This window comes from Streptomyces sp. SX-6 (assembly GCF_059089585.1).
The window spans coordinates 112,725-170,140 of record NZ_JBTHHU010000010.1 but is presented as its reverse complement, the minus strand read 5'-3'; the positions used below and the strand labels follow the sequence as shown (position 1 = coordinate 170,140).

The following is a 57,416-nucleotide window of genomic DNA, read 5'->3' as shown; positions in this document are numbered from 1 at the left end:
CGCCAGATCCCCCTTCAGGCGGTGATGACGAGGCGTGCTCACGGTTGGCCTGGGATCGGTCCGCATGACGACCCAGGCACGGTACGTGTTTTCGCAGGCTTGCTGTGACAGCGCTTCCCAGCCCTTGGCAGCGGCAGCATCCGCGAATCTGACCTCCCAATGCCCTTCCGGCGCGGGTGGAGCGACCCGGTCGCCGCGACCTGGAGTCACGCGACTTCCCTGGGATCCGGCACCGGCCCGTAGTCGGAGTCATGACTCCTGGTAAGAGCAGCCAGCAGCTCCGGGTCGGCATAGACCTCGGCTGTGTGCTCCCACTCGATGAGCATCTGGGCAACAGCCGAGGTATTGGAGACCGATTCGGCAGCCCTCATGGTGTCGACCAGCTCGACCGCGAAGGCGTGGACGTCCCGATCGGGTAGGAAGTGCACCCAGGGGAAGGCATCCGGAAGGATGTCGAGGAGCAGTTCCATACTGCCGGGTTCACGTCGTGCCATGGCTACGAGCATCCGCGTCGCAGCCGACACCACGGTCTGGTCCTGTTCCGCCCGGACCGCGGTGGTGAGGATCAAGTCCTCACCGTCTCTGCGATGCAGAAGCAGCCGCGGCGACTCCTTCAGCCGGGCAAGCGTCTGCTTGTTCCTGTTGACCAACTCAGAGAAGTTCACGGCGGCGTGTTCGGCGCTCATAACTTTGAAAGTACTTCGAAACCCACTTCCAAGCTATCGCCCATAAGAGCGAACAGGGTTGCGCTCGTTTGCCAGATCCGCCGCCACCGCTGGGTGATGGCCTCACTCGTCGATGCAGTCCACGAGGCGACGGCAGGTGCGGCCGAGTTCGGCCATGTGGACGGCCGCCGCGTGCCGGCTCAGGCCGCTGTCGCGGTCGACGTCGTCCCTGACGCGGACGATCAGCGCCTTCCACTGAAGCCAGGCATCACTGCCGCGCTCGAGCTGATCCACGCGGTACTGCGCCTCCGGAAGCATGAGTTGAAGATGCCCACGCAGGGCGTCGGTGATCTCCCGGGTCTCGCCGAGGCCGGGCGGAGAGGGGCGGTACCGCAGGGCTCGACGGACGGTGGCACGGATCGTCACCAGGTCGAGGGGTGCGTTGTCGCCCGCCATCAGGGTCGTGATCGGCGCGTGTTGCCGCGCGGTGCGGTCGTTGGTTTCGTCTGCAGGAGACATGGGTCCTCGACTTCTTCTGGTCCGCCACCAAGGCTGAACGGCATTGGGCAAGGTGGCACGGACGCTCGGCCCACGAGACTGCCAACCGATCCGTCCTGCCAGCATGGACGCTAGAAGTGAGGCGTCTTCCCGCACTATGAGGTTGCAGACGATTGCAAGACGGTCGTCCCAGGGAGTTGATCGCTACGCCGATCAGCTTCCGAGCCTCACACCCATGAACAGCCATCCTGGACAACTCGGCGAACGCCCGGGCATAGGTGGCTACTTCGCTGGGCTGCGCCACCGTCACCTTCGCTGTCAGCAGCTCCACGTGTACCCGCTGATCGTCAAACATGGTGAAGGTCTCTTGACCCCACATCTCACGCGGGGTCGTGCGCGGAATGACGCCGAGGGAGAGGTTCGGCAGAGACATAACCGCCAGAAGATAAGCGAGTTGAGCCGCCAACACGTCGGCCCCTCCATACCGGTAGTAGAGAACATCCTCCTCCACCACGAAGGCGAAACGACGGTTCCCTTCCCGGATGACCTGCGATCGGGAGACTCGAGCTGATGCCGCCTCTGCCGCGTCGTCCGGCAACCGCCTGAACTGCGCAATGGACTTCAGTAGCGCCCGGGCATAGTCCTCGGTCTGCAGCACTCCCGGCATCACTCTTGTCGAATAGACCCTGAAGTGATGTGTGCGCTCATACAGCGGGACGTATGACTCCTGGAGCCTACGGAGACCTGTTCTCTGCAACCGTCGCCACTGAACGTACATGGAGTCAGCGCTGCGATTGGCCGCGATCAGGTCGTCCAGCTGGTCCTCGGCGCCACAGGCGCGGCACCAGGCCCGCAGGTCATCATCCGACGGAGCAGTCTTCGCATTCTCAATGCGGGAAGATTTCGCAGGGTGCCAGCCACACGAAGCGGCAAGGTCACGGCCGGTCAGTCCTGCATCGAGCCTGAGCTCGCGCAGCCTCCCCGCGAGCGCTTCACGGGCAGCCTGAGCACTCGACGAGGGCGAGGCGGACACGGACAACTGTTCCTGTGGCTCTGACTAGACCTTGAAGTCTCCATGCGGGATTGCACGGCCCCACACAGTGTTGAAGGCAGCAGAACACAGCTTGGCCACTGCTGGCTGATCATTGATTTCCGGACCGGCCGAGGCTCCATCGCCGGTGAAGTGGTTGAACCTCACCACTCGGTCATCGAACAGCCAGAAGTCGTTCCCCGGCAACGCGATGTCTGATGCGAGACGCCGAGGCAGCCAACGAACCGCTTCTCCAGCCTCGATATTCAGTCCGGTGCCGGCGTGCTCGAATCGGATGTACTCAGACACTGGCTCTGACACGATGCGGGCTCGACAGATCACCACACCGCGTGCCACGGTCTCGGCAACAAGATCCAGCCAAGCACGTCGTCGTCCTGTACGGTCATGCCGACTACTGTCGTCACCCGCCTTCCACGCCTGGAACTCCGCAGCCTCAGCGGCGATGCCGTAGGTGTCACGCATCTCCAAGTGAACTGCTGAACTACGGCAGTCAGCAACCATCTCAGAGAAGCTGGGCGCGCTGTTCTGCGGCATCACAAGCCTTCCGTACCAGGGACACCATTCGGGCCGGAATCCTGATCACAGCCTCACCGTCAGGGATGTGACCGACCTCAAGGCACTGGCCCTTCGTACGGTCGTCTGCCTTCCATCCTTGCAGCACCACGTCAGCGTTCTCTTCATCGACCCAAACCGTAGGACACTCATCGCCATCAGTGTTGGGGTCCTTCCCGAAGAACCGCAGCGACATGGCCAACTCCCTTGTGACGTCGCACCTGATGGCACGAGCGTCGCCCTGGCACCGGGCGGCGTCAAGGGCGCATGGGAGCGCAGCACCAGCACCTCCGGAGGGATCGGCTACTGGCTCCCGCGCACAGCATCCACCACAGTCCCCGTATCCACGAGATCCCGCAGCACCACATCCGCCCCAGCCGCCGCGAGCTCCTCCGCCGTCGCCCGCCCCGTAGCCACCGCGACCGCCAGCGCACCGCCCGCCTTCGCCGTGGCGACGTCCCGGACCGTGTCGCCGAAGATCACCGTGTCGGGCCCGGCGTACGTCCGCCCGTGCCGCGCGTGAGCGCGCCGCCACGCATGCGCAAGGAGCGCGGTGCGCTCCATCGCATCGTCCCCGTACGCACCGGAGTCGAAGTCGATGTGCTCCGCGAGCCCGAACACACGCAACTTCAGCTCCGCGAGCCTGCGTACGTTGCCCGTGAGCACCGACTGGTGCACGTTGCCCTCGCGCGACAGCGCCGACACCGCCGCCTGCGCTCCGGGCAGCACCCGCCCTGTCGCGGCGAGTTGGTCAGTACGAGCACTGTGCTCGTCCACCAACGCTTCCGTCAGACGCCCGACCACGCTCGACTCGGCACGTACACCATTGAGTTCGAGCATGTCGGTCGCGATCGCCAGTTCGGTTTGCCCGGCCATGTTGACCATTCTTTCGAGCCGTTGGCCCGTGACGCGGGCGAACGCCGCCGCGTACGCGTCATGGCTCACGCCTCCGCAGTCGATCAGGGTCTGATCGATGTCCCACAGCACCAGCCGATGCCCTGCACTCATGCCTTCAGCTCCTCACTCCGGATCGAGCTTTTCAAGACCTGGTCAACCGTGAACTGGCCCGCCCAGACGCCCAGTTAAAGAATGTTGGGAATTACCAATACCAACCAAACCCGGCGCGCGTCACACCATCGGGTGACTCTGTGGCAGACGCCGCGAACGGCGCGGTACGGTCGCGCCAGTAACCCCGGACAGACGACGGCCCCCGGCGGGACTGCAACCCCCGGCCGAGGGCCTGATCATCAAGGAAGAGAACCACTTCCCCATGACTGACGCGCAGTTTAGCGCGCGCCCACCCGCGCGCACGCAGTCTTCTCACGCCGGAGTGACCCACATCCGGCACCGCCACGACTCCCACTTCACCGTCGTCGGCAACCACCTCGCCCAGCACCCCGACCTCTCCCTCGTGGCGATCGGCATCGGCGTGTACGTGCAGTCGCTGCCCGACGGGGCGCACATCGGGATCAAGGACCTCACCCGCCGCTTCCGCGAAGGCGAGATCGTCATCGCCCGCGCGCTGAAGGAGCTCGAGCAGGCCGGATACCTCGAGCGCAAGCGCATCCGCACCGAGACCGGCCGGGTGGTGACCCGCACCCACTGGTACGAGCGTCCGGGCGCCCCGCCCGTCCCCACCGTCAGCCTCGCCAAGAAACGGCCTGCCCCGAAGCCCCCGCAGCGGCCCCCTGCCACCGAACCCGAACTCCCGCCCGTCGACGAGCCCGTCGACGAGCCCGCAGCCGAACTGCTCGCCAGTCTGCGCCGCCGCGACCCGCGGATGCTGCTGTCGCAGAAGGACGTACGCAGCCTCGCCCCCGCCGTCCGCGACTGGCTGGACCGTGGCATCGGCCCGCAGCAGATCACCCGCACACTCACCGCCGATCTGCCCGTCGGCACCATCACCTGGCCCGCCCGCCTGCTGGCCTACCGCCTGGCGAACTGGCTGCCGCCCGCCCTGCCGATCGCCCCCGCCGCCGAGCCCCAACCGGTGCAACCGACCGGCCCGTTGCCGTTCCAGACGTGCGACGGCTGCGAACGCGCCTTCCGCGCCGAGAGCCCCGGCCTGTGCCGGGACTGCCGTGCCACAGCGGACGACGCAGCGTGAGCCGCCACGCTCGGCACCAGGAATGCGGGACACTGATCGCGCACGCAACTGACCGCACGATGGAACGGCAGCCACGTGGACACAGCAAATCCTTCGCCTCCTCCTCGCATCGAGGAGTTGCACCTGAAGGAATTCAAGAGCTTCAGCCAGCAGGTACTACCGCTGTCCGACCTCACCGTGCTCGTCGGCCGTAACAGCAGCGGAAAATCGAACGCACTCGATGCCCTCGTACTTCTGTCGCGCCTGGCGGGCGGACACGACATCCGGGACGCACTCGACGGAAGCCGGACCGGACAGGAGCCGATTCGCGGCGGCTCGGCCGGATGCCCCCCATTCGGATTGAGCTCGTTCCACGTCGGCTGCCGAGTTCACCTTGATGACTGGATGGTCGATTACAGCATCCGCATCGAAGCCCAGCCCGAAGTCCGGATCACGAGCGAGCGCGTCATCTGTGTTTCGGGTACGGGCTCGGACGGCAGTGACCTCAGTGGACGGGCTCTCCTCGATGCCCGTGGTGCGTCACCGCACGGGAGCGATCTCGAGGTGTACTTCTACGACGGCAACGAGCGGCTCGCCGGTCCGGTCCCCATGTCCCGGCACCGTTCCGTCCTGAGCCAGGCGTACACGCGGCTGCCGCTGAGGTCTCAGCATGTGCAGCAGCTCCTTCAGGGCATTTCCGGTGTCGCAGCCGCACTGATGAACGTCTTTGTGCTCGACCCGGTACCTCACCTCATGCGCCAGTACGTCAACATCAACGACTCCTCGTTGAGGAGCAACGCGGAAAACTTGAGCGCTGCTTTGGCTGTGGCCAGGTCGGAGGACCCGGAGGGCTTCGCCCAACTGGAGCTCATGGTCTCCGAGATGTCGGAACAGCATGTGGACTCATTGACCACGGTTGAGACCGACCTCGGCGACGTGCAGCTCGTACTCTGCGAGAAATCACCGCACGGCACGGTCAATCGCGTACCGGCACGCGCCGTCAGCGACGGTGTCCTGAGATTCCTCGCCTTCGGTGCCGCCGTCCTCGGCTCTCCACTGCTTGCTTCGGCCGGCTACGAAAGCGTCGGCGCGCGCCAACTCGTAGTCGAGGAAGTCGAGAACGGCCTCCACCCGGACCAGGCTTCACGCGTGCTGACGCTGATCAAAAGGCAGGCGAGGAACCAGCCCCTGCGCGTCCTGCTGACCACACACAGTCCCGCCCTGCTCAACGCACTCAACGGTGAAGACCACGAAGGTGTGATCGTCTCCGATCGGGACCCCGAGAACGGAAAAAGCCGCCTGCGTCGGCTCATTGAGCTCCCCGGCTACCCGGAACTCATGGCCTCCGGCGGACTTGGCGATGCTGTCGCAGAGGGGCGGCTGCCCGCCGCAGGTGAGACACACGGAACGGACTCCGGTGCGTTTGACGCATTCCTGGGGTCTCTGTGACACACGCGCGCAAAGCCTTACTCCCGCTTCCCGTTGTCGACTTCATGGACACATCGGTACTGGTCGAGATCCTCTCGGTTCCCGGCAAGAGCCAACAGCACGCCCAGACGGTGGCAGAGCTCCGAAAGCGCCAATCCCTGGGGATCCGGTTCATCCTCCCCACCGCGACTCTGATCGAGACCGGCAATCACATCTTCCAGGTGAAAGACGGAACCGCGCGGCGAACGTGCGCCACGCGATTCGCGACGATGCTGGAACTCACGGCAGCGGGCGAGACACCCTGGGTCCTGCACGAACGTACCTGGTCCGGCGAGGTACTCCGGATGCTGCATGCCGGTGGAGCGACCGGCATGACCTTGGTCGAGCACTCGGCACGGCAGTTACTCGGCACGGGCGACCTGAGCATCCTCGTGGAGCGTGATTTATACGCTGCCAAGGTTCGGGCACAGGTCCGCATTTGGACACTGGAACAGTGCATGACCGCGTGGGCAGATCCACGCGGCTGACCGTCCCGGATCTACCCCAGCGCCGCCTCCACCGCCGCCTCCGCGTGCAGCCGGGCCGTCGGGAAGACCGGCACCGGGCTGTCCTCGGAGCCGATCAGCAGCTCGATCTCCGTGCAGCCCAGGATGATGCCCTCCGCGCCCTCGTCAACAAGCTTGCGGATGACGGACTTGTACGCCTCGCGGGACTCGTCGCGGACGATGCCGACGCACAGCTCCTCGTAGATCACGTCGTGGACGACACGGCGGCCGTCCTCGTCCGGGAGCAGGACGTCCAGGCCCTGCGACTCGAGGCGGCCCCGGTAGAAGTCCTGCTCCATCGTGAAGGCGGTCCCCAGCAGGCCGACGCGCCGCTTGCCCGCCGCGCGTACGGCGGATGCGGTGGTGTCGGCGAGGTGGAGGAGGGGGACGCCGGTCGCGGCCTCGATCTGGTCGGCGACCTTGTGCATGGTGTTGGTACAGAGCACCAGCACGTCCGCGCCCGCCGCCTCCAGTGACTTGGCCACACCGGCGAGAATCTCGCCCGCCTCCTGCCAGCGCCCCTCGGCCTGGAGGCGCTCGATCTCCGCGAAGTCCACGGAGTAAAGGACGCACTTCGCCGAGTGCAGGCCGCCCAGTCGCTCACGTGTCAGTTCGTTGAGGAGGCGGTAGTACTCCGCGGAGGACTCCCAGCTCATGCCCCCGAGCAATCCGATCGTTTTCATCAGGTCACTCTCACCGCGCGGACACAGCGGGCGCAAGGGGGATTTTGCCAAGTCATGGCATGATCAACGACGGCGTTCCCCCCACACCTTGCGCCACACGTTGACTTGCAAGGAACTCAACCGTGATCAGTCGAAACGCCATACATCGCGCCTCGGCCACGACGCTCGCCCTCGCCTCCGCGACCCTGGGCCTGACCCTGCCCACCGCCGGAACCGCCCACGCGGCACCCGCCGCGAACTGCGCACCCGGCGTCTGGAAGGCGAGCTTCTACGCCAACACCACCTTCCGCGGCACGCCCAAGAAGACCGCCTGCGACAGCACCATCGACGAGAAGTACGGCACGGGTGCCCCCGCGGGCCTGCCCCGCGACAACTTCGGCGTCCGCTGGACCACCACCCGCGACTTCGGCTCGGGCGGCCCCTTCACCTTCACCGCCGAGGCGGCCGACGGTATCCGCGTCTACCTCGACGACAGCCGCAAGATCGACCTGTGGAAGGACGTGTCCCGGCCGCAGAAGAAGACCGTCAAGGTCACCGTGCCCAGGGGCAAGCACACGCTGCGCGTGGACTACGCAGCGTTCACCGGGCCGGCGAGCGTGAAGTTCGGCTACACGCCCGTCACCGGCAAGGCCGACGACAAGGTCGAGCCGCTCCGGCCGGGCAAAGTGCGGGCCGCGTACGACCGTTCGTCCGGCACGGCCACGGTTTCGTGGCCGAAGAACAATGAGATGGACCTCGCCGGATACCGGGTGCTGCGCCGTACGGTGCCGCGCGACGCCAACCCGGGCGACTGGCGCACGATCAGCGGCAGCAAGCCGCTGACGAAGACGTCTCTCGTCGACCGTCCGGCCCGCAACGGTGACTCCTACGAGTACGCCGTGACGGCCGTCGACAAGGCGGGCAATGTCTCGGAGCGGTCCGTCGAGGCGCGGGTGAGCACCGCGATGAGCGCCCCGGGCTGGGTCGAGGCGTCCTCCTCCGGACAGAAGGTGAGGGTGACTTGGGCGAAGGTCGGTGACCAGGATGTGGCGGGCTATCACGTCTACCGGCGGATCGCACCCCTGGGCATCTGGCAGGTCGTCGGCACCACTCGTGAGACGTCGTTCACCGACACGCCGTCGAACGACGGGACCGTCTACGACTACGTGATCACCGCGTTCGACAAGGGGGGAGCCCAGTCCCAGCCATCACGTATCGCCCGGTACGCCACTTCGGATACCACCCCGCCGGACCGGGTGACCGATCTCGGCTTCGTGGGCTCCACCTACATGATGCTGGCCTGGGACCACAACCGTGACACGAGCGTCAAGGAGTACCGGATCTACCGCGCGGCCGACAAGGGCGAGCCCTTCGAGCTGATCGCCACCCAACCGCGTGGTACGAACCGGTACTTCGAAGACCGCGAGCCAGCTCCAGGGCAGTACCGCCTCTATTACGTCACCGCGGTGGACCAGGCGGGCAACGAGTCGAAGCCTTCGGAGACGCTCACCGCCCAGCGTTCGCAGTACCTGAACTACGACCTGCGGCCGCCACGGAACCTGGTGCCCGACATGAACCTCGGCTACCTGCGCATCACGTGGGAAAGGGAACGCTACCCCTCCCGAGAGATCGCCAAGTACCGGGTGTACCGCTTTGAGAAGGGCCGCCTCAACCCGACCAAGGTGACCGACTTGCCCACGGACAGCTGGTTCGCCGACGAGGATGTACGCAAGGGCCACACCTATACCTATGCGATAGCGGCCGTCGACTCCCGGGGCGACGAGAGCCCTCTCTCGGCGAGGATCAGCGTGCCGGTCTACAGCTGACCTGCCGTCAGATCTCCCTTGTGCCCCGGCGCCACACCGCCGACACCAGCGGCACGCCGGGGCGGTACGCGAGGTGGACGTGGGACGGGGCGTCCAGCAGGACCATGTCCGCGCGGGCGCCCGGGGCGACGCGGCCGATGTCCGTACGGCGCAGGGCCGCGGCACCGCCGGCCGTGGCGGACCAGACGGCCTCGTCGGGGGTCATGCGCATGTCCCGTACGGCGAGGGCTACGCAGAACGGCATCGAACTCGTGAAGGACGAGCCGGGGTTGCAGTCCGTGGAGAGCGCGACGGTGGCGCCCGCGTCGAGGAGGCGGCGCGCGTCGGGCCACTGGGCGCGGGTGGAGAACTCCGCGCCGGGGAGCAGGGTGGCCACCGTGCTGCCGTGGGCGAGGGCGTCGACGTCCGCGTCGGTGAGGTGGGTGCAGTGGTCGGCGGAGGCCGCGCCGAGTTCCACGGCGAGCTGGACGCCGGGGCCGTGGCCCAGCTGGTTGGCGTGGACGCGCGGCGTCAGGCCGCGCTGTGCGCCCGCGGTCAGGATGGCGCGGGCCTGGTCGCCGTCGAAGGCGCCCCGCTCGCAGAAGACGTCGACCCAACGGGCGTGCGGCGCGCAGGCGTCGAGCATCTCGCCGGTGACGAGGGCGACGTAGCCCGCCGGGTCGTCGGCGAACTCGGGGGCGACGATGTGGGCCCCGAGATAGGTGACCTCGTCGGTGTGGGCGGCGGCGATGCGCAGGGCGCGGGCCTCGTCGTGGACGGTGAGGCCGTAGCCGGACTTGGTCTCGAAGGTGGTGGTGCCCTGGCGCAGCGCCTCGTGGAGGTGGTGCAGGAGGTTGGCCTCGAGCGCCTCGTCGGACGCGGCGCGGGTGGCGGTCACGGTGGTGCGGATGCCGCCGGCCTTGTAACTCTGGCCGGACATGCGTGCGTTGAACTCGGCGGTGCGGTCACCTGCGAAGACGAGGTGGGAGTGGGAGTCCACGAAGCCGGGGAGGGCGGAGCGGCCCCCGGCGTCGACCCGGTTGTCAGTGGCGGGTGCTTTGCTTGTCTCACCGACCCAGGCGATGCGGTCGCCGTCGATGACGACCGCCGCGTCCTGGATCAGGCCGAGGGGGCCCGTGCCGAAGGAGGTGTCGTTGGTGACGAGACTGCTGATGTTGGTGATGGCCGTGGTCGTCGTCATCGTCGTCATGGGGGTACTGCTCTCTATCGGCTCTGGCCGTGGACTGCGGCGATGGACTCGGCGAGGGCCCGGGGCACGTCGGGCACGAGCTGGTGCGCCCCGTCGCGCACGATGTGACGGCCGCCGACCACCGTATGCCGGACGTCCGCGCCTGTCGCGGCGAATACGGCCGTTTCCGCGCCCAGTCGCGGGGGCGGGCCCGCGGTGCGCACGGAGTCCAGTGCGATCGTGGTGAAGTCGGCGAGCGCGCCGGGCTCGATGCGGCCGGCGTCGTCCCAGCCGAGGCTCGCGTGGCCGTCGGAGGTGGCGGCGCGCAGCAGGGCCGCCGCCGTCCAGTGGCCGCGGGTGCGGGTGCGCAGCCGCTCGTCCAGCTCCATGGCGCGGGCTTCCTCGAGGAGGTCGATGACGGCATGGCTGTCGCTGCCGAGCGACAACGGGCTTCCTGCCTGCTGGAGTTGTACGGCGGGGCCGATGCCGTCGGCGAGGTCGCGCTCGGTGGTGGGGCACATGCACGTGCCGGTTCCAGTGGAGCCGAGCAGGTGGATGTCCTCGTCCGTGAGGTGGGTGGCGTGCACGGCGGTGGTACGCGGGCCGAGCACGCCGTGATCGGCGAGGAGGCGGGTGGGGGTGCGGCCGTGCGCGGCCCGGCAGGCGTCGTTCTCGGCGGTCTGCTCGGAGAGGTGGACGTGCAGAGGCGCCTTGCGGCCTCGTGTCCAGGCGGCCACGGTCGCCAACTGGTCGGCGGGCACGGCACGTACGGAGTGGACGGCGGCGCCGATGCGGGCGTGCGGGGCGGGCGTCAGCCCGTCCGCCCGCTCGGCCCACGCGGCGGCGGTGCCGTCGGAGAAGCGGAGCTGGTGCCGGTTCGGCGGTTCGCCGAAGCCGGACGAGAGATAGACGGTGTCGAGGAGGGTGATGCGGATGCCCGCTTCCGAAGCGGCGGCGATCAGGGCCTCGCCCATGGCGTTGGGGTCGGCGTAGGGCGTGCCGCCCGGGGCGTGGTGGAGATAGTGGAACTCACCGACGCAGGTGATGCCAGCGAGGGCCATCTCGGCGTACGTCGCGCGCGCGAGGGCGAAGTAGCTCTCGGGGGTGAGCTTTTCGGCGACGCCGTACATCATGTCGCGCCAGGTCCAGAACGTGCCGGAACCGACCTGGACGGCGCCGCGCAGTGCGCGGTGGAAGGCGTGGCTGTGGGCGTTGCTCAACCCCGGGATGGTGAGCCCCCGCAGGCTCACCGCTCCCGGCGGCGGGGCCGTGACCTCGGTGCGTACGGCCGTGACGCGCCCGTCGGCCACGTCGATGGCGACGTCCGGTTCGACGTACGTGCCGAGCCAGGCGTGTTCGGCCCAGTAGGTCGTGGTCACCGGCACGCGAGGCCCTCCAGTACGTCGGCGAGTGCGGTCACCCCGGCGAGGCAGTCGTCCTCGGTGGCCGTCTCGGCGGGCGAGTGGGAGACGCCGGTGGGGTTGCGCACGAACAGCATGGCGGTGGGGACGCTACCGGAGAGGATGCCGGCGTCGTGCCCGGCACCCGTCGGCAGTACGGGGGCACCGTCCAGCAGCTTGGCGAGCTCGTCGCGGAGACCGTGGGCGAACTCCACGACGGGGGTGAAGGATTCCCGGGTGACCCGGACGTCCACGCCGTCGCGCTCGCCGCGTTCGACCGCGGCCTGCTCGATGGCGGCGACGACCTCGGCGAGTGTCCGCTCGTCGGCGGCCCGGGAGTCCAGCCAGCCGCGGACGAGCGAGGCGATGGCGTTCACACCGTTCGGCTCGACGCTGACCTTGCCGAACGTCGCGAGGGCGCCGGCGAGGCGGGCCTTCTTGCGGGCGGCCAGCACGGTGTTGGCGTAGGTGAGCATCGGGTCGTGGCGGTCCTCGATGCGGGTGGTGCCGGCGTGGTTGGCCTCGCCGTGGAAGTCGAAGCGCCAGCGGCCGTGCGGCCAGATCGCGGAGGCGACGCCGACGGGGTGGGCCGTGTCGGCCAGGGCGCGGCCCTGTTCGACGTGGAGCTCCACGAACGCGCCGATGCGGGCGAGGCGTTCGGGGTCGGGACCGATGGTGTCGGGGTCGTACCCCGCGCGCTCCATGGCCTGCGGGAGCGTGATCCCGTCGGCGTCGCGCAGCGCGTGGGCCGCCTCGACGGTGAGCTGCCCGGCGGTCAGGCGCGAGCCGACGCAGGCGAGGCCGAAGCGGGCGCCTTCCTCGTCGCCGAAGTTGACGATGGCGAGCGGGCGCGCCGGGCGCGCGCCGCGCGCCCGCAGTTCGTCGAGGGCGGCGAAGGACGACACGACACCGAGGGGGCCGTCGAAGGCGCCGCCGTCCGGGACGGAGTCCAGGTGCGAGCCGGTGACGACGGCGTCACCGGCGGCGGGGTCGCCGAGCCAGGCCCACTGGTTGCCGTTGCGGTCGAGCTCGTAGGCGAGGCCCCGGGTCTCGGCCTGTGCCCGGAACCAGGCGCGGCAGTCGGTGTCCGCGCCGGTCCAGGCGAAGCGGCGGTAGCCGCCGGTGGCCGCTTCACGGCCGATGGGTAGGAGCTCACTCCACATCTCGTGGAAGGAGGGAGGTGTGCCCCGGTCCCGCCCTTTCACCGTTTCTTCCGGGGGCTGCGCCCCCGGCCCCCCTGAACGCGGCTCCGCCGCGTTGTCCTCAAACGCCGGACGGGCTGAAGTCACTCCCCCTCCCGCATGGGGATGCGGACGCCGCGGTCTTCGGCGACCGACTCGGCGATGTCGTAGCCCGCGTCCACGTGGCGGATGACGCCCATGCCCGGGTCGTTCGTCAGCACCCGGCGGATCTTCTCGCCCGCGAGCGGCGTGCCGTCGGCGACCGTGACCTGACCCGCGTGGATGGAGCGGCCCATGCCGACGCCGCCTCCGTGGTGGATGGAGACCCAGGACGCGCCGGAGGCGACGTTGACCATCGCGTTCAGCAGCGGCCAGTCCGCGATCGCGTCGGAGCCGTCGAGCATGGCCTCGGTCTCGCGGTACGGGGAGGCGACGGAGCCGCAGTCGAGGTGGTCGCGGCCGATGACGACGGGGGCGGACAGCTCGCCGCTCGCCACCATGTCGTTGAACCGCTCGCCCGCGCGGTCGCGTTCGCCGTAGCCGAGCCAGCAGATGCGGGCCGGGAGGCCCTGGAAGTGGACGCGCTCGCCGGCCATCTTGATCCAGCGCGCGAGGGACGCGTTTTGAGGAGACGCAGCCTCGGGGAAGAGGTCGAGGATGGCCCGGTCGGTGGCGGCGATGTCCTTCGGGTCGCCGGAGAGGGCGGCCCAGCGGAAGGGGCCCTTGCCCTCGCAGAAGAGGGGCCGGATGTAGGCGGGGACGAAGCCCGGGAAGGCGAACGCGCGCTCGTACCCGGCCAGTTGCGCCTCGCCTCGGATCGAGTTGCCGTAGTCGAAGACCTCGGCGCCCGCGTCCTGGAAGCCGACCATGGCCTCGACGTGCTTGGCCATGGACTCGCGCGCACGGCGCGTGAAGTCGGCGGGCTTCTCGGCCGCGTACGAGGCCATGTCGTCGAAGTCGACGCCGAGCGGCAGGTAGGCCAGCGGGTCGTGGGCGCTGGTCTGGTCCGTGACGATGTCGATGGGGGCGTTCATCGCCAGCAGTTGCGGGAGGAGTTCGGCCGCGTTGCCGAGGACGCCGATGGACAGCGGGCGGCGCGCGTCCCGCGCCTCCACCGCGAGCTGGAGGGCGTGGTCGAGGGAGTCGGCCTTGACGTCCAGGTAGCGGTGTTCGATGCGGCGCTCGATGGCGCGCGGGTCGCAGTCGATACAGATCGCGACGCCGTCGTTCATGGTGACGGCGAGCGGCTGGGCGCCGCCCATGCCGCCGAGGCCGGCGGTCAGGGTGATCGTTCCGGCGAGCGTGCCGCCACTGTGCTTGTTTTTAAGAGCGAGCTTGGCGGCGACGGCCGAGAAGGTCTCGTAGGTGCCCTGGAGGATGCCCTGGGTACCGATATAGATCCAGGAACCGGCCGTCATCTGGCCGTACATGGTGAGGCCGAGGGCCTCGAGGCGGCGGAACTCCTCCCAGTTGGCCCAGTCGCCGACGAGATTGGAGTTGGCGATCAGGACGCGGGGCGCCCACTCGTGCGTCTGCATCACGCCGACCGGACGGCCGGACTGGACGAGCATCGTCTCGTCCTGCTTGAGCGTCTGCAGCGTGCGGACCATGGCGTCGAAGGAGCGCCAGTCGCGGGCCGCCTTGCCCGTGCCGCCGTAGACGACGAGCTTGTCCGGGTGCTCCGCGACCTCGGGGTCCAGGTTGTTCTGCAGCATCCGCAGAGCGGCTTCCTGCTGCCACCCCCGGGCGCTCAGCTCGGTACCTCGCGGTGCTCGCACGGGTCGCGGTCCTGACATGAGCCCTGCCTCCCTGGGGACAACCTGGGGATGAATGGAACGACTGAATAGAACACTGCACATCTTGCGACGCTGAATACCCCTAGTCAACAGGTGTCGCGCAGCCCCATGGCATCGCTTCCCCGCCAGTGGTGAAGTGGACACATGAGCCTCACGCAGAACACACGGGATGCCGCCGTGCGAGCGGCGGTCGGACAGGGCCTGGTCGGGGCGGGCGCACCGGTGGCCGGGCTGCTGGACGTGGCCGGGATCCGCGCCGCCGCGACCGCTCTTCGCAAGGCGTTCGCCGAGGTGGGCGCGGGCGACGACCGGATCCTGCACGCCTTCGCCGTGAAGGCCGCGTCGCTGGTGCCGGTGCTGCGGCTGCTCGCCGACGAGGGGCTGGGCTGCGAGGTCGCGGGCCCGGGCGAGCTGGCGCTGGCCCGCGCCGCCGGGGTCGGGCCCGCGCGCATCGTGCTGGACTCGCCCGCCAAGACCGGCGAGGAGCTGCGGGAGGCGCTCGCGCTGGGCATCGCGGTGAACGCCGACAGCCGGGAGGAACTCGCCCGGCTGGACGCGCTGATGAGCGAGCGGCCCTCGTCCTCCTCGCTCGGCGTGCGCGTCAACCCGCAGATCGGCGGCGGCAGCATCGCGGCGCTGAGCACGGCCACCGAGACGTCGAAGTTCGGCATCGCCCTGCGTGACGAGGGGACGCGCGCCTGGCTCGTCCAGGCCTACGCGGAGCGGCCGTGGCTCACGCGCCTGCACGCGCACGTCGGCTCGCAGGGCTGCCCGCTGGAGCTGATGGCCGAGGGCGTACGGATCACATACGAACTGGCCGAGGAGATCAACGAGTTGGCCGGGCGGCAGCAGGTCGACACCGTCGACATCGGCGGCGGCCTGCCCGTCAACTTCGGCTCCGACGAGGTCGCTCCGACCTTCCGGGAGTACGCCCGGCTGCTCGCCTCGACCGTGCCGGGGCTCTTCGACGGGCGCTACCGCCTGGTCACCGAGTTCGGCCGGTCACTGCTGGCCAAGAGCGGGATGGTGCTGGCCCGCGTGGAGTACGCCAAGTCGGCCGGGGGCCGCCGGATCGCGGTGACGCACGCGGGCGCGCAGGTCGCGACGCGCACCGTCTACGCGCCCGGCTCCTGGCCACTGCGCGTGGCGGCGTACGACGCGCAGGGGCGCCCCAAGCGGGACGCCCCCGTGCCGCAGGACGTCGCCGGGCCGTGCTGCTTCGCGGGCGACCTGGTCGCGGTGGACCGGCCGCTGCCGCCGCTGGCGGCGGGCGACCATGTCGCGCTGCTCGACACGGGGGCGTACTACTTCTCGAACCACTACGCCTACAACTCACTCCCCCGGCCGGGGATTTACGGCTATACGGCGGCAGCCGGTGACGACGTACGAGACGTACGATTCGTGCCCGTACGGACCCCGCAGACCCTCGACGAGCTCGTCGCCGAGAGCGGGGCCGCGCACGCGGCGGGCCTCAGCGCGCTGCGCTGAGACGGGCCCCGCCGGGGGCGGCGTCGCCCGCGGCGAGGCCGGTGGTCAGATAGCCGGGTACGGGCTTGGCCGCGGGGCTGCCCTTCGCCCACTCCGTGCGGACCCACAGCAGTGCGTCGGCCCGGCGTTCCAGGCCGCCCAGCCACAGGGCCTTGGCCCACAGGCCCGCGCCGAGCCCGGCCAGGGCCATGCCGGCGGCGGCCGGTACGGCGAAGGACGAGCCGACGGCCGCGAGGAAGGCGGCCGTGAGCCACCAGCGGCGGCCGCGGCTCCAGTTCCGTGCGGTCACGGCACGGTCCTGCAGGATCGCCTGGCGGCCGGCTCTGTCCGCGCCGCGCGCGAGCTCCGTGTAGCGGGTGCGGCGTGCGGTGAAGGCCGCTCCCGCGGTGACGACGAACAGCGCGGCCCCGGCGAGCACGCCGATCCGGCGCCCGGTGAGCCCCGGCACCAGCGCGCCGATGCCCGCGCTCAGCACCCCCAGCCACCACAGCCTGCGGGCCGACGCCCGCACCACCACCGCCACCCGCGCCAACGCATACGCTCCGCGTCCCACTTCACACCTCCTGTTTGCCGGGTTTGCCGGTCCAGGCGGCACGGTAGCGACCGAATCTGAGGACCCCCTGAGAACCCCCTGAGAACCGCGCCGCCGCTGTCGTCGCCTTCGCCGTCGGGGGTCATACCCCGGTATCACGGGCAGCTTGGCTCCGCCGTACGACGCGGGTTCTGTGGGCGGTCTCCTATGGTCTGTGCATCAGCAGCGAGGGAGGAGCCGGGAGATGAGCGAGCGGGCTCTGCGGGGGCGGGCGATTGTTGCGGCGGGGGCGTTGGCGTTGACGGGGCTGCTGAGCGTGCTGGGGTGGTGAGGGGGTGCGGATGTGCCCCGGTCCCGCCCTTCCACCGTTCCCCGGGGCTCCGCCCCCGGACCCCGTGACCGCGCTGCCGCGCGATGCCCTGGGGCTGCGCCCCAGACCCCGCTTGTCGCGGCTCCGCCGCTCGTCCTCAAACGCCGGACAGGCTGGAGAGTGCCGGGCCGGGCTTGATTTTCAGCGCGGGCGCGAAAATCCAGGGCGGCCCCGACATTCCAGCCCGTCCGGCGTTTGAGGACGAGCGGCGGAGCCGCGTTGCGGGGGCCCAGGGGGCGAAGCCCCCGGACAACCGCGCGGAGCGCGGTTCGGGGACCGGGGCGTAGCCCCGGAGGAGACGGTGAGAGGGCGGGACCGGGGCACAACTCCCCACCCACCACCCACCCCCACGGGAACCGTCACTCCACGAACAACCCCCGCTCCACCGCCCTCACATCAAACTCCTCCAACCGCGCCTGCGCATCCGGCAACGCATCGCACATCGCCTCCAACAACACCCGCCCCAACAACATCGGCGCGCACGCCGTGTCGAAGGCGAGCCCCGTACCCACGGCCGCGGGCAGCAGCAGATCGCTGTGCCGCGCCACCGGCGCGAACGTGGAGTCCGCGACGGTGACGACCGTCAGTCCCGCACCGCGGGCGTACTCGAGCGCCTCGACGACCTCCTGCGGATGCCGCGGCAGCGCGAAGCACAGCAGCGCATCCGCGCCCGCCCGCACGGCCGCATCGACGCGGTCGGCCAGCTGGCTGCCGCCCTCGTCGAGGAGGCGGACATCCGGGTGGACCTTGCGGGCGAAGTACGTGAAGCCGGCCGCCTGCGCGGCGGCGGCCCGCAGCCCGAGGACGGGCAGCGGGCGGGACGCGGCGAGCATCCGCCCCGCACGGACGACGGGGGCGGGATCGGCGAGCAGCGAAGCGAGATGGCGGAGGTTGTCGATCTCGGCGTGCACCGCCTGCTGGTACTCGTTGAGCGGATGCCCACCCCGCTCCGGCACCGCGGGAACCACTTCCCGCAGATGACGCCGCAGCGCCGGATAGCCGTCGAACCCGAGCACCACCGCGAACCGGGTCACGGACGGCTGGCTGACCCCGGCCAGTTCGGCGACCTCCACGCTCGAGAGGAAGGGCGCATCGGCCGCACGCCGCACCATGCAGTGCGCGATGCGACGCTGGGTGGGCGTCAGCCGGTGCCCTTCGAAGAGCTTCTGCAGGCGCGCGGTGGCATCCGGTCCGCCGCCACCACCACCGGTCTCGCTCATCAGCTCTCCTCCATTCACAACCACCTGGTCCGCATAAAATTATGCAGGCGGCAGCAGCTTCTTCTGCGGCTTCCCCATCGCATTGCGCGGCAACGCCTCGAGAAACCGCACCCGGCGCGGCCGCTTGTGCACCGACAGCTGCCCGGCCACGAAGTCGATCAGCTCCTGCTCGCCGACCCCGTCGGCGACGACATAGGCGACGATCTCCTGGCCCAGGTCGTCGTGCGGCACCCCGACCACCGCGGCCTCGCTCACCCCCGGGTGGTCGAGCAACGCGTTCTCCACCTCCCCGGCGCCGACGCGATAACCCCCGGACTTGATCAGGTCGGTGGAGGCCCGGCCGACGATGCGGTGCGTACCGTCCGGCTCGATGGCGGCGATGTCGCCGGTGCGGAACCAGCCGTCGGCGGTGAACGCCGCCGCCGTCGCGTCCGGGCGGCCGAGGTACCCGGCGAAGAGCGTCGGCCCGGTCACCTCCAACTCACCGATGCCGCCCTCCTCTTGGCCGGTCAGCCTGGTCCGTACGCCCGGCAGCGGCAGCCCGACGGCGCCCGGGCGGCGCTCCCCGTCGGCCCGCGCCGAGACGGTGATGAGGGTCTCGGTCATGCCGTAGCGCTCGACGGGCCGCTGCCCGGTGAGCGCCTCGAGGTCGCGGAAGACGGGCGAGGGAAGGGCCGCGCTGCCGGAGACCAGCAGCCGCGCACCGCTCAACTCCCGTGCGGCGGACGGCTCGCGGACGATACGGGACCACACGGTCGGCACCCCGAAGTACAGGCTGCCGCCCGCCGCGGCGTAGGCCTGCGGGGTCGGCCGCCCGGTGTGCACCAGGCGGCAGCCGGTCCGCAGCGCGCCCAGCACGCCGAGGACGAGGCCGTGCACGTGGAAGAGCGGCAGCCCGTGCACGAGGGTGTCCTCGGCGGTCCACTGCCAGGCGTCGGCGAGGCCGTCCAGGCCGGCCGCGATCGCACCGTGCGGTATCAGGGCGCCCTTGGGCGCGCCGGTCGTGCCGGAGGTGTAGAGGATCAGGGCGGTCGTGCCGCCTTCCGGCTGCCCGCCCGGGGCGTCGGCCCGTTCCCGCAGGTCGACCGGGATCCCGTCCTCGCCGCCGAGCACCAGCTCGGCACCGGAGTCCTTGAGGATGTGGGCGCGTTCGACGGGCCCCGCGTCCGGCGGCAGCGGCACGACGGGCACCCCGGCGAGCAGCCCGCCCACGACGGCGGCGGCCGTCTCCGGCGTCGGCTCCGCGTGCACGGCCACCGCCGCCGCACCGGCGATCCGGCGTGCCACGGCGCCTGCGGCACCGAGCAGTTCCTCACGCGAACAGGACCGCCCGGCGAACGTGAGCGCGTCCGCCCGGTCGGCGGCACCGGGCCCGGTGAGGGACGACAGCAGGGGTACGGTCACGGACTGCTCCTTCCACGGGGGCCCTCGGCGGGCGAGGGGAGTCCCCCATCGCGGATACGGGTGCTAGCCCCACTGCGGCGGGGCATGCGCCGACCGTACCGTTGTGGCCATGACGGGCCACGACCAAGATCTCAAGAAGGAACTCGACGCGACCCTGCAGACCCGCAAGGAGCTGGGGGCCGAGTACGAGGCCGAACTCGTCGATTCCTTCGTGGAGAAGGTCGACCGGACGGTGGAGCAGAAAGTCGACGCCGCCGTGAACCGGCAGGTGCGTCGCCAGCTCGCCGAGCATCAGATGACCGCCGCACGGGGCGGCGGTCAGACCCGGCGCGACCCCGAGTTCGGCACGTTCGGCGAGCGCTTCGGCTTCGCCGCGGTCACGCTCGTCCTGGCCGTCCCGCTGTCCGCGATCGGCGTGGTGAACGCGGGCCTGGCGGGGCTGCTGGTGACCTGGGCGGGGATCGTGGGGGTCAACGTGGCGCAGGCGGCGGGGAAGTTCCCGTGGCAGCAGCTGCGGGGGCGCAAGGACGCCGACAGCATCTGACGGTTCGCGCGGGGGCCGCCGCACCCCGGCCGGAGCCGGAGTCGGGACGGCGGCGGTCCCCGCGAGGGACACGGGCCGGGCGTGGGCCCGAGGTCCGCATCCTGACGGCCGCGGAATCCGGGAGCCGCTCCGGAGATCCTGCCGTCGCCGGTGGTGCCGGACCGGACGGGAACACCGCCCCTGCCGGCACCTCTTCACTATGACGGACCCTTGTTAAGTCCGTGCTGCCGCCACGTGACGCATACGTACCTTTTACGGGACGGGGCGACTGCCCGGCGTCACTTGACGCCGTTCTCCTCGGCGAGGAAGGCGAGCAGGTCCTGACGGCTCACCACACCCTTGGGCTTGCCCTCGACCAGCACGATCGCCGCGTCCGCCGTGCCGAGCACGGCCATCAGGTCCGCGACCGGCTCGCCCGAGCCGACCTGCGGCAGCGGCTCGCTCATGTGCTTCTCCAGCGGGTCGGAGAGCGAGGCGCGCTGGGTGAACAGGGCGTCCAGCAGCTCCCGTTCGACGACGGAGCCGATGACCTCGGCGGCCATCACGTCGGGGTGACCGGCGCCCGGCTTGACGATGGGCATCTGCGAGACGCCGTACTCGCGCAGCACCTCGATGGCCTCGCCCACGGTCTCCTCGGGGTGCATGTGGACCAGCGAGGGCAGCGCGCCGCCCTCCTTCCGGCGCAGCACGTCGGCGACGCGCGCGGCGTCGCCGGCCTCCTCCAGGAAGCCGTAGTCGGCCATCCACTCGTCGTTGAAGATCTTGCTGAGGTAACCGCGCCCGCTGTCCGGCAGCAGCACGACCACCACGTCGTCCGGGCCGAGCCGCTTGGCGACCTCCAGCGCGCTCACCACCGCCATGCCGCAGGAGCCGCCGACCAGCAGGCCCTCCTCCTTGGCGAGGCGGCGCGTCATCTGGAAGGCGTCCTTGTCGGAGACCGCGATGATCTCGTCGGTCACCGTGCCGTCGTAGGCGGTGGGCCAGAAGTCCTCGCCGACGCCCTCGATCAGGTACGGCCGGCCGGAGCCGCCGCTGTAGACCGAGCCCTCCGGGTCGGAGCCGATGACCTTGACCCGGCCGTCACTGACCTCCTTGAGGTAGCGGCCGGTGCCGCTGATCGTGCCGCCGGTGCCCACGCCCGCCACGAAGTGGGTGATCTTCCCCTCCGTCTGCTCCCAGAGCTCGGGACCGGTGGACTCGTAGTGCGAGAGAGGGTTGTTGGGGTTGCTGTACTGGTCCGGCTTCCAGGCGTTGGGGGTCTCGCGGACGAGCCGGTCGGAGACGTTGTAGTAGGAGTCCGGGTGCTCCGGATCGACCGCGGTGGGGCAGACGACGACCTCGGCGCCGTACGCCCGCAGGACGTTGATCTTGTCCTGGGAGACCTTGTCCGGGCAGACGAAGATGCACTTGTAGCCCTTCTGCTGGGCCACGATCGCAAGGCCCACGCCCGTGTTGCCGGACGTCGGCTCCACGATCGTGCCGCCCGGCTTGAGCTCACCGGACTTCTCGGCGGCCTCGATCATCCGCACGGCAATGCGGTCCTTCACGGAACCGCCGGGGTTGAAGTACTCGACCTTGGCCAGGACGGTGGCCTGGATGCCATCGGTCACGCTGTTGAGCTTGACGAGCGGGGTGTTGCCAACGAGCTCAATCATCGAATCGTGATACTGCACGGTGATCTCCGCGGTCAGGGGCACTAGCGGTTCGTCGCGTACCCGTACGCCCAGCCTATTGCGCGTCCGTCCGCACCAACGGCGCGTTGCACAGCTCCGCAGCGGGGGCACCCTGCTGTTAGCGCGCCCGCGCAAGGGCGTGCGGCATTCGTGAAGTGTTCATGAAACATCTGTGAACACGGTTTCGCGCAGCGGAGGAGGCGGGCCGATGTCCATGTCGAGGGCGAGGGCCGCACGCAGGATCGCGGCGGCGGCGGCATACGGGGGCGGCGGGATCGGCCTGCTCGGAGGGGCGGCGCTCGGGGTGCTGCTCACCGAAGTGGCGCTCGCCAGGCGGGTGGTCGGCGGGAGCGACGACTCACCGCCGCACGCGGACGGTTGCTACGGCTCGGCGTTCGTGCACGGGCTCGGACGCGAGCACCTGGTGCTGGGCATGCTGGGCGACTCCACGGCCGCGGGCAAGGGCGTGCACCGGCCCCGGCAGACGCCGGGCGCGCTGCTCGCGTCGGGGCTCGCGGCGATCGCCGAACGGCCCGTCGACCTGCGCAACGTGGCGCTGTCCGGGGCGCAGTCGGACGACCTGGAGCGCCAGGTCACGCTGCTCCTGTCCGGCCCGGGGTACCCCCCGGACGTCTGCGTGATCATGATCGGCGCGAACGACGTCACCCACCGGATGCCGGCCGCCCGCTCCGTACAGCTGCTGTCCGAGGCGGTGCGCAGGCTGACCGAGGCGGGGTGCGAGGTGGTGGTGGGCACGTGCCCCGACCTGGGCACGATCGAGCCGGTGTACCAGCCGCTGCGCTGGCTGGCCCGCCGCCTCAGCCGCCAGCTGGCGGCTGCGCAGACGATCGGAGCGCTCGAGGCGGGCGGCCGTACGGTCTCGCTCGGCGACCTGCTGGGCCCGGAGTTCGCGGCGAACCCGCGCGAGCTGTTCGGCCCGGACAACTACCACCCCTCGGCGGAGGGTTACGCCACGGCAGCCATGGCCGTGCTGCCGACGATGTGCGCGGCGCTGGGGCTCTGGCCCGAGGAGGAGGAACGGCCGGACGCCGCCCGCCGCGAGGGCATCCTGCCGGTGGCCCGTGCGGCGGCCGAGGCCGCGGCGGAGGCCGGCACGGAGGTCACGGCGGCCCGCGGACGCTGGGCCCTGCTCAAGCACCGCAGGCGGCGGCGCCTGCCGACGCCCGCGGAGCCGTCGGCTCCCGCCGAGCCCGCGCTGCGCCCCGCAGCCGCCGACGGCGACTGACCACCCACTGGCGAGCGACGGCGCGACACTGGAAAGGAGTCCCGCATCACAACGCAACCCTCGTGACCCCAACCCGTACGCACGGGTAACTTCACCGGGAGTCCATCGCCAGCGTCCCTGGAGCCCTGATGCCCGAAGCCGTGATCGTCTCCACCGCCCGCTCCCCCATCGGCCGCGCCTTCAAGGGCTCCCTGAAGGACCTGCGCCCCGATGACCTCACCGCGACGATCATCCAGGCCGCCCTCGCCAAGATCCCCTCGCTGGACCCGCGCGAGATCGACGACCTGATGCTCGGCTGCGGCCTGCCCGGCGGCGAGCAGGGCCACAACCTGGGCCGGATCGTGGCCGTGCAGATGGGCATGGACCACCTGCCCGCCACCACGATCACCCGCTACTGCGCCTCGTCCCTGCAGACCTCGCGCATGGCGCTGCACGCCATCAAGGCGGGCGAGGGCGACGTGTTCATCTCGGCCGGCGTCGAGACGGTCTCGCGTTCGGTCAACGGCTCCTCCGACGGCATGCCCGGTACCCACAACCCGCTGTTCGCCGACGCGGAGGCCCGTACGGCCGCCCGCGCCGAGCAGGGCGGCGAGGGCTGGCACGACCCGCGCGAGGACGGCCTCGTGCCCGACGCCTACATCGCGATGGGCCAGACCGCCGAGAACCTGGCGCGCCTGAAGGGCATCACCCGCCGGGAGATGGACGAGTTCGGCGTACGGTCGCAGAACCTCGCCGAGGAGGCCATCAAGAAGGGCTTCTGGGAGCGCGAGATCACCCCGGTCACCACCCCGGACGGCACGGTCGTCGCCAAGGACGACGGCCCGCGCGCGGGAGTGACGCTGGAGGGCGTCGAGGGCCTCAAGCCGGTCTTCCGCCCGGACGGCATGGTCACGGCCGGCAACTGCTGCCCGCTCAACGACGGCGCCGCCGCCTTGGTGATCATGTCCGACACCAAGGCCCGCGAGCTGGGCCTGACCCCGCTCGCCCGGATCGTCTCCACGGGCGTCTCGGCGCTCTCCCCGGAGATCATGGGCTACGGGCCGGTGGAGGCCAGCGAGCAGGCGCTGCGGCGCGCCGGGCTGACCATCGGCGACATCGACCTGGTCGAGATCAACGAGGCGTTCGCCGCCCAGGTCATCCCCTCCTACCGGGACCTCGGCATCGACATCGACAAGCTGAACGTCAACGGCGGTGCCATCGCCGTGGGCCACCCCTTCGGCATGACGGGCGCCCGGATCACCGGCACCCTGATCAACTCGCTCCAGTTCCACGACAAGCAGTTCGGTCTGGAGACGATGTGCGTGGGCGGCGGCCAGGGCATGGCGATGGTGATCGAGCGCCTCAGCTGAGCCCGCTGACCGGTCCGTGACCTAATTTCCCCCAGGATGTGACCAACGTCCCGGGGGAAATTCGTTTTTGCAGGTCAGATAGGTTGAACGGAGAACCTCTAGGTCTTAGGTCCCGTCCCTTTCACGACGTTTTGCACTGTGGCCCCAGGGAAGCACGCGCGAAGCTGAGGTAGGAATTCGGGGGATCCATAGCAACCGGGAGTACGTCAGTGAGCGCCATGTCCCTTGCCCTGCTGCTGGCCGCTGCCACCGCCGCGGCCGCGTCCGTCGCCGCCCTGTACGTCACCCGTGGGCTGCGTCGCCAGGTCGGGGCCCTGCGCACGGAGCTGGCGTCCGCCGTGGCGGGCCTCGCGGAGCGCGACATCCACGCCGCGGTGCCGCACGCCCGGACCGCGCCCGTCGCCGAACTCACCGAGATACGTGCGGCCGTCGCCGACGCCCTCGCCGAGGAGCGCGAGCGCGAGCTCGCCGAGGCACGCGCCTTCTGGGCCGCGCAGGAGTCCCGGGACCTGAACAACCCTGCCGACTCCCACCCGTTGCTCACCGGGCTCACCGGAGTGCCCGGCGTCGACTACCTCCCGCCGTTCGAGCCCGACGAGGACCCCACCGACGCCGAGTCCCCCGAACTCGCCGCCGCCCGCCGCCGGCACCCCTCGCACCCCGACTTCTCGCCGTCCGCCGCCGTGGGCGACCACGAGCGCACCATCGAGCGCCTCGCCGAACTCGCCGACGCCCGTATCCCGCTGACCGATGTACGCCCCGGCCCGCTCGGCACCCTCGACGTCTATGTCTTCGCGGACGGCACCACCGTGTGCATGACGCCCGGCCACCGCGAGACCGCCGAGAGCCTCGCGGACGCGCTGCGCACCGGCGACACCCCCGTGCTGCTGGGCGGTTCCGGGGTCTCCGGCGCCTACGCCCTGACCTTCGGCTGCGCGGCGGGCAACGTCTACGTCCTCGCCGACCGCGTCATCGCCTCGCTGTAAGCGGAAGCGGAGACGGAGGCAGAAGGAAGGCGGAGGCGGTCACAGCCCGCACCGCTGCGACGCCTCGCCGATCAGCGCCACGGCCTCGGCCACCCCGGCCCCGTCCCCCTCCGCGGCGGCGAGCGCCTCGGCCAAGTCGTGCCCGGCGACGGCCACTTGATCGGCCACGGCGAACATCCCCGCCTCCGGCATCTCCCGCGGCACGGCGTGCCCCGGCTCCTCGATCCGCTGGGCTCGTGCGGCCAGCTCCCTGGCCAGGGCCAACGCCTCGGCGGCCGCACCGCGGCTCAGGCGGGACTGGGGCAGAGAGCGCAGGCGGTCGGCGAAGGTGTCCACAGCGGCCAGCAGGGGCGTCACGTCATCCACGCCCCGAGGTTATCGGGGGTCCGGCACCGCATGTGCCGCCCACCGACTGTTGCCATTGGCTTAACACTCAGGCACGGTGACATGAAGGACCATCATCCGACGCGTCCGGAGGCGCCGATGTCCTACGTCATCTCCGACGAGACCCACCGGAACCTGCTCGCCCGAATCCCGCACTGCACCGGCCGCGAAGTCTCCGAATGGCTGCGCGCGGTCGACGAAGGTCCCGCTCTCTCCCGCTTCGAGGAGAAGGTCAGCTGGCTGCGCGGAGAACACGGCCTCGCTTACGGCCACGCCAAGGCGATCGTCCACGAGTACGACCTACGACGGGCGGCGCGAAAGTTCCGGTGACCGGAGCGCCCCGACAACAAGGGACAGGGCCCGGGAAGGCAATGCCTTCCCGGGCCCTGTCACACACCCGCCGCTGTCGCGGCTAGTCGTTGTTCAAGATGGCGATCAGACGGAGCAGCTCCGTGTAGATCCACACCAGCGAGAGCGTCAGACCGAACGCCGCCAGCCAGGACTCCTCACGCGGGGCGCCGTACCGCACGCCGTCCTCGATCTGCTTGAAGTCCAGCGCGAGGAACGCCGCGCCGAGCAGCACGCCGATGATGCCGACGACGATGCCGAGCCCGCCGCTGCGGAAGCCGAGGCCGTCACCGCCGCCGAAGGCGGCGAACAGCACGTTGGCCAGCATCAGCAGGACGAAACCGATCGAAGCGCCCACCACGAAGCGGGTGAAGCGCCGGTCGACCTTGATGATCCGGGCCCGGTAGGCGATGAGCACGCCGGCGAAGACGGCCATCGTGCCGAGCACCGCCTGCATCGGGGCGCCGCTCGCGTACTTGTTGTAGTACTGGCTGAGCACGCCCAGGAAGACGCCCTCGAGCACGGCGTACCCCAGGATCAGCGCGGGGACCGGGCGGGCCTTGAACGACTGGACGAAGCCGAGCACCATGGCGATCAGACCGGCGCCGAAGCCGACGCCGACCGGCAGCTTGGCCGCCCAGGAGACGCCGGCGGCGACGATCACCAGACCCAGCGTGATGGCAGTGCGCGAGACGACGTCGTCCATCGTCATGGCGCCGGACCGGGCCGGAGCCTGCGGCATGCCGTACTGGAGGTCGGGTGCGCCCTGTGCGTAAGGGTTGCCAGGCTGCGCGTACGGGTTGCCCTGGGTCGCGTACCCGGGCTGCGGTGCGGCGTTGAAGCCCGCGTAACCGCTGCCGGGAGTGAACCCCCGACGCGAGAAGACCGGGTTCCTGCTCCTCATTTCACTCCTCCATGGCCACCCTGCGCGGCCTTGCCGACCAGGGTAATGGGTAGGCAAAGGAATGGCTCTCGTGCTTTGGGACGATCTTTTTCGCGCGTACCCCCTACCGGAGAACGCAATCGGGCGGCCATCGGTTCCGCCCGGGACGGGCGGGACCGGACGTAACCGGTGACACAACCGGTGGCGTGACCGGTGGATCGTACGAGGGGGGAGGCTCCGCCCACCCGCCAAGCGAGAAGTGCCCGGAGCCGGACTCGAACCGGCACGGCCAAAGGCCAGCGAGGTTTAAGCTCGCCGTGTCTGCTTTCCACCATCCGGGCTGGCCCTACGGACCGCACGTGCAGGTACGCGCGCGGGTCTCCCACGAGGAGAGCAGCACGAGCCTATCCGGGGAGCGCCCCCCAAACAGCGGAACGCGGACCCGAGGTTGTCTTATTTTATTGGCAACTGAACGCGCATCAGCAAGGTGCCGACGCCATAGGCACATGCCAGCGGCCGATCCGCCCCGTTCACCGCCCCACCCCTATGGGGTTTCGGAATTGTCGCAATCTCGCCTCCTGACGCGCCGGCCGCCGTCATACCGAAGGATGACGGCGGCCGGGCCGCGTACCCCCTGAGACGGTCCCGAGAACGGGCACAAGAGCTGATCCGGGGCGGGGCGGCGGACAGGACGATGGATGGGCATCACCCGCCGTCCCGACAGGAGTGTCCTCCCGTGACCACCACCCCCCTCGGTGCCCAGACCGCCGTCCGAGCCACCGCGGTGGCCGCCCGCGCCACAGATCTGACCAAGGTCTACGGACAGGGCGAGACCCAGGTGGTCGCCCTGGACGCCGTCTCGGTCGACTTCCACCAGGCCGAGTTCACCGCGATCATGGGCCCGTCCGGGTCCGGCAAGTCGACGCTCATGCACTGCATGGCCGGCCTCGACACGGTCTCCTCCGGCTCCGCCCGGATCGGCGACACCGAGCTGACCGGGCTGAGCGACAAGAAGCTCACCCGGCTGCGGCGGGACAAGATCGGCTTCATATTCCAGGCGTTCAACCTGCTGCCCACGCTCAACGCCCTGGAGAACATCACGCTGCCGATGGACATCGCGGGCCGCAAGCCCGACCCCAAGTGGCTGGAAACCGTCGTCGACACGGTCGGCTTGTCCGGGCGTCTCAAGCACCGCCCGAGCCAGCTCTCGGGAGGCCAGCAGCAGCGCGTGGCCGTCGCCCGCGCCCTGGCCTCGCGCCCCGAAATCATGTTCGCCGACGAGCCCACCGGCAACCTCGACTCCCGCTCCGGCGCCGAGGTCCTCGGCTTCCTGCGCAACTCCGTGCGCGAACTCGGCCAGACCGTGGTCATGGTCACCCACGACCCCGTCGCCGCCTCCTACGCCGACCGCGTGGTCTTCCTCGCCGACGGCCGCGTCGTCGACGAACTGCGCGGCCCCACCGCGGACGCGGTCCTCGACCGCATGAAGCGGTTCGACGCCAAGGGCCGCACGAGCTGACCACCGCCGGACACGACCTCCTCCAGGACTGACCTCCCGATGTTCCGTACCGCACTGCGCAACGTGCTCGCGCACAAAGCCCGGTTGCTGATGACCGTCCTCGCCGTCATGCTCGGCGTGGCCTTCGTCTCCGGCACCCTGGTCTTCACCTCGACCATCTCCGACGCCTACCAGAAGAGCTCCCAGAAGGGCTTCGACGACGTCGACGTCGCCGTCCAGCCGCACAAGGAGGACAGCGGCAAGGGCAGGCCCGGCGAGGCCCCCAAGCTCACCCAGCAGCTCCTCGACAAGATCGCCACCGTGCCCGGGGCCGCCTCCGCGACCGGCACCGTCGGCGGCTTCGCCGCCATCCCCGACAAGAACGGCGACCTCCCCAAGTTCCCGTCGGCCGGCGCGAACTACTTCCCGGGCACGGACGGCAAGGACGCCCGCTACCCGATCAAGGACGGCCGCGCCCCGCAGCGCGCCGGTGAGATCGCGCTCGACGCCAAGACCGCCTCCCGCGACGGCTACAAGGTCGGCGACACCCTGCGCACCTCCGTCAGGGGCCCCGTCCTCACCGAGAAGATCACCGGCATCTTCACCACCGACGACGGCAACGTCTCCGCCGGCGGCAGCCTCGCGCTCTTCGACACCCGCACCGCGCAGAAGCTCTGGGCCAAGCCCGGCCAGTTCAACGAGATCGAGGTCAAGGCCAAGCCCGGCACCTCGCAGGACGCGCTCAAGGCCGGGATCGAGAAGGTCCTCCCGCGCGACACCGAGGCCACCACCGGCAAGCAGCTCGCCGACGACCAGGCCAGGTTCATCTCGCAGTCGATGGACGGCATGCGGACCGGGCTGCTGATCTTCGCGGGCATCTCCCTCTTCGTCGGCATCTTCATCATCGCCAACACCTTCACCATGCTGGTCGCCCAGCGCACCAAGGAACTCGCCCTGCTGCGCGCCGTCGGCGCGAGCCGCCGCCAGGTGACCCGCTCGGTGCTCATCGAGGCGTTCATCGTCGGCACCGTCGCCGGTGTCGCGGGCCTGCTCGCCGGCATCGGCATCGGCGCCGGGCTGCGTGCGCTGATCAGCAGCACCGGTGGGCACATGCCCGACGGGCCGCTCGTCATCTCCCCGTCCACCGTGGCCGTTTCGATGGTCGTCGGCATCGTCGTGACCATGCTCGCCGCCTGGCTGCCCGGCCGCCGCGCGGCGAAGATCCCGCCGGTCGCCGCGATGAACAGCGTCCACGCCCAGGCCAGCACCCGCTCCCTGGTCGTCCGCAACACCATCGGCGGCATCGTGACCGCCACCGGTGCCGCCCTGGTCGTCGGCGGCAGCGGCGACAAGGCCGTCCTGAGCCTGGGCGCGGGCATCATGCTCATCGGCGTCTTCGTCCTGACCCCGCTGCTGTCCCGGCCCGTGATCGCCGCCGCGGCACCGGTGCTGCGCCTGTTCGGCATCTCCGGCAAGCTCGCCCGGCAGAACGCCGTCCGCAACCCGCGCCGCACCGCCGCCACCGCGTCCGCGCTGATGATCGGGCTCACCCTGATCACCGGCCTGACCGTCATCGCCGGCAGCATGCAGAACGCCGTCGACAAGATGGCCACGGCCGCCATCAAGGCCGACTACGTGGTCTCCATGGCGAGCGGCACCGACCTCTCCCCCGACATCGCCAAGAAGATCGCCGCACAGCCCGGGGTCACCGCCAGCAGCGCGATGCGCCAGTCCCCGGCCCGCGTCGGCAACGACAACCAGTTCCTGGTCGGCGTCGACCCGAAGACCATCGGCGAGCTCACCAAGCTCGACTTCACGGCCGGTTCGTTCGACGGGCTCTCCGGCGCCCACGCGGTCGTCGACGACACCACCGCCAAGAACCAGGGCTGGAAGCTCGGTTCGTCCTTCACCGCCACCTTCGAGGACGGCAAGCAGGGCAAGCTCACCGTCTCGGGCATCTACAAGGGCAACATGATGCTCCACGGCATCATGGTCGACACCGCGGTCGTCACCCCGCACATGACCCAGGTCCACGACAACCAGGTGATGCTCAAGACCAAGGACGGCGCGACCGGTTCGGCGAAGGACTCGATCCGCAAGGCCCTCGGTGACAACCCGGCCATCCAGATCGAGAGCAAGGACGACATCCGCAGCGGCTTCGCCAAGATGATCGACCTGATGCTGAACATGCTCTACGGGCTGCTCGCCATGGCGGTGATCGTCGCGGTCCTCGGCGTCATCAACACCCTGGCGATGTCGGTCTTCGAGCGCCAGCAGGAGATCGGCATGCTGCGGGCCATCGGCCTCGACCGCAAGGGCATCAAGCGGATGGTCCGCCTCGAGTCGCTGACCATCTCGCTGTTCGGCGGTGTGCTCGGCGTCGGCCTCGGCGTCTTCTTCGGCTGGGCGGCAGGCCAGCTGATCAAGAAGAGCGTGTCCACCTACGAACTGGTGCTTCCCTGGGGCAGCATGGCCGTCTTCCTGCTCCTGGCCGCCGTCGTCGGCGTCCTCGCGGCCCTGTGGCCCGCGCGCCGGGCGGCCAGGATGAACATGCTGAACGCCATCAAGGCCGACTGACGGCCGTACGACAGACACACGAGGGTCCGTCCCCGCACTCGCGGGGACGGACCCTCGTCCCGTTTCAGCCCCGCCACTCCCGCGTGCGCAACGGCAGCCCCGGATCGCCGGATTCGGGCGTACGGACCGCCAGCACCTGGTTGACCCCGATGCGGTTGTGCTCGAAGGACAGGGCGGACGCGGCCATGTACAGCCGCCACACCCGCGCCCGGCCCGGCGAGGTCAGCCGCGCGGCCTCGTCCCAGTGCGCCTCCAGGTTGGCCACCCACTGCCGCAGGGTCAGCGCGTAGTGCTCGCGCAGCGCCTCCACGTCGCGAACCTCGAACCCGGCCTCCTCGAGCTGCGCCACGGTCCGGCCGACGGGCGCCAACTCGCCGTCGGGGAAGACGTAACGGTCGATGAACTCGTCGACCACGTACGCCTCTTCGCGCTCCAGCGGGCGCCGGGCGATCTGGTGGTTGAGCAGCCGGCCCCCGGGGCGGAGGAGCGCGTGCAGGTCCGCCGCGTACTCCGCGTACCGTGCCGCGCCCACGTGCTCGGCCATGCCGATGGAGGAGATGGCGTCGAAGGGGCCGTCGTCGACGTCGCGGTAGTCCTGGACCCGGATCTCGATCCGGTCCGCCAGCCCCGCCTCCGCGATGCGCTTGCGGGCGTACGCGGCCTGCTCCTCGGAGAGCGTGACGCCGACCGCGCTCACCCCGTACTCACGGGCCGCGTGCAGCACCATCGAGCCCCAGCCGCAGCCGACGTCGAGCAGCCGCATTCCCGGCTGGAGGCCCAGCTTGCGGCAGACGAGATCGAGCTTGGCGCGCTGCGCGTCCTCGAGCGTGCCGCCGGGCTCCCAGTAGGCGCAGGAGTAGACCATCGAGGGGCCGAGCACGCGCTCGTAGAAGGCGTTGCCCACGTCGTAGTGGTGGCTGATGGCCTGCTTGTCGCGGCGCAGCGTGTGCAGCCGGCCGTTGCGCCTGACGGCCTCCTCGCGGGGCGGCGCGGGCGGCACCCAGGGCCCGGCGAGCCGGAGCAGTTCCCGCCCGGCGGCGCGCATCCGGGGATCGCGCAGGGCGTCCAGCGCGGCCGCGAGGCCGGTGCGGCGGGATCCTTCGGCGCGCTCCCAGAGGAAGCCGGCCAGCAGGTCGAGGGCCTCGTAGAGGTCGCCCTCGACATCGATGTCCCCGGCGACCCAGGCCCGGGCCAGGCCGAGCTCGCCCGGCTTCCACAGCAGGCGGCGCAGGGCGCGGCGGCGGACGACGAAGACGGGCGCACCCGGCGGGCCGGACTCACTGTGGTCCCAGGCGCGGAGACGGACCGGAAGCGGAGCCCCCAGTACCTGTTCCATGAGCGCGGAGAGCCGTCGGGCGGCCTGGGCCATGTCGCACACCTCCATGATGAAGTGTCAGCACTTCGAATAAAGCTGTACCTGACACCTAAACACCGGTGGGCCGTGCAGTAGTCCTTCCCGCTGAGAGTAGGTCACCTCACGCCGAAGGGCGCCCACCCCACGGATTGGTGGACGCCCTTCGGGTCGCTTGAGACCTCTTGAGGCCTAGGAGGCCTTGGCCTTGGGAGCCGCGTCGGCCGGAGCCTTCTGCGGGGCCGGCTTGGCGGCCTCGTAGAACTCCTCGCGGGGGTTCTCCATGGCGCCGAGCGAGACGACCTCGCGCTTGAGGAACATGCCCAGGGTCCAGTCCGCGAAGATGCGGATCTTGCGGTTCCAGGTCGGCATGGCCAGACCGTGGTAGCCACGGTGCATGTACCAGGCGAGACGGCCCTTGAGCTTGATCTTCATCTTGCCCATGACGATCATCGCCACGCCCTTGTGCAGGCCGAGACCCGCCACCGCGCCCTTGTTGGCGTGGCTGTACTCCTTCTGCGGGAAGCCCCGCATGCCGGAGACCACGTTGTCGCCGAGGACCTTGGCCTGGCGCAGCGCGTGCTGGGCGTTCGGCGGGCACCAGGCGTTCTCGTTGCCCGCCCGGCGGCCGACCATGTCCGGGACCTGGGCGTTGTCGCCCGCGGCCCAGATGTAGTCGGTGCCCTGGACCTGGAGGGTCGCCTGGGTGTCGACGTGACCGCGCGGGCCGAGCGGCAGGCCGAAGCGGGCCAGCACCGGGTTGGGCTTGACGCCCGCGGTCCACACGATGGTGTTGGTGTCGACCTCGAGGCCGTTCTTCAGCACGACGTGGCCGTCGACGCAGGAGTCCATCGACGTCTCGAGGTGGATCTCGATGCCGCGGCTCGCGAGGTGCTCCCGGCCGTACTGGCCGAGCTTGTCGCCGACCTCGGGCAGGATGCGCGGGGCGGCGTCGACGAGGACGAAGCGCATGTCCTCGCGCTTCACGTTGCGGTAGTGCTTGGCGGCGTCGCGGGCCATGTCCTCGACCTCGCCGATGGTCTCCGCGCCCGCGAAGCCACCGCCGATGAAGACGAAGGTCAGCGCCTTGCGGCGGAGCTCCTCGTCGGTCGTCGAGTCAGCCTTGTCGAGCTGCTCGATGACGTGGTTGCGCAGGCCGATGGCCTCCTCGATGCCCTTCATACCGATGCCCTGTTCGGCCAGGCCGGGGATCGGGAAGGTGCGCGAGACGGCGCCCATCGCTATGACCAGGTAGTCGAACGGCAGCTCGTACGCCTCGCCGACGAGCGGCGCGATCGTAGCGACCTTGCGGTCCTGGTCGATGGTGGTGACGCGGCCGGTGAGGACCTCCGCCTTGGGGAGCACACGTCGCAGCGGCACCACGACGTGACGCGGCGAGATGCTGCCGGCAGCCGCTTCGGGGAGGAAGGGCTGGTACGTCATGTACGAGCGGGGATCGACGACCGTGACGGTCGCCTCTCCGTACCGCATCTTCTTCAGGATGCGCCGCGCCGCATACAGGCCGACGTATCCACCGCCTACTACGAGGATCCGTGGACGCTCCGTGGTGCTCATGTTTCGAGTATCCAGCACTACCCGTTCGGGTGCTCGTGCGCCCCTTCACAAGGAGCACAGGGGGGTCTGCTACACTGCGCGGCTCACGTGACCGACGCCATACCCCCGAGAGGGAACCACGGGGCCCTCGATCGCGTTGACCACCCCCGCTGAACTGGCCTTGCGGGTCGGAGCGCGACTGGACCACCGTCCCGCCGCGACCGGTGAACACCCTTCCCCGACCCGCCCCGAACCAGGCGGAGCGCGCCCCTCCGAGCCCGATTCCGCCCGGATGGGCGGACCGGGGCCCACTTCGCGGACCCCGGGGCCACTTTTTCATGTGAAGGATTTCACGAACTTTTCCCGCGCACGTTTTCCGCGCCCGTTGTAAAGAACCCGTCAGGCGATGCTCCAGGCGATCCCGTCCAGGATGTCGTGCTCGCTCACGACGACTTCGCGGGCCCCGGTCCGCTCCATGACGCAGCGCAGGACGAGCGCCCCGGCGGTGATCACGTCGACCCGCCCGGGGTGGATGACGGGGATCGCCGCACGCTGCTCGTGCGTGGAGGTCAGCAGCCGGTCCGTGATCTCCCGGACCTGCTCGAGGGGGATCCGCGCGTGATGGATCTTCTCCCAGTCGTAGGCGGTGAGGCCGAGCGCGATCGCCGCGACCGTCGTCACCGACCCCGCGAGCCCCACGAGCGTACGGGCCTCACGCAGCGGAACCGTACGCTCCGCCTCGTCCAGCGCCGCCCGCACATCGGCCTCTATCGCGGCGATCTGATCCGCCGTCGGCGGATCGGTCACCCGGCCGTCCCGCACGAGGTGACGTTCCGTCATCCGCACGCAGCCCACGTCCACGCTGCGTGCCGCCCGCACCCGGTCGTCGCCGACGACGAACTCCGTGGAACCGCCGCCGATGTCCACGACGAGGTACGGCTTGGCGAGGTCGTCGCGGCCGGTGAGCTCCTTGGTCGCGCCGGTGAAGGAGAACTCCGCCTCCTCGTCGCCGGTGATGACCTCGGGCTCCACGCCCAGGATGTCCACGACGCCGCGCACGAAGTCCTCGCGGTTGCGGGCGTCACGGGACGCGGAGGTCGCGACGAACCGGGTGCGCTCGGCCTTGAGTTCACGGATCACGTCCGCGTACTCCCGGCACGCGGCGAACGTCCGCTCCAGCGCCTCCGGCGCGAGGCGCCCGGTGCGGTCCACGCCCTGGCCGAGGCGGACGATCGTCATCCGCCGGTCCAGCTCGGTGAGTTCACCGGTGACGGGGTCGGCGTCCGCCACGAGCAGGCGGATCGAGTTGGTGCCGCAGTCGACGGCCGCGACGCGGGTCATTCGCCCTCCCCGGCGGATCCGGCGCACTCGGCGGCCTCGCCGCACGACGTGACGCAGGGGCCCTTGCGCCACCACTCCGGCAGCATCGCGATGGCCTCGTCGCCCAGCGGGTTCACGCCCGGCCCGGCGGCCAGCGAGTGACCGACCAGCACATGCAGGCACTTGACCCGGTCCGGCATCCCGCCGGCGCTCGGGAAGCCCTCGAGGACCTCGATCGCGTCACGCCGCCGGATGTAGTCCTCGTGCGCCGCGCGGTAGGCGGCGGCGAGCTCCGGGTCGGTCTGCAGCCGGGCGGTCATGTCCTTCATGACGCCCTCCGCCTCCAGCGTCCCGATCGCGGAGGACGCACGCGGGCACGTCAGGTAGTACAGCGTCGGGAACGGCGTGCCGTCCTCCAGCCGCGGCGCGGTCTCGACGACGTCGGGGTTGCCGCAGGGGCAGCGGTGGGCGATCGCCCGCAGCCCGCGCGGCGGACGGCCGAGCTGCTGCTTGAACGCCTCGATGTCCGCGGCGGTCGGCTCGGTGGGCTCGGTCTGGGGAGGAGGGGTGTCCATGTGCTCGCTCGTGCTCGGTTTTCTCGGGCTTCGGATGGGCGGGTCGGTGGGAGACCGGGTCAGCGGCGGCCGTCCGCCGAGTCCACACCGTCCCAGAGGTTGCTGTACCAGGGACGGTCGGCGGCACCCTGGTCCTTCGGCCGCCGGGCGGCACCGCTGCCGTCCACGACGGTGTAACCGGTCTCGCCGGGACGTACGTAGTGCAGGTGCTCCCGCGCCTGCTGCTCGATGTACGCCGGGTCCTGCAGCCGGGCCTTCTCCTCGGTCAGCAGCTTGACCTGCTCGCGGGCGTGCTCCGTCTGCTGTCGCTGGTCGTCGATGTCCGACCGCTGGGTGACCCACTGGCGCATGGGATAGGCGAGGGCGACGACCAGCGAGCAGACGACGAGCGCGAGGAGCGCCGCACGACCGGTGAGCCGGTTGCGGCGGGGCCGCGTCCTGCGGGGCCGCGGCCCCTGCACGAGCGCGGTGCCGAGCGCTTTGAGCCTGGTCGCGGTGGAAAACCGATCCGCCGCCACATCGCCTCCCCTTTTCCGGGGTTGAGGTCCGGATTGCAGACGCGCAAAGGCGTCCTCGGCCACGGTACGGGACCGTGGCCGAGGACGTGGTGAAGCTGAGGCGTTGTCAGCCCTTGCCGCGCTGATCAGTTCGCAGAGCGCTGCGCTGATCAGTTCGCAGAGCGAAACCGGGGGAAGGCGGAGCGGCCCGCGTACACCGCGGCGTCGTCGAGAATCTCCTCGATGCGCAGCAGCTGGTTGTACTTGGCCACGCGCTCGGAGCGGGCCGGCGCACCGGTCTTGATCTGGCCGCAGTTGGTGGCGACGGCCAGGTCGGCGATGGTGACGTCCTCGGTCTCGCCGGAGCGGTGGGACATCATGCACTTGAAGCCGTTGCGCTGGGCCATCTCGACCGCGTCGAGGGTCTCGGTCAGCGAACCGATCTGGTTGACCTTGACCAGCAGGGCGTTGGCGCTGCCCTCCTCGATGCCGCGGGCGAGGCGCTCGGGGTTGGTGACGAACAGGTCGTCGCCGACGAGCTGGACCTTGGTGCCGAGCTTGTCGGTGATGGTCTTCCAGCCGGCCCAGTCGTCCTCGAACAGCGGGTCCTCGATGGAGACGAGCGGGTACGCCTCGACGAGCTCGCCGTAGTACTCGGTCATCTCGGCCGCGGTGCGGTCCTTGCCCTCGAACTTGTAGACGCCGTCCTTGTAGAACTCGGAGGCGGCGACGTCGAGCGCCAGCGCGATGTCCTGGCCGGGGGTGTAGCCGGCCTCCTTGATGGCCTCGAGGATGAGGTCGAGGGCCTCGCGGTTGGAGCCCAGGTTCGGGGCGAAGCCGCCCTCGTCGCCGAGGCCGGTGGACAGGCCGCGGCCCTTCAGCACCTTCTTGAGGGTGTGGTAGACCTCGGTGCCCCAGCGCAGGGCCTCGGAGAAGGACTCCGCGCCGATCGGCGCGATCATGAACTCCTGGATGTCCACGTTGGAGTCGGCGTGCGAGCCGCCGTTGAGGATGTTCATCATCGGAACGGGCAGCAGGTGCGCGTTCGGGCCGCCGAGGTAGCGGAAGAGCGGCAGGTCGGACGCCTCGGAGGCGGCGTGCGCGACGGCCAGGGAGACGCCCAGGATGGCGTTGGCGCCGAGCGAGCCCTTGTTGTCGGTGGCGTCCAGGTCGAACATCGCCTGGTCGATCAGGCGCTGCTCGGTGGCGTCGTAGCCGACCAGCTCCGGGCCGATCTGCTCGATGACGGCCAGCACGGCCTTCTCCACGCCCTTGCCCAGGTAGCGGTTCGGGTCACCGTCACGGAGCTCGATGGCCTCGAAGGCACCGGTCGAGGCACCGGACGGCACGGCGGCACGGCCGGTGGAGCCGTCGTCGAGGCCGACCTCGACCTCGACCGTGGGGTTGCCTCGCGAGTCGAGGATCTCGCGAGCTACGACGACGTCGATGGACGGCACGAGGGTCTCCTTCTGTGGGTCTGGAGTTCTGCAGCACGAGCCTAACGGGCCCCGGAGGTTCCGCCCGCCGCCGGACCGTCGCCCTCACCGAAAAATGGCACAAACGCCGAGATCACGGGAGGAATGGGCGCACGGAGTGTTCGCTGAGCGGTGAAGCGGGCATGCGGCGGGAACGACGGAGCCCCGCTCAGATGCGGCTCGGGGTGGTCGCATCTGAGCGGGGCGGATCCTGCTCAGGTGAGGGGGCAGGACCTCTTCCGGGTCACCGGGTCATCACCGGGTCACTGGGTCAGCTGAGGTGCAGCTTCTGGCCCGGGAAGATGAGGTTGGCGTCCTCGACGATGTCCTTGTTGCGGTCGGCGAGCTTCTGCCAGCCGCCCTTGACGTTCTTGGCGTCGGCGATCGAACCGAGGGTGTCGCCCTCCTTGACCTCGTACTCGCCGTCGCCCGTCTTGACGGTCTTCGGGGCGGCGTGCTTCGGCGCCGCCTGGCGCGGAGCCGGGGTCTCGTCGTCGCTGTCGTCCGACTTCGGCGCGGCGTGCTTCGGCGCCGACTGGCGCTCGCTGCGGTCGGCGTGGGCGGAGGTGCTGCGCTCGGAGGTGCCCGAGGACTTCGAACCGGAGGTGTCGACGTCGGCGGAGGGACCACCGCGGGACAGGCCGCCCTCACCGGCGCAGCCCCAGGCACCGGGACCCTGCGCGGCGAGGAGCTTCTCGGCGACGGCGATCTGCTGGGACTTGGTGGCCTGGTCGGCGCGCGGCGCGTACTGCGTACCGCCCATGGCCTGCCAGGAGGACTGCGAGAACTGCAGGCCGCCGTAGTAGCCGTTGCCGGTGTTGATGGACCAGTTGCCGCCGGACTCGCACTGGGCGACCTTGTCCCAGGTGTTCACGGAAGCGGCGTGGGCAGACGTGGCGACCATCAGCGGAGCCGCGACGGCGGCACCGGTGACTCCGGCCAGGGTGACGATGCGGACGGCCTTGCTCGGACGACGATGCTTGCCCTTGGACATAAGTCGGTTTCCTCACCGGCGCCTACGAGGTGAGCTGTCGGGTTCGGACGTGAGTTGCCCGGCCGGGCGGCTTGCGCGTGCCCGGCTTCACCCCTAGCCGCTCCGGTGCGTCCGGCCTGTGACCGGCGTCCCGTTGCGGCGACTTACCTTGGTTCCCCCGCTCCTGCCTACGGCGCTTGCGCGACGATTCCGCGGCCGCCGGCAGGATTCGGCGTGACGACCGTGGTGCTCGCGGTGGCGAGCGGTGATGACGGTAAGCACAGGCGGCCGACGGGATCAAACCCTCCTTTTCGGCCACCTCTCGATTCCACACCTTGTCAGATAAGGCCGTTTCCGCAGGTGGGAGACGGTTCGTGGCATTCCGGTCGAGACTGCCCTGGCCAATGTCAACGAGACCCTTGTCTCACTTTCCCCCTGAACGGACATTCGACCCGAACTGCCCTACTGCTTCTTCAGTTCGAGCTGTTGACCAGGCTGGATGAGGTCCGGATCGGATCCGACGACCTTTTGGTTGTCGTGGTAGAGCCCATGCCAGCCGCCCGCTACCGAGTGCTCCTGTGCGATGGCTGACAGGTTGTCACCAGGGCGCACGGTGTAGTCGCCGGTCTGCGGTGCGCCCGTACGCGCCTCCTCGCCGCCGCGCGAGGCGCGCTCCGCGTCCGAACGCGGCGTCTGGGCGCGGTGCTTGCCCGTCCCCGCGCCCGCGTCCGCCCCGGTGTCCGCTCCGGTGTCCGCTCCGGCGTCCGGGGTCGTGGGGGTGCTGCTGCCGTTGTCCGTACGGTCGTTCGCGCCGCTGTCGCCGGGCGTGTGCGCCGGAGACCGGTCCGCCGAGGAGCTGCTGGAGGGCGACGGAGTCGCCGGATCGTCCGTCGGAGGCTTGCGGTGCTTGCCGGTGGATTCGGCACTCTCCTGGGCGGAGGGCGCGGAGGGCTTCGACGAGGGCGTGCCGTCCTGCTTGCCGCGCGCGTCCCGCGCGTCCTGCGCGTCCTGCTTGCCTTGCTCGCCCTGCTTGTCCTGCTCGCCCCGCTTGTCGTGTGCCGGCTTGCCGGGCTTCGATGCGTCGGAGTGCGAGTCGTCCGAGGACCGGGAGTCGTGACCCTGGTCCTGTTCCTGCGCGGGGGCCTGGACGGTGCCCGGGTCCACCTCGGGCTCCGGGCCCTTCAGGTCCAGGCCCGCGCCGGGTGCGCAGCCCGACCACGTGCCCGGGCCCTGGGTGTCCAGGATCCGCTGGGCGATGGCGATCTGCTGGGCGCGGCTGGCCTGGTCGGGGCGCGGCGCATAGTCCGTACCGCCGTTGGCCTCCCACATCTCGCGGGTCATCTGCAGGCCGCCGTAGTGCCCGTTGCCGTTGTCGGCGCTCCACAGGCCGCCGCTCTCGCACTGCGCGACGCGGTCCCACGTCGGGGCGTCGGCGGCGTTGGCGCCGGTGGCGGCGAGCAGCGGCATGGCAATGCCCGCGCCCGTCACTCCCGCGGCGACCACGGCCGCGGGTATCTGGCGGGGACGGCGATGTCGACCATTACCGGAGAGCATGCGATGACCTCTCGTGTGACGGCTGATGTTGACCGCCGAACATAGCGACGCCCTCCGGGAGTCACAAGGCGATGTCACGGCGGCCGTATGACAGTCAAGCGGACTTGACGTACAGTCATGCATTTTCCGGGGTGAACTCCACCGGCAGCGTGCGCAGTCCCCGCATGATGAGCCCGCCACGCCAGCGAAGGTCGTCCGGTTCGGCACCAAGCCGCAGGTCAGGGAGGCGGCGCAGCAGCGTCGCGAGCGCGGCCTTGCCCTCGAGCCGGGCGAGGGGCGCACCGAGGCAGTAGTGGATGCCGTGCCCGTATCCGAGGTGCTGATTGTCACGTCGGGCGAGGTCGAGCGTGTCGGGGTCGGCGAACCGTGCCGGGTCGCGGTCGGCGGCGGCGAGGACGACGAGCACGGGGTCGCCCTCGGCGATGCGTTGGCCCCCGATCGTCAGGTCCTGGGTCGCGAACCGCCACGTCGCCAGCTCCACCGGACCGTCGTAGCGCAGCAGTTCCTCCACGCCGGTGTCGAGCAGGCTCTCGTCGCCCTCGGCGAGGGCGCGTTGCAGGCGCTCTCGCTGCCCGGGGTTGCGCAGCAGGGCGTACGTGCCGTTGCCGATGAGGTTCACGGTCGTCTCGAAGCCGGCGAACAGCAGGATGAAGGCCATCGCCGCGGCCTCGTTCTCGGTGAGGTGCTCACCGTGGTCGCCGGCGCGGATGAGGCCGGAGATCAGGTCGTCCCCGAGATCCTCGCGCTTGCGGTGGATGAGATCCGCGAGATAGGTGCGCATCTTCTTCACCGAGCGGGCGACTCCGCCGCGCGGGCCGCCACCGTGGCGGATCATCATGCCCGCCCAGTCGCGGAAGTCGTCCTGGTCCTCGCGCGGCACGCCGAGCAGGTCGCAGATCGCGTAGATGGGCAGCGGGAAGGCGAACTCGTGGATGAGGTCCGCCTCTCCCCTGCCGGCGAACGCGTCGATGAGCTCGTCGGTCAGCTCCTGCACGCGCGGCGCGAACTCCGCGACCCGGCGGGGAGTGAAGGCCTTCGAGACCAGACGGCGCAGCCGGGTGTGGTCCGGCGGGTCGATGTTGAGCAGGTGGGTCATCAGGTTCGCGCTGCGCTCGCCGGGGATGCCGACCTTGCCCTTGCCGTGGGCGGTCTCGGAGTGGTGTACCGGGTTCTTCGACAACCGCTGGTCGGCGAGCGCCTGGCGGGCGTCGGCGTAGCGCGTGACCAGCCACGCCTCGACGCCGCTGGGCAGCGCGGTGCGGTGGACGGGCGCGTGCTCGCGCAGCCAGGCGTACGCGGGGTAGGGGTCGCTCGCGAATTCCCAGGTGAAGAGCGGCGGCATGGCGCCGGCGCCGTGGTCGGTGTGGTTGTCGTTCTTGTCGTGCACCCCTTGACGCTACTAAGCGGCTGCGCGGGCGGCCTCAGCGATGGCCTTCGGTGACGGCCCCTGGTGAGCCTGGTGAGCCTCTAGTGATGGCCCGCGCCTCCGCTGCCGAAGGAGCCGCTGCTGCCGGGGTTCCACCTCTTGCGCTCCTCCGAGGGCTCCTCGGGATGGCTGCCCGGGTTCTTCATCTCGTGCGGCAGGAGGCGGTCGGCCTGCTTCTCGCGGGGCAATTGGTCTGATTCGCGGTGTTCGGTGACGTAGCCGACGGCGTCCTCGTCGTCGTCGTGGCCGGGGCCGTGGTCGGGAGTGGCCGGGCCCCTTTCCTCTCCCGGCGTCCGCCAGGCGCCCATGCGCCGTTGCGGGGCGGAGGGGGGCGGGGGCTCCTTGTCACGCCACCGGAATCCGAAGACGACGGCGAGGATCAGCAGCGCGCCGACGAAGAGCCCGACGATAAAAGGGGCGATGCCGCCGAGGTAGGCGGGAAGGGCGAGGTCCATGTGTTTCGTGAACATGGCTTCCGGGTACCCATCGGCCGCTCTGTCAAGACCGCAAATGGGCTGAATGGGTACCAAACCGCCACTGCTCGAGGGGACGTCACCGTGCACACTCGCCACGCCCGCCGGACCACGCTCACACTCCTCGCCACCTCCTCGCTCCTGCTGCTCACCGCGTGCGGCGGCACTCCCGCAAAGCCCGCGTCCGACAAGGCCGACAAACCCGCGCTCCCCGACCGCATCACCCGCACCCAGGCGGAGGCGGCCCTCGTCTCGGCGGGCGACCTGCCCTCCGGCTGGAAACTCAGACACAGGACATCGGCCGACGCGAACACCAGGAAACGCGCCAAGGAACACCACGCCCTCACCAAGGTCGAGGCCAAGTGCGCCCCGCTCGCGACCGTCGTCAACTCGGGCCGCCTGGAAGGCGAAGCCGTCACCCACGCCCAGCAGCTGTTCGTGAAGAAAGGCGACGACGACGTGAGCAGCATCGGCCAGGACGTCAGCGGCTATCCGCACGCCGACGCCGAACGGGCCATGGCGCGGCTGCGCACCGCCGTGGAACAGTGCGGCTCCTTCAAGGGCACCCTGGAAGGCCGGCATGCCACCCTGACGGTGAAGAAGTCCGCCGTCCCCTCCTACGGCGACGAGTCACTCGCCTACTCCGTGGCCGTCAAGGTCGACGACGACGAGATGGACTTCGACCTCGCCGCCGTCCGCAGCCACGGCGCGGTCACCTCACTCGTCCACAACTACCCGGCCGGCGGGGACCGCGGCCGGAAGACCTTCGACAAGACGCTGGCCAAGTCGGCGGCCAGGCTGGCGGAGGCCGCCGCGAAGACGGCCTGAGCGCGGACTGCCCGCTCAGCCCTCCTGGCGCCGCTCGCGCTCCGCGGCCCGGACGGCGTCGCGGTAGGTACGGGCCGCGGCGCGCAGGGCCGTCTCCGGCTCGACGCCCTCCGCCTCGGCCCGTACCGCCAGCGCGAGCAGCTCGTACCCCACACCGTCACCGGACGGGAGGGCGATGTCCAGCCCCTCCGTACGGGCACGCGAAGCGAGCTTCGCGACGAGGGCGAGGGCGGGCTGGCCGAGCGGCACACCCTCGGTGACGGACTCGCGGCGCTTCTCCGCCGCCTTGGTCCGCGTCCAGTGCGCCTTGACCTCCTCGGGCGTCTCGGCGGTCGCGTCGCCGAAGACATGGGGGTGGCGGTGGATCAGCTTGTCGACGATGCCCCCGGCGACGTCGTCGACGGAGAACGGCTCGTCCGGGTCGTCCTGGGCGATCCGGGCGTGGAAGACGACCTGGAGCAGCACATCGCCGAGCTCCTCGCGCAGCGCCTCCCGGTCACCCGTCTCGATGGCCTCGACGAGCTCGTACATCTCCTCCAGGCCGTACTTCCCCAGGTCCTCGTGGGTGCGGATGCCGGTCCACGGGCAGGCGACCCGGATGCGGTCCATGACCTGCACCAGATCGAGGAGCCGCGCGCCGGGCAGGTCGTACGAGCCGGGCAGCAGCTCCAGCGCGGGCATCGTCTCGCGGCCGGAGCCGGCGAGACGGGCGAGCCCGTCGGTGAGGGCCGACTCCCCGGCGGCCGAGGTGAGCACGACGGCGGTGCGCCCGGCCACCACGCAGTAGTCGACGAGTTCACGGGCGGTGGCGGCCGTCGCCTCCGCCGCCACCCCCGCCTCCCGCAGATACGGCAGCAACGGATGCCCGGGGTCGGCGCACAGCACACGGTCGGCGGCGTGCAGCGCCTGCCACGCCGGCCAGGACAGCAGTCCGGGGGCGACGCGGTGGCTGGTGGTGAGCAGGACGATACGGCCGGGCGCGGAGTCGTTCACGCTCTCGAGCGTAGGCGACCGCGCGGGGCGGCTCACGCCGGGCGGTCGGGGGCGGCCGCGGCCGGTCGCAGCCAGGGATCCTGCGCGGGACGGGCCGTGCCGCGCTTGGGGTCCCAGGCTCCGTAGCGCGGGTTGATGTCGACGTGCAGGGACTCGGAGGTCCGCATCAGGACCTGGTTGGTGCGGGCCGCGCCGAGCTTCTCGTCGAGCTTGGTGCGCACGAGGTCCATGGCCAGGGCCCGGTTGATCTGGCCGGGCGCGATGCCGAGCGCGAGGAACCGGCCGCGCAGCGCCTCGGCGCCGCCGTTGGCCCGCTCGACCTGGGCGCGTTCCTCCTGGAGTTCCCGGCGGGAGATGTCGACACCGTTCTCGTGCCCGGCCTTCTCCACGATCCGGTACTGGATGAGCCGGATCAGGGTGTCCTGGCTGAGTCTGCCGCTGTTCGCCAGCAGTTGTTCGGCCTGCGGGGAGGACTGCTGTGCGTCCCGCACGTCGTTGACCTGGTGCTGGAGCTGGGCCACGGTGATCCGCTCCTTGCCCACGACGGCCGCTGCCCCCGGGTGCGGGGTGGAGCCGCAGGCGGTGAGGACGGGCATCACGGCCAGCAGTCCGGCGGAGACGGAGAGCGCGGTGGTCCTTCGGCGGTTCCTTCGGCGGATCATGAAGCCTCCCGGCGATGATCGTGCGATGGTACGTCGATCGTCCTGGCGTTGATCGATGGTAGGGAGTCCGGGTGGCCAAGGCCACTGATTCGACCAACGATTCGCCGGGAGCGGGGGTGTGCGCTTGTCCGGCCGATCTCCTGGCGGTGCGTCAGGCGCGGACCTCGCTCAGCCATCTGAGGGTGTGTCGGATCTCGGCGGGCAACGGGTGGTGCGGCCCGTGCAGCCGCTCCGCGTCGAGGAGCAGAGCGACCAATGCGTCGTGAGCACCCTGGCGGTCACCGAGGGACAGCAGCAGATGGCCTATGCGGCGGCGGACTTCGAGCGGGGTGGTGAAGTCTTCCGGATCGCTCTCGAACTGCGGCAGCAGGGCGCGGTATTCGTTGAGCGCGCCGACCGCCTCGCCGAGCTGCTCCAGGCACTGGGCGGCGTCGTACTGGAAGCGCAGCACCTGGCGGGCCGCGTACGGGCCGGACTCGCGGGCGTACTCCTCGGCCAGGCGGCGCAGTTCGGGCAGGGCGCGCCGGTACTGGCCGTCGTCCATAAGCGTGGCGGCGTACTGCTTGCGCAGGGTGCGCACGACCCCGGACCGCTCGCCGTGCTCCTCGGCGGCGGCCGGGAGGATGGCGCCGAGGAGATCCACGGCCTGGGTGATGCCGCCCTGGTCGAGCAGGCGCTTGACCTCCTCCACGGCCTCGGCGACATCGGGACCGCCCGGTGCGACGGGCGCCGGGACGACCGGCCCGGCGTGCCCGACGTGCCCGGCATGTCCAGCGTGCCCGGCGGTGGTCCCGGGCACGTGGGCACCGGCAACGGGCCGGTCGGGCCAGGGGGCGTGGGGCATCAGGAAGGGGCGCGTGGGGTTCATGGGGCCGACCGGTGCACCCGCGTACGGGCCCGTGGCCGCCTGGCCGGGGGCGGGCAGCAGCGGGACGAGGGCCCGGTAGACCTCCTGGGCGTCGGCGGGACGGCCCTGCGGGTCTTTGGCGAGCAGGCGCAGCACCAGCTCCTCGAGCGCCTGCGGGACTTCGGGGCGGACCTGGCGGACCGGTATGGGCGGCTCGTAGAGATGGCGGTGCAGCACGCCGAGCGCGGTCGAACCGGCGAAGGGGACTTCGCCGCTGAGCAGTTCGTGCAGCAGCACCCCGAGGGCGTACAGGTCGGTGTAGGGGCCGACCGCGCCGCCCATGGCCTGCTCCGGGGCCATGTACGCCGGGCTGCCGATGGGCGAACCGGTGCGGGTGAGCCGTGTGGTGTCGCTGTCCAGGACGGAGGCGACGCCGAGATCGAGGACGAGGACGGAGCCGTCCGGACGCACCATCACGTTCCGCGGCTTGAGGTCGCGGTGGACGATCGGCACGGCATGCACGGCGGAGAGCACCGAGCACAGCTGTGCCGCGACCGAGACCGCCCAGGGCCAGGGGTAGGGGTCGTGCTCGGCGAAGTGGTCGGCGAGGTCGGCGCCTTCCACGTACTGCATGACCAGATAGAGGTCGTCGCCGTCACTGCCCGCGTCGTGGACCGTGACGAGGCCGTGGTGGTCGACCTGGGCCGTCACGCGGCACTCGCGGACGAAGCGGCGGCGCAGCTCGTCGGCTCCGTCGTCGGTGGGTGCCATCCGGTCGGGGCGCAGCAGCTTCACCGCGACGCGGCGGTCGAGCCGGCGGTCGTAGCCCGTCCACACCTGGCCCATGCCGCCCTGGCCGATGACCGTGGCCAGTTCGTACCGGCCCGCGATGATGCGCCCGTTCACCAGCCCTGCTCCCTGTGGTCCTTGGACTCCTTTGATTCCCTGGGCTCCTTGCGGAGGAAGTCGCTCAACTCATCCAGCTCCGCTCGCACTTGGTCTATTCGCTGCGGGGGGCGCGGCTGTGCGCGGGGAGGCGGAGGCGTCTGCGGAGACGTCTGCGGGGGCGGCGCCATCGGGGGCCGCGCGTGGCGCGGTTGGTACGGCGCGGGTTGCGGGGACGGGTGGGGAGCTGGATGGAGGGTCGCGTACGGAGCCTGCATGGCGACGGTGGTCTGGCCGTACGGCGGCGGCACCTGGCCATAGGGCGGCGGGTACGCCCCGGCCGCCTGGGGCGGTGCGGGGTATCCGGCGACGGGGGCGGCGACCTGAACGGGGGCAGGGAACTGCCCGGCGCCCAGCGCCTTCTGATGCCGGATATCGCATACGAGATAGTGCGCGATGGTCGCTATGTTCATGCACAGCAGCAAGACAACGGCGGTTTGCTGCACGGCCGGGTGCTTCTGCTGACTGCCGATCAGCACCAAGAACCCGAAGTTCACGACGAGCGCGCCCCAGAACAACGCCCAGTCCTGGGCCCTGCGTCGGACGATGGCGACCCTCAGGGTCGGCACCCAGCACAGGAGGCAGATGGACAGCACGGCGATCGCGATGACGACCACCCGGGTGGCGATCACCATGGGTCTCCCCGGGCGACGGGGCTGCGGCGGCACGTAGCCGGGGCCATTCATTGCTGCTCCTGGTGTACGGGGTGAGTCCGACCCTATCTACCGACAACGGTGGGCTTGCCGAGGTTGTACGGATCAGGCAAGGGGACGGAGACGTTCCGCACTCACTCCGGCCGGACGGTGCCGTCCGTCAGCCCGTCGTACAGCCCCTGTATGAGCTGTTCACCGAGCTTCTCCGCCTCCCGCAGCGCTTCCTCGAAGGCGGCCAGGGCGCGGAACCGGGCGCCGTAGCGGCGCTGTTCGGGCAGGGGCAGCCGGGGCACCTGGAGGCGGCGCACGTCGAGCCGGGTCGCCGTGGAGGCATAGCTGCTGGCCTGGCGCTGGTTGGCGGTGCCGCGCAGGAAGCCGGCGAGGAACCAGGGGTCGAGGGCCGAGGCGTCGGGCCTCAGGAGGAACAGCCCCCGGCCGAGCGCGGCCCCCGCGGTGGCCTCGTCGATGACGCGGGCCACGGTGACATCACCGACGATCGGCACCACGACGTCATCCGCCTGGACGAGCACGGGCTCCTCCTCCGGCCCCTCGGGCAGCGCGCCCGAGGGAGCACTGCCGGCCTTGACGTCGTAGTCGGTGAGGACGGGAGGCGCGTCCGCGCCGGAGCCGGAGCCGGGGCCTCCCGCGCGGAGCACCAGGGCTCCCGCGCGGGCGAGTTCACCGACGGTGGTGGCGGGCCAGCGCGCGGGCTCGGCGGGCTCGGCGGGCGGGAGGGGGGCGAGCTCACCGGTGCGCCCCAGGGCGGCGGCGAGGTCGTCGCGGAGGGCGGCGAGGTCGGCCGCGCCTCCGCCGGAGGCGGGCGGGGGGAGGTGCCGGGCGGGGGCGAGATCCACGTCGTCGTCGAGCAGGTCGATGACGGGCAGGGACCGGCACTGGCCGGGCCTCTCCTCCACCGTGCCGGTGCGGTCGAAGTCCTCCCACGCCTCCAGGACGGCGGTGCGCACGGACTGCCAGGGCAGCTTGTCCCGGCCGGCCGGGGCGAGGTCGGAGGTGTCGACGAGCAACAGCTGCGGGGTGGGCGACGGCTGGGCGCCCGGCCGTCGCAATATCCACAGGTGCAGCGGAATGCCGTACGGGGGCGCGGCACCGGCGGGCAGCGCGACGACGGCCCGCAGTGCGCCGCGGCGCAGCAGGTCGGCCCGGATGCGGCGGCCGGAGCGGCGGGAAGCCGCGGCGGGGGGCATCAGCATGACGGCCGTGCCGCCGTCACGGAGGCGCGCGAGCGCGTGCTGGACCCAGGCCAGCTCGGATTCGGTGCGGGCGGGGAAGCCGTACTCCCACCGCGCATCGTAGGCCAACTCCTCGTGGCCCCAGTTGCGTTCATTGAACGGCGGGTGGCAGAGCACCGTGTCGACGGCGAGGTCGTGGAAGGCGTCGACGCGCAGGCTGTCGCCCGTGCGCACCCGGATCTGGGCATCGGACTGCAGGGCGAGACGCAGGGCGGTCAGCGCGGCGAGATCGGGATCGGCCTCCTGGCCGAACACCGACGGCGCGCCCGCAGGCCCTGAGACCTCGGCCGCGCTCAGCAGGCCGCCGGTGCCGCAGGCCGGGTCGAGGACCGTGCGCGGCCGGTGCCGCTCCGCACCGCCCCGGCCCAGCGCCGCCATCAGCTCGGCCGGGCCCTGCGGAGTGAGCGTGTACTGCCGGGGGTTGGCGTCGAGGTGGCGGCCGAGGAGGAACTCGTAGGCCTGGGCCGCGCCGCGCACGGCGGCGAGCTCGGCGGCACCGCGCACGAGCACGGAGGAGATGGCGAGCTCGGCCGGGCCGGGAACCGTGACGGGGTGCCCCTCGCCGAGCCGGGCGGCGAGCACGGTCTCCAGGAGCGGGGGCAGTTCCTCGGAGAGCCTCAGGTCCGCGAGGGCCGCCAACTCCAGCCAGGTGGTGGGACGGTCGCGCACGAGCAGCAGCACCGACCCGGCATACCGCAGGGCGGTCACGGCGCCCGCGGGATGGCCGACGAGGTGCTGCCAGACCCGCTCGCGCAGGGGGACCTCGGCGAGCTTGCCCTGGTGGCGGAGCCACTGCTCGACGTCTCCGAGGTCGAAGGTCGGGCTGGTCTCCGTGCCGCCGACGGGCTGGGGGAAGTCGACATGGCGCCGACGCCAGTTGCTGACCGCCGCGCGGCCCACCCCGGCGAGCCGGGCGATGCCGGCCGCGGTCACCTCTGCTGCGCTGTCCGCCACCGGACTCCCCTCCCACTCGCCGGGATCGCACGCCGTCTCGAGATCGCACGTGTCGCTGTGGTGCCGAGCATACCCCCGGGACCTCCACCGACCCCTTCACAGCCGTGAACTCACCCAATCTTGTGAACTTGGTTGACTCGGTTCACAGGCTCTGCTGTTATTGACTCGTCGGTTCACAGACCTCACGCCGAAAGGTGTTCTCCATGTATCAGCACGCCCAGCAGAAGCAGCGGAACTGGTTCGCCCGGCACAAGGTCCTCACCGCCGCGGGCGCCCTCGTCGTGGTGATCGGCATCGGCGCCGCCGCAACCGGCGGCAGCGGCGACGGCAAGAGCTCGAGCTCCGCCTCCGGCAAGGGCTCCGGCTCCAACTCCGGCACCGGCACCGGCTCGGGCACCGGCAAGAAGGCCGATATCTCCGGCAACGGCACCTACCAGGTCGGCTCCGACATCAAGCCCGGCACCTATATGTCTCTCGGCAACAAGGAGGGCTGCTACTGGGAGCGCGCCAAGGACTCCAAGGGCGACGTCGACTCGATCACCGCCAACGACAACGTCGTCGGCTCCTCCTACGTGACGATCACCGCGAGCGACAAGGTGTTCAAGACGCAGGGCTGCAAGGGCTGGAGCCTGGCCCCCGCGGCGAAGAGCGGCACCCCGAAGACGGAGGCGCCGGGGAGCGGCATGTACCGCGTCGGTGCGGACATATCCCCCGGCACCTACAAGTCCCAGGGCAACAAGGACGGCTGCTACTGGGAGCGCACCAAGGACGCCCTGCACAGCACGGACTCCATCGCCGCCAATGACAACGTCACGGGCAACGGTCTCGTGACGATCACCTCGGACGACGCCTACTTCAAGACGCAGGGCTGCACCACCTGGAAGAAGGCCGGCTGACCCCGCCTGCGGGGCGCCTTCTCACCTGCGGAATGCCGGGCGGCCGGAGGACACCGCGTATCTTTTCGAGGTCGTCCCACAACCGCAGGAAAGGACCCTTCATGGACTCGGCCGCAGCCGCCGTTTCGGCACCGGGCCCGGGAGCGCCCGAGACCGCGCGCGGAAGCCGGGCGTGGGGCGTCGCCCTCCGGGCACCACGGCTCGACCCCTACTGGGTGGCCGGCGTGCTCTTCGTCCTCTACACCACGCTGTCGCTCTGCCGCCTGCGGCGGATGCTGACCGCCTCGTGGGACCTGGGCATCTTCGAGCAGGCCATACGGTCCTACGCGCACCTCGGGGCGCCGATAGTGGATCTCAAGGGCCCCGGCACCAACATCCTCGGCGACCACTTCAGCCCGATCACGGCCCTGCTCGCCCCCTTCTACCGTCTGTTCCCCACCCCGGTGACCCTGCTCGTCGCGCAGGCCGCGCTCTTCGCGCTGTCCGTCATACCGGTCACCCGGCTCGCCGCCGGGCTGCTGGGCCGGGGACGCGGGCTGGCGATCGGGGTCGCCTACGGGATGTCGTGGGGGGTGCAGCGCGCGGTCGACTTCGACTTCCACGAGATCGCGTTCGCCATGCCGCTCCTCGCCTTCTCCCTGGAGGCAGTGGTGCGCCGCCGCTGGCGGGCCGCCGCGCTGTGTGCCTTGCCGCTCGTCCTGGTGAAGGAGGACCTCGGCATCACCGTCGCGGCGATCGGAGCGGTGATACTCATCCGGCTGCGCGGAACCGGGCGCGAGCCGCGCAGCGCCGCCCTGGCGCTGGGGCTCACGGTCTTCGGGCTCGCCGCCACCGCTCTGTCCCTCGGCCTGTTCATCCCGGCCTTCAACGCCACCGGCGCCTACGACTACTGGAACAAGGTCAACGGCGACGGCCCCGCCCCCACCATTCCCTTCCTCACCGCGGTCCGCACCCTGCTGTGGGTGCTGCTGCCCACCACCGGGCTGCTGGCCCTGCGCTCACCGCTCCTGATCGTCGCCCTGCCGACGCTGGGCTGGCGCTTCATTTCCCACGACGACCACTACTGGGGCACCGACTGGCACTACAGCGCCGTGCTGATGCCCGTCGTCTTCATCGCGCTCGTCGACGCCCTCGCCAAGGCGCGCGAGGACCGCCGCCCCTGGCTGCGGTCGTACGCCGGGCAGCTGCCCGCAGCCGTCGCCGGTGCCGCGCTCGCGCTCAGCTCGGCCCTGCCGCTGTACAGCCTGACCGAGCCCGACACCTACCGGATACCCGAGAGCGTCAAGGCCGCCGAGCGCCTCTTCGACCGCATACCCGACAACGCCACCGTGGAGTCGGACATAGAGCCCACGACCCGGCTCGTCCGCCGCTGCCGGGTGCTGTGGATAGGCGACACCCGGGGCCTGGTCCCCGACTACATAACCCTGCGCGTCGACAACGGCAAGCCCGCCAAGGACCTGATAACCGACGCCGAGCGGATGCACCCCGGCGCCACGTACATACACCTCGGCACCGAGGGCGGCTACACCGTGCTGAAGCACGTCCGGTCCGCCTGACGACCTCGGCCGGATCGTTCAGCCCAGGATCGTGGTGAGGAACTCGCCCGTCCAGGCCAGGAGTTCGCGGCCGACCAGCGGCTTGCCGCCGATGCGGGCCGTCGCCGGACGCGGCACCAGGATCTGCTGGGTGGCGGGCTTGAGGACCGTGCGCGGGTAGAGCCGCTTCAGCCGCAGCTCCTGCGACTCGCGCAACTCCACCGGCCCGAAGCGGACGTTGGAGCCCTGCAGGGTGATGTCGGCGACACCGCAGGCGCGGGCCAGCATGCGCAGCCCCGCGACCAGCAGCAGGTTCTCCACCGGTTCCGGCAGCTTGCCGTAGCGGTCGGTCAGCTCCTCGCGGACGGCCTTGATGTCCTCCTCGGTGTGCGCGGTGGCAATGGCCCGGTACGCCTGCAGCCGCAGCTGCTCGCCCGGCGCGTAGTCGTGCGGGACATGGGCGTCGACCGGCAGCTCGATCTTGACCTCGAGCGGCGGCTCCTCCTCCACCGCGCCCTCGAGAGAGGCCCGGTAGTCCGCCACGGCCTCGCCCACCATGCGGATGTAGAGGTCGAAGCCGACCCCCGCGATGTGCCCGGACTGCTCGCCGCCGAGCATGTTGCCCGCACCGCGGATCTCCAGGTCCTTCATCGCCACATACATGCCCGCACCCATCTCGGTGTGCTGGGCGATGGTGGCCAGCCGCTCGTGCGCGGTCTCCGTGAGCGGCTTCTCCGGCGGGTAGAGGAAGTAGGCGTAACCGCGCTCGCGGCTGCGGCCCACCCGGCCGCGCAGCTGGTGGAGCTGCGACAGGCCGAAGTTGTCACCGCGCTCCACGATCAGGGTGTTGGCGTTGGAGATGTCGATGCCCGACTCGACGATCGTCGTCGAGACCAACACGTCGAAGCGCTTCTCCCAGAAGTCCACCACGACCTGTTCCAGCGCCGACTCCGACATCTGCCCGTGCGCCGTGGCGATCCGGGCCTCCGGCACGATCTCCCGCAGCCGGGCGGCCGCCCGGTCGATCGACTCGACCCGGTTGTGGATGTAGAAGACCTGGCCCTCGCGCAGCAGTTCACGGCGGATCGCGGCGCCGATCTGCTTCTGCTCGTACGGCCCGACGAAGGTCAGCACCGGGTGGCGCTCCTCCGGCGGGGTGGTGATCGTCGACATCTCGCGGATGCCCGTGACGGCCATCTCCAGCGTGCGCGGGATGGGCGTGGCCGACATCGTCAGCACGTCCACATTGGCGCGCAGCTTCTTCAGCTGCTCCTTGTGCTCGACGCCGAAGCGCTGCTCCTCGTCGACGATGACCAGGCCGAGGTCCTTGAACTTCGTCTCGGACGAGAACAGTCGGTGGGTGCCGATGACCACGTCGACCGAGCCTTCGCGCAGCCCCTCCAGCACGGCCTTGGCCTCGGTGTCGCTCTGGAAGCGCGACAGGGCCTTCACCGAGACGGGGAACTGCGCGTACCGCTCGGAGAAGGTGCCGAAGTGCTGCTGCACCAGCAGCGTGGTGGGGACGAGCACCGCGACCTGCTTGCCGTCCTGCACGGCCTTGAAGGCGGCGCGGACCGCGATCTCCGTCTTGCCGTAGCCGACGTCACCGCAGACCAGCCGGTCCATGGGGACGGCCTTCTCCATGTCCTCCTTGACCTCGGCGATGGTGGTGAGCTGGTCGGGCGTCTCCGCGTACGGGAAGGCGTCCTCCAGCTCGCGCTGCCAGGGGGTGTCGGGGCCGAAGGGGTGGCCGGGCGCCGCCATCCGGGCCGAGTACAGCTTGATCAGGTCGGCCGCGATCTCCTTGACGGCCTTCTTGGCGCGCGCCTTGGTCTTCGTCCAGTCCGCGCCGCCGAGCCGGTGCAGCGTGGGGGCCTCGCCGCCCACGTACTTGGTGACCTGCTCGAGCTGGTCGGTGGGGATATAGAGGCGGTCACCGGGCTGGCCGCGCTTGGCCGGGGCGTACTCGACGAGCAGGTACTCGCGGGTGGCACCCTGCACCGTGCGCTGGACCATCTCGAGGTAGCGGCCGACTCCGTGCTGCTCGTGCACGATGTAGTCGCCCGGCTGCAGGGTCAGCGGGTCGATGGTCTTGCGGCGCCGGGCCGGCATCCGGCCCATGTCCTTGCTGGCGGCCTTCTGCCCCGACAGGTCGGTCTCGGTGAGCACCGCGAGCTTGAGGCCGGGGTCGACGAAGCCGTTGTCGAGGCTCGCGCACGAGACGTGGACGACGGACGGGGACAGCCCGGCCAGGTCGGCGTCCAGCCGGGCGGCGATGCCCTCGCCGCCGAGCACCTCGACCGTACGGGCGGCGGGGCCGTGGCCCTCGGTGAGGAAGACCGTCCGCCAGCCGTCGGCCAGCCAGCCCTTGGTGTCGGCCAGTGCGCGGGCGGTGTCGCCGCGGTAGGTCTCCGGGGCGTGCATGCCGAGCTTCAGCGTGTCCGAGTCGCCCGCCGCGTCAGCGGCATATGTCAGCGTTTCGTCCGCGGCGAAGGGGCTGACCGACCACCACATCATGCCCAGTTCACGGGCGCGGTCGCGGACGTCGGCGATGCCCCACAGCGAGGCGGCGCCCACGTCGATGGGGGCCTCGCCGCCACCGGCCGTCGCCGACCAGGACGCCTGGAGGAACTCCTGCGAGGTGGCCACCAGGTCGGCGGCGCGGGTGCGCACGCGCTCCGGGTCGCAGACGACCGTCATGCTGCCCGCCGGGAGGACGTCGAGCAGCAGCTCCATCTCGTCCACCAGCACCGGGGCGAGGGATTCCATGCCCTCCACCGCGATGCCCTCGGCCAGCTTGCCGAGCAGCTCGCCCAGTTCGGGGTGCTCCTCCGCGAGCGCCGCCGCCCGCTCCCGCACGCCGTCCGTCAGCAGCAGCTCACGGCACGGCGGGGCCCACAGGCCGTGCTCGGCGACCTCGAGGGACCGCTGGTCGGCGACCTTGAAGTAGCGGATCTCCTCGACGTCGTCGCCCCAGAACTCGACCCGCAGCGGGTGCTCCTCGGTCGGCGGGAACACATCGAGGATGCCGCCGCGCACGGCGAACTCGCCGCGCTTCTCGACCAGTTCGACCCTGGCGTACGCCGCGGCGGCCAGGGCGTCCACCACCTCTTCGAGGTCGGCGCCCTGCCCGCTGCGCAGGCTGACCGGCTCCAGGTCCCCGAGCCCCTTGACCTGCGGTTGCAGGACGGACCGCACGGGCGCGACGACCACGCTGACCGGACCGGCCGTCGCGTCGTCCTTGCTCGGGTGCGCGAGACGGCGCAGCACGGCGAGGCGGCGGCCGACGGTGTCGGAGCGGGGGGAGAGCCGCTCGTGCGGCAGCGTCTCCCAGGCCGGGTAGTCGACCACGCCGTCCGGCGGGAGGAGGGAGCGCAGCGCCGCCGCCAGGTCCTCGGCCTCGCGCCCGGTGGCGGTCACGGCCAGCACCGGGCGGCCCTGCCGTGCGAGCGCGGCGATGGCGAAGGGGCGGGCGGCGGGCGGGCCGACGAGGTCGAGGTGCGGCCGGTTGCCGTCGGCTGCGGCCTTCACCGCTTCGGCGAGCGCCGGATCGTTGACGACGGCGTCGAGCAGACCGTGCAGGCTCATGAAGGGCATCCCGTCCCGGGGTGGACAACGCGAAGGGCCCGACACGTGAGGTACGGGCCGGGTGCGTCTCCAGCGTACGACGGAGGACCGACAGCCACCGCCGGAAAAAGCCCGGCCCGGATGCGCACCCCCGTGACGCGTCCGGGCCGGGCCCCATCCCCCCTCGCCCTCCCTGCCCCCTCGGGCTCAGTCGGTGGCGATGGCGTTCAGGACGTTCATCCGGCCCGCCCGGAAGGCCGGGACCAGGGCGGCGAGCAGGCCCACCAGCGCGGAGCCGAGGAAGACGGTGATGATCGTCGGCCAGGGGATGTCCAGGACCCCCAGCCCCTCGACGGCGAGCAGCTTCTGTGCCGTCGCGCCCCAGCCCAGGCCGAGGCCCAGGCCGAGCAGGGCGCCGAAGAGGGCGATGACCACCGACTCCAGACGGACCATGCGGCGCAGCTGGCGGCGGGAGAGGCCGATCGCCCGCATCAGGCCGATCTCGCGGGTGCGCTCCACCACCGACAGGGCGAGGGTGTTCACGACGCCGAGGACCGCGACGACGATCGCCAGGGCCAGCAGGCCGTAGATCATGTTGAGCATCTGGCCGATCTGGTCCTTGATCAGCTTCTTGTAGTCGGACTGGTCACGGACCTTGATCTGCGGGTAGTCGGCGACGGCGGCCTTGAGGGCTGCGGCTGCCTCCTTCGTCTTCCCGTCGGCGGCCTTGGCGAAGACGATGGCGTCGAGCGGCATGGCACGGGCGGGCAGATGACTGCGCGCGGTGGCGAGGGAGAGGTACTTCGCGCCCTTGTCGAAGCTGGTGGCGTCGGACGTGATGGCGTTGACCTTCAGCTCGGCCGCGCGGCCGCCGGTCATGGCGACCGTCAGCCGGTCGCCGAGCCGGACGCCGTGGTCCTTCGCCCAGCCCTCGGAGACGGACATGCCGTCGGGGGCGTAGGCGTCGGCGAGCCGGCCGCGGACCGTTTCGATGCGCAGGTCCTGGGCGTACGTCGGGTCGGCCGCGTTGAGGTGCTCGGTGGTCGTGCGCCCGTCGGGGGCGGTGACCTTGGCGGTCACGATCGTGTACTCGGTGAGGTGGTCGAGGTGGCCGGCCGACTTGGCCGCCCGGACCATGGCCGGGCTGAGCGGACCGTTGTCGCTCTGGACGATGAAGTCCGCGCCCACCGACTTGTCGAGCTGGTCGGTGGCCGAGGCCACCATCGAGGAACCCACCACCGACAGGGCGGCGACCAGCGCGAGGCCGATCATCAGCGCGGAGGCGGTGGCGCCCGTACGGCGCGGGTTGCGCAGCGCGTTGCGTTCGGCGAGGCGGCCGACCGGGCCGAACACCCGCAGCACGACGACGCCGAGGACGCGCACCACCAGGCCGGCCAGCAGCGGGCCGACGGCCACGAAGCCGATCAGCGTCAGCAGCACGCCGAGGCCCAGCAGGGCGGAACCGAAGACCGCGTCGGCCGACCGTGCGGCCAGCACCAGCAGGGCGGCACCCGCCGCGGTGAGCGACAGGCCGATGCCGGCCCGTACCCTGCCCGCCCTGGCGTCGACGGGGTTGCCCGCGTCCCGCAGGGCGGCCATCGGGGAGATCTTCCCGGCCCGGCGGGCGGGCACGTAGGCGGCGAGGACGGTCACGACGACACCGACCAGGAGGCCTATCAGCGGAGTGGTGACCTTGATGGTCAGCTCCGAGGTGTCGAGGTTCATCCC

The 57,416-nt window shown here is 70.7% G+C and carries 47 protein-coding genes, 1 tRNA gene, 1 pseudogene and 1 riboswitch (1 of these 50 only partly in view); of the genes and pseudogenes, 15 read left to right on the top strand and 34 right to left on the bottom strand.

Translation table 11 applies throughout. The features are described 5' to 3' along the window. Positions 1 to 206 precede the first annotated feature (206 nt). The 5 genes and pseudogenes from ACV530_RS15320 to ACV530_RS15300 all read right to left on the bottom strand — a co-directional run bounded on the left by ACV530_RS15320 (position 207) and on the right by ACV530_RS15300 (position 3,774). A complete protein-coding gene (locus tag ACV530_RS15320) occupies positions 207 to 686 on the bottom strand; it encodes a hypothetical protein (protein WP_494332985.1) in 480 nt (159 codons plus the stop codon). Between the two features lie 102 nt (positions 687 to 788). After that, the gene (locus tag ACV530_RS15315; RefSeq protein WP_494332984.1) at positions 789 to 1,184 is read right to left on the bottom strand and encodes a DUF6415 family natural product biosynthesis protein; all 396 of its coding nucleotides are present in this window, start codon (positions 1,182 to 1,184) and stop codon (positions 789 to 791) included. 202 nt (positions 1,185 to 1,386) lie between these two features. Continuing rightward, a pseudogene (locus ACV530_RS15310) lies at positions 1,387 to 2,196 on the bottom strand (Scr1 family TA system antitoxin-like transcriptional regulator); the annotation flags it as partial. 24 nt (positions 2,197 to 2,220) lie between these two features. Continuing rightward, the gene (locus ACV530_RS15305) at positions 2,221 to 2,748 is read right to left on the bottom strand and encodes a DUF6879 family protein (protein WP_494332983.1); all 528 of its coding nucleotides are present in this window, start codon (positions 2,746 to 2,748) and stop codon (positions 2,221 to 2,223) included. Positions 2,749 to 3,069: 321 nt separating this feature from the next. After that, positions 3,070 to 3,774, bottom strand: a complete 705-nt coding sequence (locus tag ACV530_RS15300; protein WP_494332982.1) for an HAD family hydrolase — start codon at positions 3,772 to 3,774, stop codon at positions 3,070 to 3,072. A 322-nt stretch (positions 3,775 to 4,096) separates the two neighbouring features. Between ACV530_RS15300 and ACV530_RS15295 the strand changes: the two genes are divergently transcribed. The 3 genes from ACV530_RS15295 to ACV530_RS15285 all read left to right on the top strand — a co-directional run bounded on the left by ACV530_RS15295 (position 4,097) and on the right by ACV530_RS15285 (position 6,807). Further along, positions 4,097 to 4,873: a helix-turn-helix domain-containing protein gene (locus ACV530_RS15295; protein WP_494332981.1), complete on the top strand. Its 777-nt coding sequence runs from the start codon at positions 4,097 to 4,099 to the stop codon at positions 4,871 to 4,873. Positions 4,874 to 4,948: 75 nt separating this feature from the next. Further along, a complete protein-coding gene (locus ACV530_RS15290) occupies positions 4,949 to 6,301 on the top strand; it encodes an AAA family ATPase (protein ID WP_494332980.1) in 1,353 nt (450 codons plus the stop codon). Between the two features lie 44 nt (positions 6,302 to 6,345). Beyond that, positions 6,346 to 6,807: a hypothetical protein gene (locus ACV530_RS15285; RefSeq protein WP_494332979.1), complete on the top strand. Its 462-nt coding sequence runs from the start codon at positions 6,346 to 6,348 to the stop codon at positions 6,805 to 6,807. A gap of 11 nt (positions 6,808 to 6,818) precedes the next feature. Here the strand turns inward: ACV530_RS15285 and ACV530_RS15280 are convergent, their stop codons facing one another. Beyond that, positions 6,819 to 7,508 (bottom strand): aspartate/glutamate racemase family protein, encoded by a 690-nt coding sequence (locus tag ACV530_RS15280; RefSeq protein ID WP_494332978.1) that lies wholly within the window; start codon positions 7,506 to 7,508, stop codon positions 6,819 to 6,821. Positions 7,509 to 7,630: 122 nt separating this feature from the next. Between ACV530_RS15280 and ACV530_RS15275 the strand changes: the two genes are divergently transcribed. Continuing rightward, positions 7,631 to 9,313 (top strand): PA14 domain-containing protein, encoded by a 1,683-nt coding sequence (locus ACV530_RS15275; protein WP_494332977.1) that lies wholly within the window; start codon positions 7,631 to 7,633, stop codon positions 9,311 to 9,313. Positions 9,314 to 9,320: 7 nt separating this feature from the next. Here ACV530_RS15275 and hutI read toward each other — a convergent pair whose 3' ends face one another. The 4 genes from hutI to hutU form a co-directional block, all read right to left on the bottom strand. Then, positions 9,321 to 10,493, bottom strand: coding sequence for an imidazolonepropionase (gene hutI / locus ACV530_RS15270; RefSeq protein ID WP_494333049.1), 1,173 nt, complete (start codon positions 10,491 to 10,493; stop codon positions 9,321 to 9,323). A 23-nt stretch (positions 10,494 to 10,516) separates the two neighbouring features. Beyond that, positions 10,517 to 11,866: a formimidoylglutamate deiminase gene (locus ACV530_RS15265; RefSeq protein WP_494332976.1), complete on the bottom strand. Its 1,350-nt coding sequence runs from the start codon at positions 11,864 to 11,866 to the stop codon at positions 10,517 to 10,519. Next, positions 11,857 to 13,044 (bottom strand): allantoate amidohydrolase, encoded by a 1,188-nt coding sequence (locus ACV530_RS15260; RefSeq protein ID WP_494332975.1) that lies wholly within the window; start codon positions 13,042 to 13,044, stop codon positions 11,857 to 11,859. The genes ACV530_RS15265 and ACV530_RS15260 overlap by 10 nt, the downstream gene beginning before the upstream one ends. 122 nt (positions 13,045 to 13,166) lie before the next feature. Further along, on the bottom strand, positions 13,167 to 14,858 hold the full coding sequence (gene hutU, locus ACV530_RS15255; protein WP_494332974.1) for a urocanate hydratase: 1,692 nt from the start codon (positions 14,856 to 14,858) through the stop codon (positions 13,167 to 13,169). 144 nt (positions 14,859 to 15,002) lie between these two features. Here hutU and ACV530_RS15250 point away from each other — a divergent pair, with 144 nt between their 5' ends. After that, complete coding sequence (locus ACV530_RS15250) at positions 15,003 to 16,346, top strand: type III PLP-dependent enzyme domain-containing protein (RefSeq protein ID WP_494332973.1); 1,344 nt, start codon at positions 15,003 to 15,005, stop codon at positions 16,344 to 16,346. Here ACV530_RS15250 and ACV530_RS15245 read toward each other — a convergent pair. The 3 genes from ACV530_RS15245 to ACV530_RS15235 all read right to left on the bottom strand — a co-directional run bounded on the left by ACV530_RS15245 (position 16,330) and on the right by ACV530_RS15235 (position 19,872). Further along, entirely contained in the window at positions 16,330 to 16,899 is a 570-nt protein-coding gene (locus ACV530_RS15245) for a hypothetical protein (RefSeq protein ID WP_494332972.1), read from the bottom strand. The genes ACV530_RS15250 and ACV530_RS15245 overlap by 17 nt on opposite strands. 708 nt (positions 16,900 to 17,607) lie before the next feature. After that, a complete protein-coding gene (locus tag ACV530_RS15240) occupies positions 17,608 to 18,468 on the bottom strand; it encodes a MurR/RpiR family transcriptional regulator (RefSeq protein ID WP_494332971.1) in 861 nt (286 codons plus the stop codon). A 39-nt stretch (positions 18,469 to 18,507) separates the two neighbouring features. After that, complete coding sequence (locus ACV530_RS15235; protein WP_494332970.1) at positions 18,508 to 19,872, bottom strand: acyl-CoA synthetase; 1,365 nt, start codon at positions 19,870 to 19,872, stop codon at positions 18,508 to 18,510. Positions 19,873 to 19,981: 109 nt separating this feature from the next. On the opposite strand from ACV530_RS15235, the gene ACV530_RS15230 reads away from it, so the two are divergent. Further along, positions 19,982 to 20,416 carry a hypothetical protein gene (locus tag ACV530_RS15230; RefSeq protein WP_494332969.1) on the top strand — a complete coding sequence of 145 codons (435 nt, stop codon included), beginning with the start codon at positions 19,982 to 19,984 and terminating at the stop codon, positions 20,414 to 20,416. Positions 20,417 to 20,694: 278 nt separating this feature from the next. Here ACV530_RS15230 and ACV530_RS15225 read toward each other — a convergent pair whose 3' ends face one another. Then, entirely contained in the window at positions 20,695 to 22,089 is a 1,395-nt protein-coding gene (locus ACV530_RS15225; RefSeq protein ID WP_494332968.1) for a cystathionine beta-synthase, read from the bottom strand. Between the two features lie 208 nt (positions 22,090 to 22,297). Between ACV530_RS15225 and ACV530_RS15220 the strand changes: the two genes are divergently transcribed. From ACV530_RS15220 to ACV530_RS15210, 3 genes are all read left to right on the top strand, one after another. Then, a complete protein-coding gene (locus tag ACV530_RS15220) occupies positions 22,298 to 23,335 on the top strand; it encodes an SGNH/GDSL hydrolase family protein (protein WP_494332967.1) in 1,038 nt (345 codons plus the stop codon). A gap of 128 nt (positions 23,336 to 23,463) precedes the next feature. Beyond that, entirely contained in the window at positions 23,464 to 24,684 is a 1,221-nt protein-coding gene (locus tag ACV530_RS15215) for an acetyl-CoA C-acetyltransferase (RefSeq protein WP_494332966.1), read from the top strand. A 218-nt stretch (positions 24,685 to 24,902) separates the two neighbouring features. After that, positions 24,903 to 25,670, top strand: coding sequence for a hypothetical protein (locus tag ACV530_RS15210; protein WP_494333048.1), 768 nt, complete (start codon positions 24,903 to 24,905; stop codon positions 25,668 to 25,670). 39 nt (positions 25,671 to 25,709) lie between these two features. Here the strand turns inward: ACV530_RS15210 and ACV530_RS15205 are convergent, their stop codons facing one another. After that, complete coding sequence (locus tag ACV530_RS15205; protein ID WP_494332965.1) at positions 25,710 to 26,036, bottom strand: hypothetical protein; 327 nt, start codon at positions 26,034 to 26,036, stop codon at positions 25,710 to 25,712. Positions 26,037 to 26,153: 117 nt separating this feature from the next. Between ACV530_RS15205 and ACV530_RS15200 the strand changes: the two genes are divergently transcribed. Beyond that, positions 26,154 to 26,384 carry a DUF4287 domain-containing protein gene (locus tag ACV530_RS15200; protein WP_494333047.1) on the top strand — a complete coding sequence of 77 codons (231 nt, stop codon included), beginning with the start codon at positions 26,154 to 26,156 and terminating at the stop codon, positions 26,382 to 26,384. Between the two features lie 82 nt (positions 26,385 to 26,466). On the opposite strand, the gene ACV530_RS15195 is transcribed toward ACV530_RS15200, so the two are convergent. Then, positions 26,467 to 27,306, bottom strand: coding sequence for a Bax inhibitor-1/YccA family protein (locus ACV530_RS15195; protein WP_494332964.1), 840 nt, complete (start codon positions 27,304 to 27,306; stop codon positions 26,467 to 26,469). A 239-nt stretch (positions 27,307 to 27,545) separates the two neighbouring features. Beyond that, positions 27,546 to 27,626: transfer RNA gene (locus tag ACV530_RS15190), tRNA-Leu, on the bottom strand. Between the two features lie 353 nt (positions 27,627 to 27,979). On the opposite strand from ACV530_RS15190, the gene ACV530_RS15185 reads away from it, so the two are divergent. Beyond that, on the top strand, positions 27,980 to 28,804 hold the full coding sequence (locus tag ACV530_RS15185; RefSeq protein ID WP_494332963.1) for an ABC transporter ATP-binding protein: 825 nt from the start codon (positions 27,980 to 27,982) through the stop codon (positions 28,802 to 28,804). Between the two features lie 39 nt (positions 28,805 to 28,843). Further along, positions 28,844 to 31,360, top strand: a complete 2,517-nt coding sequence (locus tag ACV530_RS15180; protein ID WP_494332962.1) for an ABC transporter permease — start codon at positions 28,844 to 28,846, stop codon at positions 31,358 to 31,360. Between the two features lie 64 nt (positions 31,361 to 31,424). On the opposite strand, the gene ACV530_RS15175 is transcribed toward ACV530_RS15180, so the two are convergent. The 10 genes from ACV530_RS15175 to ACV530_RS15130 all read right to left on the bottom strand — a co-directional run bounded on the left by ACV530_RS15175 (position 31,425) and on the right by ACV530_RS15130 (position 42,555). After that, complete coding sequence (locus ACV530_RS15175; RefSeq protein WP_494332961.1) at positions 31,425 to 32,729, bottom strand: class I SAM-dependent methyltransferase; 1,305 nt, start codon at positions 32,727 to 32,729, stop codon at positions 31,425 to 31,427. Between the two features lie 174 nt (positions 32,730 to 32,903). Further along, a complete protein-coding gene (locus ACV530_RS15170) occupies positions 32,904 to 34,286 on the bottom strand; it encodes an NAD(P)/FAD-dependent oxidoreductase (RefSeq protein ID WP_494332960.1) in 1,383 nt (460 codons plus the stop codon). Between the two features lie 378 nt (positions 34,287 to 34,664). Then, entirely contained in the window at positions 34,665 to 35,606 is a 942-nt protein-coding gene (locus ACV530_RS15165) for a Ppx/GppA phosphatase family protein (protein ID WP_494332959.1), read from the bottom strand. Beyond that, complete coding sequence (locus ACV530_RS15160; RefSeq protein WP_494332958.1) at positions 35,603 to 36,160, bottom strand: DUF501 domain-containing protein; 558 nt, start codon at positions 36,158 to 36,160, stop codon at positions 35,603 to 35,605. The genes ACV530_RS15165 and ACV530_RS15160 overlap by 4 nt, the downstream gene beginning before the upstream one ends. A 59-nt stretch (positions 36,161 to 36,219) precedes the next feature. After that, entirely contained in the window at positions 36,220 to 36,678 is a 459-nt protein-coding gene (locus ACV530_RS15155; protein ID WP_494332957.1) for an FtsB family cell division protein, read from the bottom strand. 149 nt (positions 36,679 to 36,827) lie between these two features. After that, positions 36,828 to 38,114, bottom strand: coding sequence for a phosphopyruvate hydratase (gene eno / locus ACV530_RS15150; protein WP_494332956.1), 1,287 nt, complete (start codon positions 38,112 to 38,114; stop codon positions 36,828 to 36,830). A gap of 289 nt (positions 38,115 to 38,403) precedes the next feature. After that, positions 38,404 to 39,126 carry a transglycosylase family protein gene (locus tag ACV530_RS15145; protein WP_494332955.1) on the bottom strand — a complete coding sequence of 241 codons (723 nt, stop codon included), beginning with the start codon at positions 39,124 to 39,126 and terminating at the stop codon, positions 38,404 to 38,406. Positions 39,127 to 39,130: 4 nt separating this feature from the next. Then, positions 39,131 to 39,311, bottom strand: a riboswitch (cyclic di-AMP (ydaO/yuaA leader). Between the two features lie 256 nt (positions 39,312 to 39,567). Then, complete coding sequence (locus ACV530_RS15140) at positions 39,568 to 40,608, bottom strand: transglycosylase family protein (protein WP_494332954.1); 1,041 nt, start codon at positions 40,606 to 40,608, stop codon at positions 39,568 to 39,570. 166 nt (positions 40,609 to 40,774) lie between these two features. Further along, positions 40,775 to 42,001: a cytochrome P450 family protein gene (locus tag ACV530_RS15135; protein WP_494333046.1), complete on the bottom strand. Its 1,227-nt coding sequence runs from the start codon at positions 41,999 to 42,001 to the stop codon at positions 40,775 to 40,777. 125 nt (positions 42,002 to 42,126) lie between these two features. After that, the gene (locus tag ACV530_RS15130; RefSeq protein WP_494332953.1) at positions 42,127 to 42,555 is read right to left on the bottom strand and encodes a DUF6479 family protein; all 429 of its coding nucleotides are present in this window, start codon (positions 42,553 to 42,555) and stop codon (positions 42,127 to 42,129) included. An 87-nt stretch (positions 42,556 to 42,642) separates the two neighbouring features. On the opposite strand from ACV530_RS15130, the gene ACV530_RS15125 reads away from it, so the two are divergent. Beyond that, positions 42,643 to 43,386, top strand: coding sequence for a hypothetical protein (locus tag ACV530_RS15125; protein WP_494332952.1), 744 nt, complete (start codon positions 42,643 to 42,645; stop codon positions 43,384 to 43,386). Positions 43,387 to 43,401: 15 nt separating this feature from the next. Here ACV530_RS15125 and ACV530_RS15120 read toward each other — a convergent pair whose 3' ends face one another. The 5 genes from ACV530_RS15120 to ACV530_RS15100 all read right to left on the bottom strand — a co-directional run bounded on the left by ACV530_RS15120 (position 43,402) and on the right by ACV530_RS15100 (position 49,690). Then, on the bottom strand, positions 43,402 to 44,379 hold the full coding sequence (locus tag ACV530_RS15120) for a nucleoside triphosphate pyrophosphohydrolase (RefSeq protein WP_494332951.1): 978 nt from the start codon (positions 44,377 to 44,379) through the stop codon (positions 43,402 to 43,404). A gap of 32 nt (positions 44,380 to 44,411) precedes the next feature. Beyond that, a complete protein-coding gene (locus tag ACV530_RS15115) occupies positions 44,412 to 45,041 on the bottom strand; it encodes a SurA N-terminal domain-containing protein (RefSeq protein WP_494332950.1) in 630 nt (209 codons plus the stop codon). A 151-nt stretch (positions 45,042 to 45,192) separates the two neighbouring features. After that, complete coding sequence (locus ACV530_RS15110) at positions 45,193 to 46,794, bottom strand: protein kinase domain-containing protein (RefSeq protein ID WP_494332949.1); 1,602 nt, start codon at positions 46,792 to 46,794, stop codon at positions 45,193 to 45,195. Continuing rightward, positions 46,791 to 47,468: a hypothetical protein gene (locus tag ACV530_RS15105; RefSeq protein ID WP_494332948.1), complete on the bottom strand. Its 678-nt coding sequence runs from the start codon at positions 47,466 to 47,468 to the stop codon at positions 46,791 to 46,793. The genes ACV530_RS15110 and ACV530_RS15105 overlap by 4 nt, the downstream gene beginning before the upstream one ends. A gap of 152 nt (positions 47,469 to 47,620) precedes the next feature. Further along, entirely contained in the window at positions 47,621 to 49,690 is a 2,070-nt protein-coding gene (locus tag ACV530_RS15100; protein WP_494332947.1) for an N-6 DNA methylase, read from the bottom strand. 203 nt (positions 49,691 to 49,893) lie between these two features. On the opposite strand from ACV530_RS15100, the gene ACV530_RS15095 reads away from it, so the two are divergent. Both ACV530_RS15095 and ACV530_RS15090 read left to right on the top strand, forming a co-directional pair. Continuing rightward, positions 49,894 to 50,586: an Rv1352/Rv1906c domain-containing protein gene (locus tag ACV530_RS15095; protein WP_494332946.1), complete on the top strand. Its 693-nt coding sequence runs from the start codon at positions 49,894 to 49,896 to the stop codon at positions 50,584 to 50,586. A 101-nt stretch (positions 50,587 to 50,687) separates the two neighbouring features. Continuing rightward, a complete protein-coding gene (locus ACV530_RS15090; RefSeq protein WP_494332945.1) occupies positions 50,688 to 52,142 on the top strand; it encodes a DUF2079 domain-containing protein in 1,455 nt (484 codons plus the stop codon). Between the two features lie 18 nt (positions 52,143 to 52,160). Here the strand turns inward: ACV530_RS15090 and mfd are convergent, their stop codons facing one another. Together mfd and ACV530_RS15080 are read right to left on the bottom strand one after the other, a co-directional pair. Beyond that, positions 52,161 to 55,709 (bottom strand): transcription-repair coupling factor, encoded by a 3,549-nt coding sequence (gene mfd / locus ACV530_RS15085; RefSeq protein WP_494332944.1) that lies wholly within the window; start codon positions 55,707 to 55,709, stop codon positions 52,161 to 52,163. Between the two features lie 186 nt (positions 55,710 to 55,895). Continuing rightward, on the bottom strand, positions 55,896 to 57,416 hold the 3' portion of the coding sequence (locus tag ACV530_RS15080) for an ABC transporter permease (protein ID WP_494332943.1). Its footprint extends 1,041 nt past the window's final position; the window shows 1,521 of its 2,562 coding nt (coding positions 1,042-2,562); its start codon lies beyond the right edge, outside the window; its stop codon occupies positions 55,896 to 55,898.

What these genes read in the sequence shown, in the direction of transcription:
- ACV530_RS15195 (WP_494332964.1), bottom strand. Translation starts at nt 27,306, where the DNA reads ATGAGGAGCAGGAACCCGGTCTTCTCGCGTCGGGGGTTCACTCCCGGC.
- hutI (WP_494333049.1), bottom strand. Translation starts at nt 10,493, where the DNA reads ATGACGACGACCACGGCCATCACCAACATCAGCAGTCTCGTCACCAAC.
- ACV530_RS15320 (WP_494332985.1), bottom strand. Translation starts at nt 686, where the DNA reads ATGAGCGCCGAACACGCCGCCGTGAACTTCTCTGAGTTGGTCAACAGG.
- ACV530_RS15165 (WP_494332959.1), bottom strand. Translation starts at nt 35,606, where the DNA reads ATGACCCGCGTCGCGGCCGTCGACTGCGGCACCAACTCGATCCGCCTG.
- ACV530_RS15145 (WP_494332955.1), bottom strand. Translation starts at nt 39,126, where the DNA reads ATGTCCAAGGGCAAGCATCGTCGTCCGAGCAAGGCCGTCCGCATCGTC.
- mfd (WP_494332944.1), bottom strand. Translation starts at nt 55,709, where the DNA reads ATGAGCCTGCACGGTCTGCTCGACGCCGTCGTCAACGATCCGGCGCTC.
- ACV530_RS15185 (WP_494332963.1), top strand. Translation starts at nt 27,980, where the DNA reads ATGGATGGGCATCACCCGCCGTCCCGACAGGAGTGTCCTCCCGTGACC.
- ACV530_RS15250 (WP_494332973.1), top strand. Translation starts at nt 15,003, where the DNA reads ATGAGCCTCACGCAGAACACACGGGATGCCGCCGTGCGAGCGGCGGTC.
- ACV530_RS15215 (WP_494332966.1), top strand. Translation starts at nt 23,464, where the DNA reads ATGCCCGAAGCCGTGATCGTCTCCACCGCCCGCTCCCCCATCGGCCGC.
- ACV530_RS15175 (WP_494332961.1), bottom strand. Translation starts at nt 32,729, where the DNA reads ATGGCCCAGGCCGCCCGACGGCTCTCCGCGCTCATGGAACAGGTACTG.
- ACV530_RS15315 (WP_494332984.1), bottom strand. Translation starts at nt 1,184, where the DNA reads ATGTCTCCTGCAGACGAAACCAACGACCGCACCGCGCGGCAACACGCG.
- ACV530_RS15170 (WP_494332960.1), bottom strand. Translation starts at nt 34,286, where the DNA reads ATGAGCACCACGGAGCGTCCACGGATCCTCGTAGTAGGCGGTGGATAC.
- ACV530_RS15285 (WP_494332979.1), top strand. Translation starts at nt 6,346, where the DNA reads ATGGACACATCGGTACTGGTCGAGATCCTCTCGGTTCCCGGCAAGAGC.
- ACV530_RS15130 (WP_494332953.1), bottom strand. Translation starts at nt 42,555, where the DNA reads ATGTTCACGAAACACATGGACCTCGCCCTTCCCGCCTACCTCGGCGGC.
- ACV530_RS15180 (WP_494332962.1), top strand. Translation starts at nt 28,844, where the DNA reads ATGTTCCGTACCGCACTGCGCAACGTGCTCGCGCACAAAGCCCGGTTG.
- ACV530_RS15240 (WP_494332971.1), bottom strand. Translation starts at nt 18,468, where the DNA reads ATGAGCGAGACCGGTGGTGGTGGCGGCGGACCGGATGCCACCGCGCGC.
- ACV530_RS15090 (WP_494332945.1), top strand. Translation starts at nt 50,688, where the DNA reads ATGGACTCGGCCGCAGCCGCCGTTTCGGCACCGGGCCCGGGAGCGCCC.
- ACV530_RS15305 (WP_494332983.1), bottom strand. Translation starts at nt 2,748, where the DNA reads ATGCCGCAGAACAGCGCGCCCAGCTTCTCTGAGATGGTTGCTGACTGC.
- ACV530_RS15095 (WP_494332946.1), top strand. Translation starts at nt 49,894, where the DNA reads ATGTATCAGCACGCCCAGCAGAAGCAGCGGAACTGGTTCGCCCGGCAC.
- ACV530_RS15230 (WP_494332969.1), top strand. Translation starts at nt 19,982, where the DNA reads ATGACGGGCCACGACCAAGATCTCAAGAAGGAACTCGACGCGACCCTG.
- ACV530_RS15200 (WP_494333047.1), top strand. Translation starts at nt 26,154, where the DNA reads ATGTCCTACGTCATCTCCGACGAGACCCACCGGAACCTGCTCGCCCGA.
- ACV530_RS15260 (WP_494332975.1), bottom strand. Translation starts at nt 13,044, where the DNA reads ATGTGGAGTGAGCTCCTACCCATCGGCCGTGAAGCGGCCACCGGCGGC.
- ACV530_RS15220 (WP_494332967.1), top strand. Translation starts at nt 22,298, where the DNA reads ATGTCCATGTCGAGGGCGAGGGCCGCACGCAGGATCGCGGCGGCGGCG.
- ACV530_RS15210 (WP_494333048.1), top strand. Translation starts at nt 24,903, where the DNA reads ATGTCCCTTGCCCTGCTGCTGGCCGCTGCCACCGCCGCGGCCGCGTCC.
- ACV530_RS15115 (WP_494332950.1), bottom strand. Translation starts at nt 45,041, where the DNA reads ATGATCCGCCGAAGGAACCGCCGAAGGACCACCGCGCTCTCCGTCTCC.
- ACV530_RS15160 (WP_494332958.1), bottom strand. Translation starts at nt 36,160, where the DNA reads ATGGACACCCCTCCTCCCCAGACCGAGCCCACCGAGCCGACCGCCGCG.
- ACV530_RS15135 (WP_494333046.1), bottom strand. Translation starts at nt 42,001, where the DNA reads ATGCCGCCGCTCTTCACCTGGGAATTCGCGAGCGACCCCTACCCCGCG.
- hutU (WP_494332974.1), bottom strand. Translation starts at nt 14,858, where the DNA reads ATGTCAGGACCGCGACCCGTGCGAGCACCGCGAGGTACCGAGCTGAGC.
- ACV530_RS15280 (WP_494332978.1), bottom strand. Translation starts at nt 7,508, where the DNA reads ATGAAAACGATCGGATTGCTCGGGGGCATGAGCTGGGAGTCCTCCGCG.
- ACV530_RS15105 (WP_494332948.1), bottom strand. Translation starts at nt 47,468, where the DNA reads ATGGTGATCGCCACCCGGGTGGTCGTCATCGCGATCGCCGTGCTGTCC.
- ACV530_RS15300 (WP_494332982.1), bottom strand. Translation starts at nt 3,774, where the DNA reads ATGAGTGCAGGGCATCGGCTGGTGCTGTGGGACATCGATCAGACCCTG.